The sequence below is a fragment of the Pseudoramibacter alactolyticus ATCC 23263 genome (assembly GCF_000185505.1).
GTDB classification, from domain to species: Bacteria; Bacillota; Clostridia; order Eubacteriales; family Eubacteriaceae; genus Pseudoramibacter; species Pseudoramibacter alactolyticus.
Window position 1 is genome coordinate 829,531 of the sequence record NZ_GL622359.1, and the last position, 57,671, is coordinate 887,201.

The 57,671-nt window shown below is 51.3% G+C and carries 46 protein-coding genes, 2 pseudogenes and 1 riboswitch (2 of these 49 only partly in view); all 48 genes and pseudogenes read right to left on the reverse strand.

The genetic code is table 11. The annotated features are described in order from the left end of the window. Nucleotides 1–701, reverse strand: partial view of a cysteine desulfurase family protein gene (locus HMPREF0721_RS03900; RefSeq protein WP_006598261.1) — the 5' portion only. The gene continues 469 nt to the left of window position 1, outside the view; 701 of the gene's 1,170 nt are visible here — the first part of the coding sequence; it begins with the start codon at nucleotides 699–701; the stop codon falls past the left edge of the window. Nucleotides 702–832: 131 nt separating this feature from the next. Further along, nucleotides 833–1,687, reverse strand: a complete 855-nt coding sequence (locus HMPREF0721_RS03905) for an RnfABCDGE type electron transport complex subunit B (protein WP_040640249.1) — start codon at nucleotides 1,685–1,687, stop codon at nucleotides 833–835. A 36-nt stretch (nucleotides 1,688–1,723) separates the two neighbouring features. Then, a complete protein-coding gene (rsxA, locus tag HMPREF0721_RS03910) occupies nucleotides 1,724–2,299 on the reverse strand; it encodes an electron transport complex subunit RsxA (RefSeq protein ID WP_006598263.1) in 576 nt (191 codons plus the stop codon). 2 nt (nucleotides 2,300–2,301) lie between these two features. Then, complete coding sequence (gene rsxE / locus HMPREF0721_RS03915; protein ID WP_006598264.1) at nucleotides 2,302–2,940, reverse strand: electron transport complex subunit RsxE; 639 nt, start codon at nucleotides 2,938–2,940, stop codon at nucleotides 2,302–2,304. Beyond that, nucleotides 2,940–3,575 (reverse strand): RnfABCDGE type electron transport complex subunit G, encoded by a 636-nt coding sequence (locus HMPREF0721_RS03920; RefSeq protein WP_006598265.1) that lies wholly within the window; start codon nucleotides 3,573–3,575, stop codon nucleotides 2,940–2,942. The genes rsxE and HMPREF0721_RS03920 overlap by 1 nt, the downstream gene beginning before the upstream one ends. Further along, nucleotides 3,568–4,551 (reverse strand): RnfABCDGE type electron transport complex subunit D, encoded by a 984-nt coding sequence (locus HMPREF0721_RS03925; RefSeq protein ID WP_006598266.1) that lies wholly within the window; start codon nucleotides 4,549–4,551, stop codon nucleotides 3,568–3,570. The genes HMPREF0721_RS03920 and HMPREF0721_RS03925 overlap by 8 nt, the downstream gene beginning before the upstream one ends. Then, a pseudogene (gene rsxC / locus HMPREF0721_RS03930) lies at nucleotides 4,544–5,806 on the reverse strand (electron transport complex subunit RsxC); the annotation flags it as partial. The gene HMPREF0721_RS03925 and the pseudogene rsxC, both read right to left, overlap by 8 nt. An 18-nt stretch (nucleotides 5,807–5,824) precedes the next feature. Further along, the gene (locus HMPREF0721_RS12705; protein ID WP_006598268.1) at nucleotides 5,825–5,977 is read right to left on the reverse strand and encodes a hypothetical protein; all 153 of its coding nucleotides are present in this window, start codon (nucleotides 5,975–5,977) and stop codon (nucleotides 5,825–5,827) included. A gap of 100 nt (nucleotides 5,978–6,077) precedes the next feature. Beyond that, complete coding sequence (locus HMPREF0721_RS03935) at nucleotides 6,078–7,508, reverse strand: aminopeptidase (RefSeq protein ID WP_006598269.1); 1,431 nt, start codon at nucleotides 7,506–7,508, stop codon at nucleotides 6,078–6,080. 53 nt (nucleotides 7,509–7,561) lie between these two features. After that, entirely contained in the window at nucleotides 7,562–8,197 is a 636-nt protein-coding gene (locus tag HMPREF0721_RS03940; protein WP_006598270.1) for a class I SAM-dependent methyltransferase, read from the reverse strand. Nucleotides 8,198–8,241: 44 nt separating this feature from the next. Then, entirely contained in the window at nucleotides 8,242–8,508 is a 267-nt protein-coding gene (locus HMPREF0721_RS03945) for a DUF896 domain-containing protein (RefSeq protein WP_006598271.1), read from the reverse strand. Then, on the reverse strand, nucleotides 8,480–9,808 hold the full coding sequence (locus HMPREF0721_RS03950) for a methionine gamma-lyase family protein (RefSeq protein ID WP_040639894.1): 1,329 nt from the start codon (nucleotides 9,806–9,808) through the stop codon (nucleotides 8,480–8,482). The genes HMPREF0721_RS03945 and HMPREF0721_RS03950 overlap by 29 nt, the downstream gene beginning before the upstream one ends. 7 nt (nucleotides 9,809–9,815) lie before the next feature. Beyond that, nucleotides 9,816–10,799, reverse strand: a complete 984-nt coding sequence (gene miaA, locus HMPREF0721_RS03955; protein ID WP_006598273.1) for a tRNA (adenosine(37)-N6)-dimethylallyltransferase MiaA — start codon at nucleotides 10,797–10,799, stop codon at nucleotides 9,816–9,818. Then, entirely contained in the window at nucleotides 10,796–12,706 is a 1,911-nt protein-coding gene (gene mutL, locus HMPREF0721_RS03960; RefSeq protein WP_006598274.1) for a DNA mismatch repair endonuclease MutL, read from the reverse strand. The genes miaA and mutL overlap by 4 nt, the downstream gene beginning before the upstream one ends. A 21-nt stretch (nucleotides 12,707–12,727) precedes the next feature. Further along, entirely contained in the window at nucleotides 12,728–15,376 is a 2,649-nt protein-coding gene (gene mutS / locus HMPREF0721_RS03965) for a DNA mismatch repair protein MutS (protein WP_006598275.1), read from the reverse strand. Nucleotides 15,377–15,425: 49 nt separating this feature from the next. Continuing rightward, on the reverse strand, nucleotides 15,426–16,727 hold the full coding sequence (gene miaB, locus HMPREF0721_RS03970; protein WP_050787020.1) for a tRNA (N6-isopentenyl adenosine(37)-C2)-methylthiotransferase MiaB: 1,302 nt from the start codon (nucleotides 16,725–16,727) through the stop codon (nucleotides 15,426–15,428). Between the two features lie 33 nt (nucleotides 16,728–16,760). Beyond that, a complete protein-coding gene (locus HMPREF0721_RS03975; RefSeq protein WP_006598277.1) occupies nucleotides 16,761–18,299 on the reverse strand; it encodes a bifunctional ADP-dependent NAD(P)H-hydrate dehydratase/NAD(P)H-hydrate epimerase in 1,539 nt (512 codons plus the stop codon). A 77-nt stretch (nucleotides 18,300–18,376) separates the two neighbouring features. Then, nucleotides 18,377–18,568 (reverse strand): hypothetical protein, encoded by a 192-nt coding sequence (locus HMPREF0721_RS03980; RefSeq protein WP_006598278.1) that lies wholly within the window; start codon nucleotides 18,566–18,568, stop codon nucleotides 18,377–18,379. A 51-nt stretch (nucleotides 18,569–18,619) separates the two neighbouring features. Further along, nucleotides 18,620–19,345 carry a YebC/PmpR family DNA-binding transcriptional regulator gene (locus HMPREF0721_RS03985; RefSeq protein WP_006598279.1) on the reverse strand — a complete coding sequence of 242 codons (726 nt, stop codon included), beginning with the start codon at nucleotides 19,343–19,345 and terminating at the stop codon, nucleotides 18,620–18,622. Nucleotides 19,346–19,534: 189 nt separating this feature from the next. Beyond that, nucleotides 19,535–19,759, reverse strand: a complete 225-nt coding sequence (locus HMPREF0721_RS03990) for a YdbC family protein (protein ID WP_040639895.1) — start codon at nucleotides 19,757–19,759, stop codon at nucleotides 19,535–19,537. A gap of 215 nt (nucleotides 19,760–19,974) precedes the next feature. Beyond that, on the reverse strand, nucleotides 19,975–20,223 hold the full coding sequence (locus tag HMPREF0721_RS03995) for a glutaredoxin family protein (protein ID WP_006598282.1): 249 nt from the start codon (nucleotides 20,221–20,223) through the stop codon (nucleotides 19,975–19,977). A gap of 38 nt (nucleotides 20,224–20,261) precedes the next feature. Next, a complete protein-coding gene (locus tag HMPREF0721_RS04000; RefSeq protein ID WP_006598283.1) occupies nucleotides 20,262–20,906 on the reverse strand; it encodes a cytidylate kinase-like family protein in 645 nt (214 codons plus the stop codon). 47 nt (nucleotides 20,907–20,953) lie between these two features. Beyond that, nucleotides 20,954–21,958 carry a type IV pilus twitching motility protein PilT gene (locus HMPREF0721_RS04005; protein WP_006598284.1) on the reverse strand — a complete coding sequence of 335 codons (1,005 nt, stop codon included), beginning with the start codon at nucleotides 21,956–21,958 and terminating at the stop codon, nucleotides 20,954–20,956. A 202-nt stretch (nucleotides 21,959–22,160) separates the two neighbouring features. Beyond that, complete coding sequence (locus tag HMPREF0721_RS04010; protein WP_006598286.1) at nucleotides 22,161–24,584, reverse strand: LTA synthase family protein; 2,424 nt, start codon at nucleotides 24,582–24,584, stop codon at nucleotides 22,161–22,163. 234 nt (nucleotides 24,585–24,818) lie between these two features. Then, on the reverse strand, nucleotides 24,819–26,585 hold the full coding sequence (pyk, locus tag HMPREF0721_RS04015; RefSeq protein ID WP_006598288.1) for a pyruvate kinase: 1,767 nt from the start codon (nucleotides 26,583–26,585) through the stop codon (nucleotides 24,819–24,821). 109 nt (nucleotides 26,586–26,694) lie between these two features. Next, nucleotides 26,695–27,654: a 6-phosphofructokinase gene (gene pfkA / locus HMPREF0721_RS04020; protein WP_006598289.1), complete on the reverse strand. Its 960-nt coding sequence runs from the start codon at nucleotides 27,652–27,654 to the stop codon at nucleotides 26,695–26,697. Continuing rightward, nucleotides 27,651–31,187 (reverse strand): DNA polymerase III subunit alpha, encoded by a 3,537-nt coding sequence (locus HMPREF0721_RS04025; RefSeq protein ID WP_006598290.1) that lies wholly within the window; start codon nucleotides 31,185–31,187, stop codon nucleotides 27,651–27,653. Before HMPREF0721_RS04025 ends, pfkA begins: the two co-directional genes overlap by 4 nt. Nucleotides 31,188–31,234: 47 nt before the next feature. After that, nucleotides 31,235–31,738 carry a VanZ family protein gene (locus HMPREF0721_RS04030; protein ID WP_050786958.1) on the reverse strand — a complete coding sequence of 168 codons (504 nt, stop codon included), beginning with the start codon at nucleotides 31,736–31,738 and terminating at the stop codon, nucleotides 31,235–31,237. A gap of 191 nt (nucleotides 31,739–31,929) precedes the next feature. Continuing rightward, nucleotides 31,930–32,925 (reverse strand): SagB/ThcOx family dehydrogenase, encoded by a 996-nt coding sequence (locus tag HMPREF0721_RS04035; protein WP_040639896.1) that lies wholly within the window; start codon nucleotides 32,923–32,925, stop codon nucleotides 31,930–31,932. Next, on the reverse strand, nucleotides 32,873–33,676 hold the full coding sequence (locus HMPREF0721_RS04040; protein ID WP_006598293.1) for a thioesterase II family protein: 804 nt from the start codon (nucleotides 33,674–33,676) through the stop codon (nucleotides 32,873–32,875). Before HMPREF0721_RS04040 ends, HMPREF0721_RS04035 begins: the two co-directional genes overlap by 53 nt. Before the next feature lies 1 nt (nucleotide 33,677). After that, entirely contained in the window at nucleotides 33,678–35,915 is a 2,238-nt protein-coding gene (locus tag HMPREF0721_RS04045) for an FtsX-like permease family protein (RefSeq protein WP_006598294.1), read from the reverse strand. Nucleotides 35,916–35,927: 12 nt separating this feature from the next. Further along, a complete protein-coding gene (locus HMPREF0721_RS04050) occupies nucleotides 35,928–36,626 on the reverse strand; it encodes an ABC transporter ATP-binding protein (protein ID WP_040640255.1) in 699 nt (232 codons plus the stop codon). 71 nt (nucleotides 36,627–36,697) lie between these two features. Next, complete coding sequence (locus tag HMPREF0721_RS04055) at nucleotides 36,698–37,444, reverse strand: thioesterase II family protein (RefSeq protein ID WP_006598296.1); 747 nt, start codon at nucleotides 37,442–37,444, stop codon at nucleotides 36,698–36,700. Then, entirely contained in the window at nucleotides 37,444–38,988 is a 1,545-nt protein-coding gene (locus HMPREF0721_RS04060; RefSeq protein ID WP_006598297.1) for a phosphopantetheine-binding protein, read from the reverse strand. Before HMPREF0721_RS04060 ends, HMPREF0721_RS04055 begins: the two co-directional genes overlap by 1 nt. After that, nucleotides 38,985–39,641 (reverse strand): 4'-phosphopantetheinyl transferase family protein, encoded by a 657-nt coding sequence (locus HMPREF0721_RS04065; RefSeq protein ID WP_006598298.1) that lies wholly within the window; start codon nucleotides 39,639–39,641, stop codon nucleotides 38,985–38,987. Before HMPREF0721_RS04065 ends, HMPREF0721_RS04060 begins: the two co-directional genes overlap by 4 nt. Then, on the reverse strand, nucleotides 39,641–40,933 hold the full coding sequence (locus tag HMPREF0721_RS04070; RefSeq protein ID WP_006598299.1) for a hypothetical protein: 1,293 nt from the start codon (nucleotides 40,931–40,933) through the stop codon (nucleotides 39,641–39,643). The genes HMPREF0721_RS04065 and HMPREF0721_RS04070 overlap by 1 nt, the downstream gene beginning before the upstream one ends. A 15-nt stretch (nucleotides 40,934–40,948) precedes the next feature. Further along, nucleotides 40,949–46,054: a non-ribosomal peptide synthetase gene (locus HMPREF0721_RS04075; RefSeq protein ID WP_006598300.1), complete on the reverse strand. Its 5,106-nt coding sequence runs from the start codon at nucleotides 46,052–46,054 to the stop codon at nucleotides 40,949–40,951. Between the two features lie 371 nt (nucleotides 46,055–46,425). Continuing rightward, nucleotides 46,426–46,790 (reverse strand): annotated as a pseudogene (gene tnpA / locus HMPREF0721_RS04080) (IS200/IS605 family transposase). A gap of 313 nt (nucleotides 46,791–47,103) precedes the next feature. Next, nucleotides 47,104–47,781 carry an energy-coupled thiamine transporter ThiT gene (gene thiT, locus HMPREF0721_RS04085; protein ID WP_006598304.1) on the reverse strand — a complete coding sequence of 226 codons (678 nt, stop codon included), beginning with the start codon at nucleotides 47,779–47,781 and terminating at the stop codon, nucleotides 47,104–47,106. Nucleotides 47,782–47,802: 21 nt separating this feature from the next. Beyond that, nucleotides 47,803–47,900: riboswitch (TPP riboswitch) on the reverse strand. Nucleotides 47,901–48,028: 128 nt separating this feature from the next. Continuing rightward, the gene (locus HMPREF0721_RS04090) at nucleotides 48,029–49,399 is read right to left on the reverse strand and encodes a TrpB-like pyridoxal phosphate-dependent enzyme (protein ID WP_006598305.1); all 1,371 of its coding nucleotides are present in this window, start codon (nucleotides 49,397–49,399) and stop codon (nucleotides 48,029–48,031) included. A gap of 468 nt (nucleotides 49,400–49,867) precedes the next feature. Further along, nucleotides 49,868–50,032, reverse strand: a complete 165-nt coding sequence (locus HMPREF0721_RS11735) for a hypothetical protein (RefSeq protein WP_156788693.1) — start codon at nucleotides 50,030–50,032, stop codon at nucleotides 49,868–49,870. After that, nucleotides 49,995–51,248, reverse strand: coding sequence for a D-alanyl-lipoteichoic acid biosynthesis protein DltD (gene dltD / locus HMPREF0721_RS04100; RefSeq protein WP_006598307.1), 1,254 nt, complete (start codon nucleotides 51,246–51,248; stop codon nucleotides 49,995–49,997). The genes HMPREF0721_RS11735 and dltD overlap by 38 nt, the downstream gene beginning before the upstream one ends. Nucleotides 51,249–51,257: 9 nt before the next feature. Further along, the gene (gene dltC / locus HMPREF0721_RS04105) at nucleotides 51,258–51,494 is read right to left on the reverse strand and encodes a D-alanine--poly(phosphoribitol) ligase subunit DltC (protein ID WP_006598308.1); all 237 of its coding nucleotides are present in this window, start codon (nucleotides 51,492–51,494) and stop codon (nucleotides 51,258–51,260) included. A gap of 82 nt (nucleotides 51,495–51,576) precedes the next feature. Continuing rightward, a complete protein-coding gene (gene dltB / locus HMPREF0721_RS04110; protein WP_006598309.1) occupies nucleotides 51,577–52,740 on the reverse strand; it encodes a D-alanyl-lipoteichoic acid biosynthesis protein DltB in 1,164 nt (387 codons plus the stop codon). 20 nt (nucleotides 52,741–52,760) lie between these two features. Beyond that, a complete protein-coding gene (gene dltA, locus HMPREF0721_RS04115) occupies nucleotides 52,761–54,338 on the reverse strand; it encodes a D-alanine--poly(phosphoribitol) ligase subunit DltA (RefSeq protein ID WP_006598310.1) in 1,578 nt (525 codons plus the stop codon). Between the two features lie 871 nt (nucleotides 54,339–55,209). Beyond that, nucleotides 55,210–56,676, reverse strand: coding sequence for an ABC transporter ATP-binding protein (locus HMPREF0721_RS04120; protein ID WP_006598313.1), 1,467 nt, complete (start codon nucleotides 56,674–56,676; stop codon nucleotides 55,210–55,212). Further along, entirely contained in the window at nucleotides 56,655–57,347 is a 693-nt protein-coding gene (locus HMPREF0721_RS04125; RefSeq protein ID WP_006598314.1) for an energy-coupling factor transporter transmembrane component T family protein, read from the reverse strand. The genes HMPREF0721_RS04120 and HMPREF0721_RS04125 overlap by 22 nt, the downstream gene beginning before the upstream one ends. After that, nucleotides 57,347–57,671: the 3' portion of an MptD family putative ECF transporter S component gene (locus HMPREF0721_RS04130; RefSeq protein ID WP_006598315.1), read on the reverse strand. Its footprint extends 281 nt past the window's final position; only the last 325 of its 606 coding nucleotides appear in the window; the start codon falls outside the window, past its right edge; its stop codon occupies nucleotides 57,347–57,349. The genes HMPREF0721_RS04125 and HMPREF0721_RS04130 overlap by 1 nt, the downstream gene beginning before the upstream one ends.

The window sequence follows — 57,671 nt, forward strand, 5'->3', positions numbered from 1 at the left end:
TGACCGCCGCCCAAAATCATCGGGCGGATGCGACGGCCTTCCCGCAGATAAACCGCACCGACCCCTTTGGGCCCGTTGATCTTGTGGGCGCAAAGCGTCAACCCGTCCACCGCCGTCTGCCGCACATCCACCGGCACCTTCATGAATCCCTGCACAAAGTCCGAATGAAAAAAACAGTCGGGATTTTTCGCTTTGATGATCCGCGCCATTTTCGCCAGCGGCTGAATCACCCCCAACTCGTTATGAACCCCTATCACAGAGACAAGGATGGTCCGCGCATCCACTGCTTTTTCAAGCGCATCCAAATCGACCAATCCTTCAGCGTTTACCGGAATCCAGACAACTTCCATGCCCCGCTGTTCGTAATCGCGAAACACATCGCGCACCGCCGGATGTTCAATCGCAGAAGTGACGATTTTGGCTTGTTTCAAAACCGCCGGCCGAACATTTTCGATGATTCCGCGGATGAGCAAACTGTCTCCTTCGGAACCGCCGGAAGTAAAAATCATCTCGCCGCGCTTGGCACCAACGGCATCCGCGATGGTTTGCCTTGCCTGCGCGACGGTCTTTTGAGCCGCAAGCCCCGGCTGATACATGGCCGAGGGATTAAAATAGTCTGTCTCGAAGCTGGTCGTCATTCGCGAAAACACCTGCGGGTGAACCCGGGTCGTCGCCGCATTATCCAAATAACAAATTTTCAACGGATTCTCCTGTATTGAATGCCCAATGCACGGCGCATCAGGCGTATTTTTTGACAACGGACATTTTATCACAAAAAAGAAAGCCGTAAAAGGCTTCCCTCTCACGACTTTCAATTTGTGGTTGCTTTAATTTATGCCTGAGCCGGCGCCTGCTCCGCGGCGGGTTTGGCCGCCGGTTTCGGACGCTTGCGCGGAGCGACCTTGCGGCCTTCCTTTACCAGCGCATGAGTCGGACATTTTTTCACGCAAATGCCGCAATTCGTGCACTTGCTATAGTCGATGACGGCCAAATTGCCCTCGACATGAATCGCGTCGAAAGGACAATTTTTTTCGCAAAGGCCGCAGGCAATGCAGCCGACCGAACAACCCTGGCGCACCAGCTTGCCCTTTTCTGTAGATTGGCAGTCTACATGAACAATCTGATCCTTCGGGATCAGACGCATCACATGCTTCGGACAAATGGTCACACACTTACCGCAGGCCACGCAATTATTAATGTTAACTTCTGGCAACTGCTTGTCCGTCATGTGCAGGGCGTCAAATTCACAAACCGAAACGCAAGACCCCAGACCGACACAGCCGAAGCGACATTCCTTCGGACCACCGTTGGCCACCACCGCCTCGTTGCAGTCTTTCAAGCCGTAATAATCGCTGCGGCGCGGCGCGACATCGCAATTCCCGCCGCAGAGCACCTGAGCCACGTCCGGCATCCCTTCGCCAGCCGTCTCTCCCATAATCTCGCCGATTTTTTCAGCTACTGAAGCACCGCCGACCGGGCAGGCATTCACTGCCGCTTCGCCGGCCACAATCGCTGCGGCGCAGCCATCACATCCCGGATAGCCGCAGCCCCCGCAGTTCGCGCCGGGCAATGCCGCACGCACGAGCGGGATGCGTTCGTCTTCTTTTACTTCAAACGCTTTGGCCGCAACCGCAAGGATCACACCAAAAATCAATCCCATAATCCCCAGCACAATCACTGGGAACATAATTTGATTTGCCACTTGTTTTACCTCCCGTCAATCCTATGAAAGCATTCCCGAAAAGCCCAGGAATGAGATGGCCATCAGACTGGCGGTAATCAGGGCGATGGGAAATCCCTGAAGAGCCTCCGGCATATCGGCCAGCTCCGAGCGCTCGCGGATAGCCGCCATCAACACGATGGACAGCGTAAACCCGAGAGCTCCGGCTGCGCCATTCACTGTCGCTTCAATAAAGTTGTAGGTATTCTGGATATTCAATGTGCACACCCCGAGCACGGCGCAGTTGGTCGTAATCAGCGGTAGGTAAACCCCCAGCGCCTGATATAGCGAGGGGCTGGATTTCTTAATGAACATTTCGACAAATTGCACCAATGCCGCGATAACCAGAATAAAAGCAATCGTCTGAAGGTATGCAAGCCCCAGTTTATTCAAAATTTCGTATTGAACAATCCAGGTGATGGCCGAAGCCAGCGTCATCACGAAGGTGACGGCTATGCCCATGCCGATGGAAGTGTCGACTTTTTTGGAAACACCCAAAAAAGGACAAATCCCCAAAAACTTGGAAAGAATAAAGTTATTGACGAAGATACCGGCAATCAATATGGTTAAAATACGCATGATTATTCAGCCTCCTTCGCGGTGACAGCTTGGGCGGCCGCTTTATTCCGTCTTCTTGAAATCCCAACCTGGTTAATGACGGCCATGAGGGAGCCAAATGTCAGGAAAGCACCCGGCGGCAGGATGAACATCAGTGCCGGTTCATAGGATGCGCCCATCACGGCGATGCCGAAAATGCTGCCGGCGCCGATTAATTCACGCACGCCGGCAATCAGGGTCAGCGCCAGGGTAAAACCGACGCCCATGCCAAGGCCATCCAGTGCCGAATCCAGCACGTTATTGGTATAGGCAAAACCTTCGGCGCGCCCCATGATAATGCAGTTGACAACGATCAGCGGAATATAGATCCCGAGCGTTTTATACATCGCCGGCATATAAGCATGCATCACCATATCGACAATCGTCACGAAAGACGCAATGATAACAACGAACGCCGGAATGCGCACATTGTCCGGAATAATCTTCCGCAATGCCGAGATAACCATGTTGGAGCCCAACAAAACAAAAGTTGTCGCAAGGCCCATGGCAATCCCGTTCATCGCTGCCGTGGTAATGGCCAATGTCGGGCAGCAGCCCAGCACCAATCTGAAGGTTGGATTTTCATTAAATATCCCATTGGTAAAATGTCTGAATCTTCCCATTATTTAGCACCTCCCGCTAAAGCCTTGCAAACCTTCATCGAGATATTCACTCCCCGGGTCACGGCTCGGGAAGTAATGGTCGCCCCGGCAATCGCTTCGATTTTACCATTGCCCGAAGCATTGCCGTTTTTAACAACGGTTAACGGCTTAGCTGTGTCCAATCCTTTAAATTGCTTTTGAAAACCCGGTTCCACACATCTCGCGCCCAATCCCGCTGTTTCGGAATTGGAAACAATCGTGATACCGGTGGTTTTTCCCTTGATGTCAACCCCGGTCAAGATTTCAACTTCGCCGCCGTAGCCCTGGGGATTGGTCTTGACCGTATAGCCCACCAATTTACCTTTTTTATAACCGGCATAGGCTTCCATCACGATAGATGCATTGGCACGGTCCGCCTTTTTTGCCACCGCTTTCGCGTTTTTAATTTGTTTAAACGTATCGGCTTCTGTCAGAACTTTTTGTCTGGCTTCCACGTTGGTTTCTTTTTCTTGTCGGGCAATCTTAGACTTCGTAATCGAATTGGTATAGCCCAAAAGAGCTGCTGCCACGACAGAAATAATGAAAAGCATCAACGCAACGTGAGCGATGTGTTTATAATCGAAATCAATTTTTTTCTTTGCTGATTTTTCAGGCATGAGAAGCACCACCTTCCACGGCTTTTGATGATTTTTTTTCGGTCCCGTAGATCCGCGGTCTCGTATAGCGTTCAATCAGCGGCGACGCCACATTCATGAGCAGGATGGAATAGGAAACCCCTTCCGGATAGCCGCCGAACATCCGGATCATCATCGTCATCAGACCGCAGCCAAAGGCATAAATAAATTGCCCCTTGACCGTCGTCGGCGAGGTGACATAATCCGTCGCCATGAAGAACGCCCCGAGAAAAACTCCGCCGGAGCAGAGCATAAAGATCGGGTCCTTCCCAAAAATAAGCGAAAGCACGGCAATCGTCGCCATATAAGTTGCCGGAATCCGCCAGTTAATGATCCCGCGGATGAGCAGATAAACCCCGCCGATAAGCAGTGCGAGCGCAGAAATTTCGCCGATGGATCCATAAACACCGTGAACTCCCAAGAACATATCGAGATTGCTCGGCAGCTGACTCAAGCTGCCGCCTTCTTTTAAAATGCCAAGAGGGGTCGCCTGCGTCACGGTATCCGTCAGCGGAATAAACGCGGTCCCGGTCATATGGGTCGGCCAGGAGGCAAGCAGGAAAGCTCTGGCCGCCAGCGCCGGGTTCACAAAATTGCGCCCTAAGCCGCCAAAAAGCTGCTTGACAATCAAAATGGCGAAAATTGATCCGATCACGCACATCCACCAGGGCGCCGTGATCGGCATATTAAAGCCGAGGAGCACCCCGGTGACCACCGCCGACCAGTCGCCGATCGTGACCGGCCGCTTCATGATCTTTTCGACAATGAGCTCTGTGAGAACACAGGTAACCACGCAAATGGCCACAATCACTACCGCCATATAACCAAAGACATAGGCTGCTACCACAAGGGCCGGCAGCAGTGCCAGGCACACATTGCGCATGATGCTTGCCGTCGTAGCCTTTGCACGGATATGCGGTGACGACGATACGGTTAATAATAAGTTTTCATTATCCATTCTTTTTCACCGCCTTTTTCTTTCTTTCGGCCTGAACCTGGCGTTTCCCGACGCGAATCGAAGAAACCAAAGTCCGCTTGGCCGGGCAAATAAAGGAACAGCTCCCGCATTCGACGCAGTCGAGCGCGTGCAGTTCGTCGCAGTCTTCCCAGCGCTTATGCTGAGCGTAATCCGCCAGCAAAAACGGCTGAAGATGAATCGGACACACCGATGCGCAGCGCCCGCAGCGAATGCAAGCCGTCGGTTCCGGGGTCTGCGCCGCCTCCTTGGAAAGGCAGAGCACACCGGACGTCCCCTTCATCACCGGGATATCGGTACGCAGCATGGCGACGCCCATCATCGGTCCCCCGGAAATCACCTTAGCCGGCGCCTGGACGAAGCCGCCGCATTCGTCAATGACTTCCTGATAGGACATTCCCACCAACACTTCGAGGGTCGCCGGATTTTTCACCACATCACCGGTGCAGGTCACATAGCGCTTATAAAGGGGCATCCCGGTTTCAAAAGTCGTCGCCACCTGGGCCGCCGTCCCGACATTCATCACGACAACGCCCGCATCGGCCGGCAATCCGCCAGAGGGAACTTCCCGCCCGGTCACCGCTGTGATCAATTGTTTTTCTGCCCCTTGGGGGTATTTGGTTTTCAGCCGGATCACCTCGACGGCATCATCGCCTTTACAGACCCCGACAATCGCATTGATCGCATCTGGTTTGTTGTCTTCAATGGCAATATAACCTTTAGACACATCCAAGGCGCGCATGGCGATATGCAGACCGGCAATCACTTTTTCCGGCCGATCCTGCATCAAATGATCATCAGCCGTCAGATAGGGCTCGCATTCAGCCCCGTTTAAGATCACACTGTCCACATGTTTATCTGGAGAAACCGTCAGCTTGACATGGGTCGGAAAGGTCGCTCCCCCCAATCCCACAATACCGGCCTCTTTGATAATATTAATGATTTCAGATGATGAATACTGCTGATAATCACCATAAGGTTTAATGGCAGGATCTACGGTATCTTTGCCGTCCGATTCGATCACCACCGACAGCACATTGTTGCCGCCTGGATGGGGCCGCTCTTCCACCGCTCTAACGGTTCCAGACACACTGGCATGAACCGGAGCCGAAACGAATCCTGTCGCTTCGCCAATTTTTTGCCCCACGGCGACGGTATCCCCTTTTTTAACAATCGGTTTGCATGGTGCGCCGATATGTAAGGACATCGGAATCGTTACAGTCGCAGGCTCTTTGGCCTGTCTAACCGCAACGTGCTATGTTCCTTCCTTATTGTAAGGCGGATGAATTCCTCCTCTAAAGGAACGAATTTCCGTACTTTGCAAGTCAAACACCTCTCCTTTTAAATTGATTGTCTCAAGTTTAACACTTTCTTTATTGGTTAGTCCATCACAACCTTTATTTTGCATGCGGCCGCCGCAAAATATTCACTATATTTATAAACATAAAAAGTGACGTCAAAAGACGTCACTTTTTTCTCATTTACTGATCTGATTGATCAATTACCTTTTATGCCCAAGTGTAATCAAAGAAGGCGCGATAGGCTTTATAGGTCATGTAGGCATCCACCTTGGCGCATTGTTCAAAGGGGGCGTGCATCGAAAGAATCGGCGTGCCGCAGTCCACCACTTCGATATCGTAATTGGCGAGCATATAGGCGATGGTGCCTCCGCCGCCAAGATCAATCTTGCCCATTTCACCAAGTTGCCAGGTCACACCGGCATCGTCAAAGCAGCAGCGCAGTTGTCCGAGAAATTCCGGATTGGCGTCGGACCCGCCGGATTTACCTCTGGCCCCGCCGTATTTCTTAAGAGTCACACCTTTGCCGACAAAGGAGGCGTTGGTCATATCGTGAGTACCGGCAAAATTAGGGTCAAAGGCCGCCGTGACATCCGCCGACAGACAATAGGAATGGGACAGGCAGCGGCGAACCGCCAAAGAAGCATCGCCACTCCCCTGAAGTGCGATCAGTTCTGCCACTTGATTTTCAAAAAAGCGGGACTGCATCCCCGTGTTGCCGTAGCTGCCGATTTCCTCTTTGTCGGCCAAAATCACGGCCTGAGTTTTTTTAGGTGCATCTGCCGCATCCAAAATACCGCGAACCGCCGCGTAAGCACACACCCGATCGTCTTGGCCGAAAGAGAGCACCATGGATCGATCGAGTCCCATATCTCTGGCTTTGCCTGCCGGCACGATTTCAAGCTCAGCGCTGGCAAAGTCGTCTTCTGTTAAGTCGTATTGCCGGTTAAGCAGCTGCAGTACCGTTGCCTTCACGGCTTTGCCGTCTTCTTCGTCCGCCAGCGGCGTCGAAGCGATCAGCGGGTTAAGCTGTTCTCCTTCAAAGGCTTCGGCCACCCTTTTCTGGGTCTGCTTCTGGGAAAGATGGGGCAGCAAATCGGTGATGCAAAAAACCGGATCGCCTTCACCGTCGCCGATGGCAATATCAACTGCCGCGCCATCTTTTTTCACCACCGTGCCATAAAGCGCCAGCGGAATGGTCAGCCACTGGTACTTTTTGATGCCGCCGTAATAATGGGTTTTAAAGAAAGCCAGATTGTTATCTTCGTAGAGCGGCATCGGCTTCAAGTCGAGCCGCGGGCAGTCGAGATGCGCCCCGACAATGAGCATGCCATCGGCCAAAGGCGCCCTACCCATCACAAAGAGCATCACGGATTTATTGCGGTGCAGCACATACACTTTGTCCCCTGCGGACAGCTTTCCCGCCGCCTGATAATCGGCCAGCGGCTTAAACCCGTTGGCTTCGGCCAAGGCCACCGCCGATTTGGCACAAAGTCGTTCCGTTTTCGAGCGGTTGAGAAAATTTTTATAACCTTCGCCGTATTCCGCGACGGCCTCGTCTTCCCCGTCTTCGAGATTCTGCCACGCCCATTTAAAATCGGCGCTTAATTTTTCATAGACTGTTTTTTCGTCAGACATCATAAACTCCCTTCTGTCTTTGCACGTGTTATTATTTATTTCAATCGAACTGACTTTTATTTAACGCCCTCCGCGCAGATCCATTGATGTTCCGGTTCCACATGGATCGAAAGATCCGCGAAGCCTGCAATTTTAAACAAATCGACAAAACCGTCGAGGCTCAAATTGCGCATTTGATATTCGGCAATATTATCAAGCACCGGCTGGGGCAGCCCCGGATGGTCATAAATCTCCGCCACGAGCAGAAAATGTCCGCCGGGCTTAAGCACGCGGCGCACTTCCCGCACGTCCGTTTCCAGTGCGGGCCAAAAATAATAGCTCTCAATAGTTACGATTTTATCAAAGTGATCGTCCTCAAAGGGCAGCGCGGAAACGGAGCCTGCCACGATGTCCATCCGGCCGGCGTCCACCGCTTCCTGGTTGTAGGCCGTAGCTTTCGCCACCGATACATCGGAATAATCCACACCGGTCAGATGGCCGCCCGTCACTTGCTCCGCCATGCGATGCAGACAGGCACCGCCGCCGCACCCCACGTCCAGCACACGGTCATCCGCTTTAAAAGCCAAATGGCTCAGCGCCCACCGGGTGAGCGGGCCATGGCTGTCGTTCATCCGGGCGAGCATTTGCGCGCCGGCTTCACCTTCCGATTTATTGGGGCGGCCTTTTACCGTAACTTCCCGTTGTTTCGTCATATCGTCACCTTCCTTTCCTTTGTCTTATAAACTTTATCAAAGAGTCAATGTTGTTGCTGTTCCTCATATTCGCGGCGCAGTTTTGCCGACAGTGCCTCCACATGAGTTCGCTCTTCCGGCGTATATTTGGATTCCGGTTTGGGATCCACGAACACAATATTGTCGAGCTGTGCTTTTAAATTTTGGCGGAACCCGGCGATATACGCCTTGCGCAGTGCCGTCTGTTCTGCCTTTTCCTCCGGCGTCAGCCCTTCGGGCGAGCGCTGCTTCTCGGCCAGCGCGTTAATCCGTGCCAATTGTCCATTGGTCATGGCCTGACCCCAGGGTGATAAATCCCGAATCAATCAGCCGCTGCAGGCTGAGCAGCAACCCGAGTTTGCCGTGATCGTGGGTTAGCCCGCCCTGAAAATAAACGATGTAGGGTTTTCGCATCGGCGCGTCGGCCGAAAGCTCGATGGAGGATCCCTGGATAAATGCCCCGGCCGCCATGATCACCGGCACGTCGTATCCCGGCATATCCCAGGGCTCCGGCGTCACAAAGGCGTCCACCGGCGCGGCTTCCTGCACCGCGCGGCAAAAAGTTTTCACCGCTTCCGGATTGCCAAGTTTCACGCTTTGAATAATATCCGAACGGTAGTCGTCCACCGCCGGGCAGACATCAAATCCCAGCGCACGATACACCGCACCGACCAGAATGGCCGTTTTCATCGCCTGGGAAACGACCATCGGCGCTTGAAAAAAACCCTGGAGAAACGTCCGGGCGATGCCCAGCGTCGCACCGGTTTCCCCGCCGATACCGGGCGCCGCCAGCCGGTTGGCACAAAGGGCAACCAGATCCGCCCGGCCGGCCACATAGCCACCGGTGGGCGCGAGGCCACCGCCCGGGTTTTTAATCAACGATCCGGCCATTAAATCCGCGCCGACCGCCGCCGGCTCCTGCGCATCCAAAAATTCGCCGTAGCAATTATCGACAAAGATAATCACCTCCGGCCATTGCGCTTTAATTTTTTGGCAAATTGCCGCAATGGCATCCAGCGTGATGGCCTTGCGCCAGCTGTACCCGGTGGACCGTTGAATATAAACCATTTTGGTGCGGTCGGTAATGGCTGCCATGATGGCCGCCGTATCGAAGGTTCCGCCGTTTGCCAGTTCGATTTGATGGTAGCGCACGCCAAAGTCCGCCAGGGTGCCGGCGCCGCTTTCTTCGCCGTGGGCCCCAATAAAGGTGCAGATGGTGTCATAGGGATCGCCGCTGATTGACAAGAGCTCGTCCCCCGGGCGCAGCACACCATAAAGGCAGAGCGCAATGGCGTGGGTTCCGGAAGAAATATGCGGGCGCACCAGCGCTGCTTCCGCGCCAAACACTTCCGCAAAAATTTTTTCTGTGGCTTCCCGGCCTTCATCATCGTAGCCATAGCCGGTCGACGGATGAAAATGCCGATCACTTAAATGCACGTTCTGCATCGCGCGGATCACCCGATACTGATGCAGCGCCGCCATTTCATCTCTGGCCTGCAGTTGATCGTCGATCCCGGCTTCAACCTCGCTGACAAAATCGATGACCCGCGGCGAAACACCAAAATTCTCAGATAAATACGTTTTTATTTCCAACGGATTGTTATTCCTTTCCAAACGTTTGATTAACAGTCCCTGCCGCTGTCGGCGAGCTGAATGTATTGTATTGCGCTTGCATCGCTGCTGCCATCGCTTCCGACGACGCATAATCCGCCGGATCGTACCAGCGAATGCGCCGGTCCCGGCGAAACCAGGTGAGCTGACGCTTTGCAAAATGTCTGGTATCCCGCTTTAAAATGTGCACGCATTCTGCCAATGGCTGTTCACCGCGCACCGCCGGGATAAGCTCCTTGTAGCCGATGGCCTGCATCGACAAAAGTTCCGGCCCGTAACCAGCATCAAGCAGTGCCAACACTTCATCAAGCAGGCCGCCGGCCATCATCTGGTCCACCCGATGGTCAATGCGCGCGTAAAGCTCAGAACGCGCCATGCCGATACCCATCATCACAAAATCGTACGGCAATTCGATTTGTCTGGCTCGGGCTTCCCACGCGCTCTTGGTTTTCCCTGTCACCTGATAAACTTCCATCGCCCGGACGATACGTTTTTTATTATGGGGGTGAATCTTTTCGGCCGCCGCCGGATCCAAAGTCTCAAGCTCCCGATAAAGCGCTTCGGCTCCCTCGGTGTCGTACCGCGCCTCAAGCGCTTCGCGCACCGCCGGATCGCTGGCCGGCTCGGCAAAGCCCCAAGGTAACGTCAGCGCGTTGATATAAAGTCCGGTGCCACCGACGACAATCGGCACCCGTTCCCGGGACAAAATCGCTTTGATAACCGCCTGGGCATCATCTTTAAACGCCGCGACGGAATAAGCCGTGTCCGGCGATACGAAGTCCACCAAATGATGAGGCACCGCCGCCCGCTCGGCCGGCGTCGGCTTGGCCGTGCCGATGGCCATCTCACGGTAAATCTGCATCGAATCCGCCGAAATGATTTCTCCGTTCAGCCGCCCCGCCAAAGCGATGCCTGCACTGGTTTTTCCAGATGCTGTCGCGCCGACAATCACCGCGATTTTCGGTTTTGTCATGATACCACCCGCTTAAATAATTTTTCGAGCTCGTACTGACTCAGATGCAAAATGATCGGCCGTCCGTGGGGACAGGTATAGGGATTTTCAAGACGCATAAGAGCGTCGATAAGCGTCTGAATTTCTTCCGGCGTTAAATCTTGATTGCCCTTCACCGCTGCCTTGCAAGCCATCGTCGCCACCTTAAGCCAGCGTTTTTCTCGCAGCTCCCGGTCCCCGGTGAGCAGTGCCTCCATCCAAAGGGGCACCAGCGCCGTCGGCTGGGGCTCGCCTAAAATCAGCGGCACCGACCGCACCATCAAAGTCGTGTCACCAAAAACATCACAGTCATAGCCCTTGCGCAAAAGAGCGGGCTTAAGTTCTTCAAAACACGCCATGAGCTTTGCCGAGATATCCACCGGCTCCGGCACCATCAGCGTCTGAGCATCCGCCGCGGCATCCGTCAAAAATTGTTTGCGGTACTGCTCAAACATGAACGCTTCGTGGGCTGCATGTTGGTCGATCAAAATGACCTCCCGTCCCTTCTCAAGGATCACAAAGGTCTTAAATAATTGCCCGATGACCACGGCATCGCTTAAATCCAGATGAGGGCGCCCGGCTTTGGCCGCTTCGTAGTCCTGCAAAGATTCGTGCACTGTCGCCGCCGCTTCCGGCGATAAATCCGGCGGTTTAACGGATACCGTTTGCCGCAGCAGCTGCGATTTCTGTTCCGGCGCTTCAAATGACGAAACTGCGCGAAACGTTGTCAGCGCCTGATTCGGCACAGGCGCATTTTCGGGCACGTCAAAAAAGGGCGTTTGCTCTTTGATCTGCATTTGCTCGCCGGGCACTTCTTCAAAAGCCTGCGCTTCTTCGGTTGGCACGAATTTCGCGACAGCCGGTTCTTCATCTAAGGCTTTGCCGAGATCGACCGTTAAATCCATCGCGCGAACCGTTGTGCGAATCCCCTGCCGAAACAGAATATCTACCAGGCTTTGATTGAGAATGCCGATTTCCGTCTTCGCGGGGTGCATGTTGACGTCGAGCATCTTGCCTGGCAGTTCGATAAATACGATGCCCACCGGATGTTTGTGATGCATCAGATAGCCTTCGTAGGCCGTCTCAAAAGCATGGGACAGGGCTTTATTTTCAAAAACGCGGCTGTTCATGAAAAAAAGCTGACGGTCCCGGCTGCTGCGCATCGCCGTCAGATTGCCAATATAGCCTTCAAGCCGCATGGGCGCGTTGGCCACATTGAGGGGATGGAGGCTATTTAAAAAACTGCGGCCGTACAAGCAGGCGATCACATCCGAAAGTTCACCGCTTCCCGGCGTACTGAACACGCGCCGTCCGTCCGCCGTATAGGTAAAGGCAATCTCCGGATGGGACAGCGCGAGGCGTTCCATCAGATCGTGGATGGCCATCCCCTCGGTTTTATCCTTCTGCATATGCTTTTGCCGGGCCGGCACATTGTAAAACAAATCGCTCACATCGATATCGGTCCCTCGATTAAAGGGCATGACCCGCTGATTTACCACGCGTCCGCCTTCAAGCAGAGTCTCGCTTCCCATCTCTTCGTCAGAAGCGATGGTTTTAACCACAATGCGACTGACCGCCGCGATGCTTGCCAGTGCCTCCCCACGAAACCCGAGAGTATCCAACGTGTTTAAATCCGAAATGGTGGATAGTTTGCTGGTGGCATGGCGCGTAAAGGCCAGAGGGATTTCGTGATAGTGAATCCCAGCGCCGTTATCCGCCACGCGGATGCGCTTTTTGCCGCCCTTTTCCACGATAATCGCCACCCGCGTGCTGCCCGCGTCAATGGCGTTTTCAATCAGCTCCTTGACGACCGAGGCCGGACGAACAATCACTTCGCCCGCGGCGATTTTCTCGATGGTCTCGTGGTTAAGCATTTTAATTTTCACCATTCGTCTCCTTCCGAAAACACTTTATTCCTGCAACTGATGTTTTAAATCGTTGAGTGCATTCATCGCTTCAAGGGGTGTCATGCTGTCAATTTCCAGATCTTTAAGACTTTCGAGCGCCGCTTGCTCGTTGGAGTCAAGCATTCTCTCCTTGGCCTGCTCGAGCATTTCAGAATAAAAGCTCACCTGATTGTCAAGCGCTGCGGCGCGCTCTCCATCAAGCACACCCGCGCGATAGGCCGATTCTCCTTTATTCAGCTCTGCCAGAATATCCTTAGCCCGCGCCGTCACAATTTTGGGAAACCCGGCAAGCTGTGCCACCTCGATGCCATAGCTTTGATCCGCCGCGCCGCGTTTGATTTTTCGCAGAAAAACTACCCCGTCTTTTGTCTCCTTCAGCGCAATGCTGAAGTTTTTAATGCCCGGCTTCACGCCTTCCAGCTCTGTAAGCTCGTGATAATGCGTGGCAAAAAGTGTTTTCGCCCCGATGGTCAGCGGATTGGAAAGGTACTCCACCACGGCCCAGGCGATGCTGATGCCGTCAAAGGTGCTGGTGCCGCGGCCAATCTCGTCGAGAATCACCAGGGAATGACGGGTCGCGTTTTTCAATATATTAGACACTTCTGACATTTCAACCATAAAAGTGCTTTGCCCCGTCGTCAGATCATCGGATGCCCCGATACGCGTAAAAATGCGGTCAACCACACCGATATGGGCACTGTCCGCCGGCACAAAGGAACCGATCTGCGCCATCAGCGTGAGAATGGCCACCTGACGAATATAGGTCGATTTTCCGGCCATGTTCGGTCCGGTGATCAGCATCATGCGATTTTCGCCTTCATCCAGCGCGCAATTGTTGGCCACAAAAGTCCCGGTCTCCATGATCGCCTCCGCCACCGGATGCCGGCCGTTTTGAAAGGCGATCACGCCGTCTTCGGCAATTTCCGGCCGCACATAATGGCGTTCCACGCCCACCGCGGCCAGCGAATACAAGGCATCCAGCTGCGCCACATCCTGAGCGCGCTGTTGAATGCGGCGGGTCTGTGCCATGATTGTTTCTCGGATGTCGGTAAACAATTGATACTCCAGCTGAGCCAAACGCTCTTCCGAGCCAAGGATCTGTGTTTCCATGGATTTTAATTCCGGCGTATAGAAACGCTCAACGTTGCTCAGGGTCTGCTTGCGGATATAATCTTCTGGCACCAGCGAGAGATTGGCTTTCGTCACTTCGATAAAATAACCGAAAACCTTGTTATATTTCACCTTCAGAGATTTAATGCCGGTCTTCTCGCGCTCGGCACTCTCCAAATCGCGAATCCAGTCTTTACCTTTGGTATGCGCTTCGCGGTAACGGTCGATCTCCGCGTTATAACCGGTCTTGATCACACCGCCGTCACGCAACACAAAAGGGGCATCGTCGGCGATTCCCGCATCGATCAATTTAAAAATGTCCTGCAAATCATCCGCCTCACCGTATCGCGACTGCAGATCCGGCGCCGCAACCGAATTAATCCACGCTTTCAGCTGTGGCAACATGGCCAGGGACTGCTTGAGCGACAGCATGTCCTTGGGATTCACCGTTCCGAAAGAGATCTTGCCGCAAATCCGTTCAAGATCGTAAATCTTGGTCAGAAGCGTCTTCAGTTCGGGGAGCGCTCCGGGATTAGCCGCGAGCTCGGCCACCAGGTTTTGCCTGATCTCAATTTTTTCACGATTGATCAGCGGCGCTTCCACCCATTGACGCAAAAGCCGTCCGCCCATGGCCGTCGCCGTCTGATCGAGCACCCAAAGCAAACTTCCCCGCTTGTCGCCGTGGCGCAGCGTCTCCGTCAGTTCCAGATTGCGCCGCGTCGAAAGATCCAGCAGCATATAGGCTTCTATGCGGTAATAAGCCAGATGATTGATATGACCGAGCACTTTTTTCTGGCTTTCCGCCACATAAGCCAACAGTGCGCCGGCAGCCCGCGTCGCCGCCTCGTGATCCTTCAGCCCCAGAGAGTCCAGTGCAAACACTTTGAACTGATCTTCAATCACGCGCTCGCAGGCGGCCTTTTCGTAATGGGCAGCCGCGCTGAGGCCGACCATGCAGCCAAAGCGCGTCTCGAGATTTTGAATCAAAGCCGATTGCTTATAAAGCATCGGATTAACGATGATCTCCGACGGTTCAATCTTGCCCAGCTCGTTGACCAGCTCACCGCTGTCGGCTGTAAAAGGCAGTTCCGTCGCATAAAAAGCCCCGGTGGACACATCGAGATAGGCCAGGCCGAAAACCCGCCGGTCGCTGAAAATCGACGCGAGATAATTGTTCTTCTTGGCTTGAATCAGTCCGCCTTCAGTAATCGTTCCGGGAGACACCACTTTAATGATGTCCCGCTTGACGATACCCTTGGCCGCCGCCGGATCCTCCATCTGCTCGCAGACGGCGACTTTATAGCCCTTCTCCACCAATTTGGCAATATAGGGCTCCGCCGCATGATGGGGCACACCGCACATCGGCGCCGGCTCGTCCAGGCCGCAACGCTTACCTGTCAGGGCAATTTCCAACGCCTTGGATGCGGTAATCGCATCGTCGAAAAACGTCTCATAAAAATCGCCGACGCGAAAGAGCATGATGGTATCCGGTACTTTTTCATGCATTTTTAAATATTGCTGCATCATCGGTGTTAAGCCCATGGTTGTCCTCCGTTCTGCGATTTTTCACATTCTGTTTAAAATACCGTCCTTACACGGCGTGCCCATCAAGACTAAAGGTCCTGGCGCAATCGATGTGTACTGGCACAATGGTGCCGATGGTTGCCGCGTTGCCATCAAAATTGACAAGTTTGCCGTTCATCGTCCGCCCGGTTAGACGATCTTCGTTGTGGGTGCTTTTCCCTTCCACCAGGACATCCACCGTCTGATCCTGAAACCAGAGATTGCGCTCGTTGCCTTCGCTATGGAGCACTTTGAGCAGCCGATTGAGCCGTTCGTGTTTGATATTCTCCGGAATCTGATCCGGCATTTTTGCCGCCGGCGTCCCTGTTCGAATCGAATACAAAAAAGAAAAGGCCGCGTCGAAATGACAACGCCGAACAATATCGAGAGTCTCTTCAAAATCAGTCTCAGTCTCTCCCGGGAAACCGACGATCAAATCCGTCGTGATGGCCACATGGGGAATGCGTTTATGCATCTTCTCCACCAAGGCGATGATCTTTTCTTTGGTGTAGCCGCGATGCATCGCTTTGAGCACCTTGGTCGATCCGCTTTGAACCGCCAGATGCACCACCGGACACACCTTATCGCAGGCCGCGACGGCGTCAATCACCTCGTCTGTCATGTCTTTGGGATGACTGGTCATGAAACGGATCCGTTCGAGCCCTTCGATGGCATTCACATCCCGCAGCAAATCGGCAAAGCCGTAGCCATCCTTGCGGTCATTGCCATAGGAATTCACATTCTGCCCCAGCAGGGTCACTTCAAGACAGCCATCGGCCACAAGCGCTTTAACCTCATCGATGATTTTTTCGTGGGGGCGGCTGACTTCCCGCCCTCGGGTATAAGGGACAATGCAATACGTACAAAAATTATTGCACCCCTTCATGATAGACACATAGCTTTTGAATGGATAGCGCCGATCCACCGGCAGATTTTCGATCAGCCCGTCATCATCGTCATAAATTTCGATGGTTCGGTTGCCGCTGGCTTGATAATTGGCCAAAAGCTCAGGGAATCGGTGCAGATTGTGCGTGCCGAAAACAATGTCAACCTGAGGATTGTCTTCCTTGATTTTTTTGACGATCTGCGGCTGCTGCATCATGCAGCCACAGACCGCCAAAATCAAATCCGGATTCTTTTTTTTTATATGTTTAAAATTGCCCACGTTGCCGAAAAAACGCACGTCTGCGTTTTCCCGAACTGAGCAGGTATTCATGACGACAAGGCCGGCTGTCGTTTCATCTTCTGTCGGGGTATAGCCCATGGCCTTTAACATCCCGGAAAGCTTTTCCGAGTCGTTTTCGTTCATCTGGCAGCCATAGGTTATCATTTTATAAGTTTTATTGATTGAATTTGTCAAAAATTATTTCTCCTGATCTTCCTGTTGTAGTTGCCTGATGGCGGCCGGCAATTGCGCAAGCACATCCGTCGCCGTCAGCGCGACCATCCCCTTTTCAGCCGCCGCCAGATCTCCGGCCAAGCCATGCAGATAGACCCCGAGCTTTGCCGCGTCGGCCGGTGTCGGCATCTGCGCGACGAGTCCGCCGATGATCCCCGCCAGCACATCCCCGGAGCCCGCCGTAGCCATGCCGGCATTGCCCGTGGTGTTAAACCAGACGCGCACACCGCCGGTACCCGCGGCGCCGGGCTCAAAAATTAACGTGTGGTGGCCTTTAAGCACCAGCACCACCTGATAGGCGCTGACAAATTGCGTGCCCAGACCGATGGGATCCCGGCGAACCGCGTCGGACGTGGTGTTGCAAAGCCTTGCAAATTCCCCGGCATGAGGCGTGAGAATCAACGGCGCATGTGCGCCCTCTTCCAGAACATTCATGATCTTCGACAAATGATAAAGCCCGTCTGCATCGATCACCATCGGTTTTTGCCGCGCGATTAACGTTTTAATCAGCTCGGAATGAAACGTCTGCCGTCCCAATCCCGGTCCGACGACATAAGCATCCGTTTGCCGTTTTCGCAGCTCCTGAAAAAAGCTCTCGACGTCATAAGGGCGCACCATGATTTCCCAAGGCATCTGCCCCGCCGCAATACCGTAAACCTCCCTGGGCACCCAACTGGTTACCAGGCCGGCGCCAGCGCGAAGGGATGCCGTCGCCGCCATCAAGCCTGCTCCCACCATTCCCTGACTGCCGGCAATCACCGACAAAGCGCCGTAGTCGTATTTATGGGAGTTCTTCTTTCTCGGCAAAAGCTCGGGCACGCTCTGTGCATCCAGTAAAAATTTAGTGCTGTCGCAATGGCGTTCCGAAATACCGACATCCACCAGAATTTGTTCGCCGGACAGATCCGGACCATCGCCCAGCAAATGACCGGTTTTATAGTTCTGAATGACAAGGGTTTTATCAGCGCGAATGGCCGCGCCGACCGTTTGTCCTGTGTCTCCCCGAAGGCCCGAGGGCATATCGATGGCGTAAACCCTTTTATCCGAGCGGGCATTGACGGCGTCAAACAACGCCGCAACCGATTCGCGCAGCGGCCGGTCCCTTAGCCCATTGCCAAAGACCGCGTCGACAATCACGTTCGCATGATCAAGCGATGCCTGAGTTTTTGCATCGAACCGCGTATAAAAATCACAAACCGCGCCGATATCTGTCAGCCGTTTGTAGTTTTGCAGGGCATTCGGTGAAAAATGCTCCGCCTTGCCCACAAAGAGCACCGATACCGAATAACCGCAGTTGTGTAAAAGCCGGGCGATCACCTGCCCGTCGCCGCCGTTATTGCCCGCGCCGCAAAGCACCAAAATCTTCTGTGTTTCGGTAAGCTCGGAAGCAATGATTTCATAGCAGCGCGTCCCCGCTCTTTCCATAAGCTCGTAATCGGCAATGCCACTATTGATGGTTTGCTTGTCCATCACGGCCATTTCATCCGGCGTGACGATTTTCATCTGTGCTCCTTTACTTTTTTCCTATAACGACAAAAAGCAAGGCAACGCCTTACTTTTCGCTTTTGGACAATGCGATTTTACTCTCCCAGGGAACTGACCGGCTTTTCACCAATGGTGATCTCATAAATGGCGCGCGTTCCCTGCTGGGTCAGCTTTGCATTGTCCGCCCGGCTATAGATATTGCCGATGACAAAGGATGCCATTAAAAGCACCAGCATCATCGCCACGATAAAATAGACCACATAGTCTCTGATTGAACTTTTTCCCATATCCTGCCTCACTTTATCTTTTCTCGCTGGACCCGCTCCGGCCTCATGTGGTTACGCTTCGGCCCAGTTATGGAAAACTTCCTGGACATCGTCGTTGTCATCGAACATATCCAGCATTTTTTCCATCTTTTTGCTGTCTTCTTCGGAAAGCTCGGATTCCGTCGACGGAATCTGCGCAATTTCCCCGCTGGCCACCGACACCCCTGCGTTTTGAAGGGCTTCGAGCACCTGAGCAAAGTCGGAAGCGGCCGTTCGAATTTCATAACCGTCTTCAGAGGTTTCCATATCCTCAGCGCCGGCATCCAATGCCGTCATCATTAATTCGTCTTCATCAATATCGTCACTTTGTTCCACAAAAATGCGGCCGGCCCGCTCAAATAAAAAACCGACACAACCATTGGTCCCAAGATTGCCACCATTTTTATCAAAAATATGGCGCACATCGGCAGCCGTCCGGTTTTTGTTGTCCGTCAGCGTTTGGACGATCACCGCCGCCCCGCCCGGACCATAACCTTCGTAGGTGATTTCTTCATAAATGGCGTCATTCAATTCGCCGGAGCCCTTTTTAACGGCCCGATCAATATTGTCATTGGGCATATTGGCCGCTTTGGCCTTTGCCACCGCTTCCCGCAGCTTGGCATTCATTTCCGGATCGCCGCCGCCTTCTCTTGCCGCAACGGCAATGAGTTTTGCCATTTTGGTAAACACCTTGCCCCTGGCCGCATCCTGCTTGCCTTTTCTTTGTTTGATATTATTCCATTTCGAGTGTCCTGACATCGCTATCCTCCATTTATCCTGATAATCTCATATGATTGCATCAAACCTGATAATCCATAATTTCGACTATTTATTATAACACAGGGCTTTTCAGGTTTCAAATCCGGACGATAACAATCGCTCCATTCGATTTTAAATCGAATGCCCAATACGAAAAGAAGCACGGCGATTGCCATGCTCATTCACGACCTATGCGTCAAAATCCATCTCGTTTAAAATATCCCGCAATTCGATCAATTCGTCCGCGGTAAAAGTCAGTCCTTTGCGCATGCGTTCATGTCCCGGCGCCCAGTCGCGAATATCGTATTTCGGATCTCTTTCGTTCCAGCTCACCAGATTGAGCTCTTTCTGCCAGCCGTTGCTGCCTTCGGATAATACGCCGATTTCTTCGACCACTTCGTAAGTAAATGCCATCCCGTGCCTCCTGTTTGAACATTCTTGGTCAGACAAGGTATGCCTGAAATAAAAATATTCTAACACAAAGCATATCAATTGCAACCTTTTAAACACTCGCCATCGTTTTAAGTTTTGGATGAAAAAACATAGTTTTTTGTCAACGCCCGTCATTTTAAGCACAAAAATAAGCGGCCGAGCTGACCGCTTATTAAATCCCTTTATTTTTTATCGGCTTATTTTTCGATATCGCCGGCTTCGGCCATCGCCACCAAATCGTCGCAGCCGCCGATGAAATGGTCCCCGAAGAAAACATAGGGGACGGTGGTCTGGCCCGTCCTTTCAATCAGCGCAGCCTTTTCATCGTCCTTGCCCCATATATCGTGATCGATAAACGGAATCTCCAGCTCGTCAAGCAATCTTTTTGCCCGGTTACAAAACGGACAGGTCGGCCAGGTGTAAAGTTTAACATTTTCTGCTTTCATTCGAATCTCCTTTTTTGCTTTGTAATGATTTGATGTTTTTATCTTCGCGATTTCCGGCGGGTTAAAATGGCGTTCACCGTCGTTTTAAGCAAATCGACACAGCCATCTTCTCCCAGAACGCCGCTGTTTAAACAGATATCGTAATTTTCGGCATCGCCCCAGCGTTTATCGGTGTAATAAGCGTAATAATTGGCGCGGCGTTTGTCCATCTTTTTAACCATTTCGACCGCCTTCTCTTCGGTTTTATCGTAAAGCTTGGCGACCTGATGCACCCGCTCATCATGATCTCGATGGATATACACCGAGATCACATCCGGATCTTTGCGCAGAATATAATCGGCACAGCGTCCCAAGATCACGCAGCTGCCCTCATTGGCATAACGCCGAATGACATCGCTTTGTGATAAGAACACGCGATCTGTCATCGGCAGTGCCGCCAAGGTCGACGGCGTCACAGCACCGCCATAAGCCGTGCCCGCCGCAATGGCATACAGCAAAGAATTGGTCGGCGTTTCCTCAAGTGCCTTGACCATATTCGGGGCAATGCCCGTATCCTTAGCGCTTTCTGTAATCAATTCCTGATCGTAAAAAGGAATGACCAGCTCCTTGGCAAGCCGTTTGGCAATATTGCTGCCCCCGCTGCCAAATTGTCTTGAAAAAGTAAGAATGACGCGATCTGTCATGTTTGTCCTCCCTTGCCTGATTTTCCACGATGACGTTCCATCATTTTTTAACCCTGAGCCAGCGTCGACGCAATTTCTCCGCGCGCCGACAAAGCCTCAAGGGACTGTGCCATCGTAATGCTGCCCGCCTGCGCCCCGGTGAGCATCGCGTTTTCAATTTGCGACAGTTTGCCCTCGCGGATCATGTGGCAGATAGCCGGTGTTGGCATCATTACCTCGCAGGCCAGCACCCTGCCGCCACCCTTTCGCGGCAGCAACCGTTGAGACAGCACCGCTTTGAGCGTCATCGACAGCGTCGTTCGAATCAGCGGCTGACGGCCTTCGGGAAAAACATTAACGATGCGGTCAACCGCTTCCACCGCCGAGCCCGTATGCAGGGTTGCAAACACCAAATGCCCGGTTTCCGCTGCCAGAATGGCCGTTTCCACCGTCTCGAGATCCCGCATCTCTCCCACCAGAAGGACATCGGGATCTTCCCGCAGCGCCGATCGCAGCCCCGCCGCAAAATTCAAGGTGTCGCGGCCGATCTCCCGCTGATTGATCAGCGCCAAATCCGGCTGATACAAATACTCGATCGGATCTTCCAAGGTAATCACGTGCACCGGCCGCCGATGATTGATGTGATCGATGAGTGAGGCCAGCGTCGTCGACTTTCCGGATCCCGTCTCTCCGGTTACAAGTACCAAGCCTTTGGAAAAATCGGCAAAGGTATGAACCACTTCTGGCAGCCCCAAGGTCTCAATGCCCGGAATGCCTTCGGCCAATAGGCGAATGGCAATTGACGGCTGCCCCTGCTGCAAAAACAGATGGGCCCGGCATCGCCTTTCGGCCAGTGTCACAGCCAGATCCCGTTCACCCGCCAGCAAACATGCCTGCCAATCCGCGCCGAGCAGCTCCTCGGCCAGACGTTCACACCCTTGCCGCGTGACCCTTTTCTCTGAAAGATTGCTCAAAGCTCCGTCAACTCGACATTTTAGGCGGATTCCGCTCACTATGTGAATATCCGACGCCCCGCGTTTTACCGCTTGCCCGACCATTTTTTCTGCAATCATCGGCCGCTCCTTTCCCAGCACTTGCCTTCTGTTGGCGATTTCATTTTAACATGCCGGCCTTCAAATAACAATGCAGAAAAGATGGCTGCTTCCAAATTTATTTTCAGGATAACATCCTTCTCGTTCCAAAACAAAATTGCATCAAAAAACCACTACAAAACAGCAGTGGCTTTTCAAATTCTTTTTCTAACATATCATCGTTTTATTTCACCACATTGGTGATCGGCTGATCTTTGGTGCGATATTGCTCGTCGTATTTCTTGAGGTATCCGCGCAGTTCGTCGTCGCTCTTGCCATCCACCGCATTTTTGTGGAGGAATAAGCGACGAACGCGATTTTTCCGGTCGAACATGTTGTTGTAAAGCACCTTCTGGTAATTCTGAACACTGGCATTATACTTTTTGCCGTCTTCAAGCGTCAGGTAATCGCCATCCGATGTTTTAACCCCCTTGATGCTGAGAACCGGCAAGGTATCCTTCAAGGACTGCTGATATTTGTCGTAAGCGGTCGTTTTGAGTCCAAGCGTCTGGAGCAGGGTGCTCTGCAGGTAATTCACCGAGAGATCGTTGTTGCTCTTTTCCTGAATGTCATAATTGGTCCAGATCACATAAGGAGTCACATATTGCTGCTGGGTCTCTTCATTGGTCCAATTATCCCGGGACTTGCCCTTCATGTCGGTGTAAAAATTATCGTTCAGCCGCGGCTGATGGTCGCCGAAGAAAACGACGGCCACCGGTTCCTTCTGCGATTTGAAGTAAGTGATCATCTCCTTTAACGCCTTGTCGGATTCGCGCATCAGGGTCAAAAATTCTTCTTCGTAAGTATAGTCGGTTGCCCCCGATGTCCTGTGGGGCATGCTGGTGATGTGCACCTGATCCATCCCAGCGGTTCCCACCGAATAGCCGCCGTGATTGGCAATGGTCACGTCGAAAATAAACTGCGGTTTGCTGCCGCGGTTTTTATAGAGGTTAATAATCTTTTGATATGTCGCGCGGTCACTGGTGTAATTGCGGGTCAATTCGGCATTTCGAAAAGAATCTTCGTAGAAATAGGTGTGATCAAAGCCAAGATATGGATAGACCTTGTTGCGCTTCCACGCAGTCGACTGCCCCGGATGCATGGCATAGGTTTCATATCCCTGAGCCTTCAGATTTTTAGCCAGACTGGGCGTCGTGTTGGTCACATACATCTGATACGGGCGGCTGTTCTGAGGCACAAACGCCGTGGAGTTCCCCGTTAAGAAGGAGAATTCCGTATTACAGGTCCCAGCGCCGTAAACGTCCACATAGAGCTTTCCGCGCACGGTGTTTTCTTTCAAACTGTTAAAGAAAGAAATATAGCTCTTGTCGGTCTGCATATTCCCAAGGACGGATAAATCCGAAAAGCTCTCGTTCATCACCGCGATGATCGTGGGTTTTTTCGTGCTGCTCCCCGTTGCCGTGGTCACAGCATTTTTGCCGGCCTGGGTATTGGCACCCACTTCGTTTTCCGCCTTTTTCGCCCCGGAATTAACAATTTTCTTGACGGACGCCACCGAATAACCATCCGGCTTGGTGACATGCAGAAGCTTCGCGTTAACAGCAAAGGCCGTAACGTATTGGTTGTTTTTCGGCGCCCAGGAATCATAAATATCTTCCACCGGCACATGGGCAAACAGCAACGCAAACACAGCCGCCAATCCTACGGCGGAAAGACGCATCACCAAATTTTTGCGTTTGACCGGCGTCAACTTTTTCGGCAGATGATAACTCATGACAAACACGGTGATAAACAAATAAATCCCCGCAATGATATCGCCGCTGATACCCAAAGTATAACCCTTGAGAACCTCTAAACCGGTCCCTGCGGAAATTAAATCGCCAAAATAAAATGGATCCCCACGAAACAGCAGCAGAAAATGGTTGGTAATCCCCAGAATCAAAAGAATGATGGCCCCGGCTTTTACACTGATGCGCAGCCGTCCGGTAATGGCATAAAAAATAAAGAAAATCATCAGGATAATGAAGAATGCCAAAAAAAGATTGCCAAAGCCCATCGGATCCATGCGGCTGCCTGTGAATTCCGGCATCCCACAGGCCAATTGAACCATGCCCTGGGTCATTAAGAGAACGAGCAGCATCACAATGATCCGCCATGTTTTGGCCGCGCGATCTTCAAAGTTGAGCTTAAAGGCTGTAAACAGCGCGGTCAGCCCAATCGAAACGACGACGATCCCCCAATAGCGCATGCGGATTTGAGTCTGCTCGAAATGACCAAACACCGACATCGCCGCGCCCAAGCCAATCATTAAAATTAATGCTGCGATCAAGCGAATTCCGCTGGTTTCAATCGGAATCTCGAAGGTTCGCCTCATCGGCTTAAGCAATCCTTGTTTGGGCTTAGAATTCCCCGCACCTTTCAAGCCAAGGCGAACTTTTGGCCGCACGCGTTCTTTTTGTCCGCCGCGATCGGTTCGGCCAAAATGAAATTTCAAACCCAATAATAACTTTCCCAAAAACTTGGGCTTTGATGCCTTGTCCGATGTTGCTGTTTCCTGCGGCGTCTTCGCCTCAGCCGCATTTTGTTCGGGCATTCGCTTTGTTTCTTCGGGTTGCTGTGTCGCGGGCTGTTTCGATTCTGCCACCATTTTACCTCCATGCTGATTCTATTGAATGATGGTGGCATCGCCGGATTCCCTTCCGATGCGTTAAATCACCACCGTTTTTTCATCATCGATGGCCCACAAAAGGTACCATCCTCCAAATTTGCTTTAAAAAAGGGCAAACCGGCCCCGTAATTGGACTCCAGTTTACCCTTTTTTTACATGATATGCAAGTTTTTCATTTAAAATTTAAAGGTTATTCCAAGCTTGAAAGCACGCTCAAATGCGTTTATTGCGAACCGCACCCTGATAAATCATCCCATTGAGCGGATCCACCGTGATCAGTTTGCCTTCCTCGATCACGGAGGTCGCCTTTTGAACGCCTTTAATCACCGGAATGCCATAGTCTTTCGCCACGTGATCTGCCTCGGTGTTAAAACCTGTCTCCGATGTGATCACGGCCGCCGCCTTTTCAATCGCGCCGTAAATACCCGGCGTGATCACCCGCGTCACCACAATATCGCCTTCGTTGAAATCGTCCAGCGTATCCGGAGTAACAAAACGCGCAAAACCCGTGACCATCCTATCGCCGACACCCATCCCGGAAAGAATGGCATTGCCGACTGTCCGCACACGGATCGTGTTTGTATTGCCTTGAATTCCAAAGGGCAGCCCGGCCGACGCGATAACCAAATCGCCGACTTTGACAATACCCATCACTTCGAGGATGCGGTTAACATCGCTGACAAGATCTTCAATTTCGGTAATCTTTGGAATATAGATGCAGTAAACGCCCCACTGCAGACAGCAGCGCCGCACGGTTTTCATATTATCCGAGACCGCCGCAATCAAACAATCCGGCCGATACTTCGAGAGCATCCGCGGCGTATAACCGCCGGATGTCGCGGCAATAATCGCTCGGATATCCAGATTGTCCACCATGTTGACCACTGCCGAACACACGGCATTCGTCACTGTCCTTTCACCATTCGTCACATGATGGCGCACCTGGTAGGTTTTAGAATTTTCCGTTTTGCGCACGATTCGCGCCATGGTTTGGCACGCTTCAACGGGATAATCGCCGGCTGCCGTTTCACCTGAAAGCATCACCGCATCCGTGCCGTCAAAAACGGCATTGGCCACATCGCCGACTTCCGCGCGGGTTGGTCTGGGATTGCGGATCATCGAATCGAGCATTTGCGTCGCCGTGATCACCGGCCTCCCGACGATATTGCAGCGCTGGATGATGTTTTTTTGTACCAACGGCACATCTTCCGCCGGAATTTCGACGCCCAAGTCCCCACGGGCCACCATAACCCCGTCCGAAACAGTGATAATCCGCTGGATGTTATCGACGCCTTCCTGGCTTTCAATCTTCGAGATGATCTGCACGTATTCCCCGCCGGCTCGATCAAGTACCTTGCGAATGGCGATGACATCCTGGGGTTTGCGAATAAAAGAAGCCGCGACGAAGTCGATTCCCTGGGCTACCCCAAATTTCAAATCCGCTTCATCTTTCTCCGTCAGGCCCGGCAAATTGATGGCCACGCCGGGAATATTCATGCTTTTACGGCTGCCCAGTTCACCGCCATTATCAATACGACAGATGATGTCTTCCCCTTTAATTTCAGTCACCGTCATTTCGATCAGGCCGTCATCAATCAAAATGGTATTGCCAACTGATAAGTCTCCGGGCAAGCCTTTGTAGCTTACCGAGATTCGGCTGGCATCACCTTCGATATCGTCTGTCGTAATGGTGACCATTTCTCCTTCGGTCAGGGTCACTTTATTGTCTTTTAAAACGCCGGTCCGGATTTCCGGACCCTTGGTATCCAGCATGATCGCCACCGCAATACCGGCATCTTTTCTGGCTTTTTTGATGCGGGCAATGCGTCTGGCGTGTTCTTCGCGATCCCCGTGGGAAAAATTCAGTCTGGCCACGTTCATTCCGTTGGCGATTAACGCTTCCACTACGCCGTCGCGATCCGTCGCCGGCCCCATTGTACATATCATTTTTGTTTTCTTCAGCACTGCCGGATTTGGCATTTTTTCTTCCTCCTGCCTTTAAAATCAGTTCCTCTGCAAGATCGGGCTTCTGTTTTTTTGCCCAAAGGCTCAATCATTCACTGTATTGACATTCCCGATCCGGCTGATTTTACATTGATAAAATCTGTGTCATCTGATACATGGCTTCATCAAAAATCTTAGGTGTCGCCAGCGCTTCTTCCAGTTCAATCGCCAGATATTTACCGTTGCGGTTGACAATGACCGTTCCCGTATTGCCTTCCAGAATGGCATTCACCGCCTGATACCCCATATTACTGGCCAGGTTCCGATCAAAATGGCTCGGTGCTCCGCCGCGTTGAATATAGCCGAGGTTTGTCCCTTTGGTTTCAACCCCAGTCAGCTCCTGAACTTTTTTACAATAATCGCGATAACCGCCGCAGCCTTCTGCCAGCATGATGATGCTGTGCATTTTGCCACGGTCTCGACCTTCGATCAATCGCTGACAAATCACTTCGAGCGGCACATCCTTTTCCGGGATGATCATCGCCTTGGCCCCGCATGCCAAGCCGGCATACATGGCAATGTCCCCGCAGCGGCGCCCCATCACCTGCACCACATTGATGCGATTGTGGGAAAACGTCGTGTCTCGGATTTTGCCGATGGCTTCAATGGCCGTGGATACCGCCGTATCAAAACCAATGGTATAGTCCGAAGCGCCAAAGTCGTTGTCAATGGTGCCCGGAATACCAACGACTTCAATGCCCAAACGTTTTAAACACATGGCCCCATTCAGACTGCCGTCGCCGCCGATCACCACCAAAACTTCGATTTCGTATTCTTTCAACACTTCGGCAGCCCGTTTTTGCCCGGCGGAAGTCGGGAAAAAATCCGACCGGGATGTTTTTAAAAGCGTGCCCCCGCGATCAATGATGTTCGCCACCGAGTGACTGTTCATCGGATAAATATCCTGCTCCAAAAGCCCGGCGTAACCACGGTTAATGCCATACACCTCGAGACCGTTAAATACCGCGGTGCGAACCACTGCGCGAATGGCCGCATTCATACCCGGTGCATCTCCGCCACTGGTTAAAATTCCTATGCGTTTCATCGTAGCTTTACCCTATCCTCGCCGAGGATTCCTTTCAATTGATTGATTAATGCCTGATCGAACCGGATCCACAACCGCTTGTCGGCTTTAAATTTTTTTTGCTCATGCGCAAAATACAACACGACCGGAATTTCTCCCGGAAACCGCCGCAGAATCGGTTTAATCTGCTCAAGAAGACGCTTCTGGGAAAAATCATTGAATGCGAGCACCAGCGACCGGACACGCTTTGATGCGTCGGCACCGGTGTTATTGACCGACGGCGACGGTCTGCCCCCATTGCGCACCTGATCGATGGGCAGAATCTGATCGGCAATGATCGAAATATTCATTTCTTCATTATAGTTGATGCGCCCGCGTATTAAAAGCGGTTTGTCCGATTTTAACAAAGTTCGCGAACGATCGTAAGTTCTCGGAAAGACGACCACTTCCATGCGGCCATACAAATCTTCCAACGTCAGAAAGGCCATCTGCGCATTGGTCTTGGTCAGCTGGACCTTAAGCTGATCCACCAAGCCACCGACGGTAACCCGCCCGCCGTCAGGAATGCCTGAAGCCAACAAATCTTCGTAACTGTCCATCATGCCCGAATTGAGATTAGTCTCCGACGACAAAATCCCCACATAATGCTCAAGAGGATGTCCCGAAACATAAAGGCCGAGCACCTCCTTCTCGCGCGCAAGTTTTTCGGCCTTGCTAAATGGCGGCGCCTCCGGAAAGGTATCTCCTTTATAAGCATTCAGTTCTCCCATATCGAGCAACGACATCTGCCCCGACAGCCGGTCCTGCTTTTCCTCGGCGACCTGCTGCACAATCAAGTCACTGCCCAGTACCATCCGCGCTCGGTCGATTCCCAAAAAATCAAAGGCGCCGGCCAAAATCAAATTCGCAGCCGCCTTCTTGTTCACGGCGTGGCTGTCTACCTTCTCGCAAAAATCCCGGAAGCCGGTGAATGCGCCTTCGGTCTGCCGCGCATTGACAATGGCTGCAATAGGTTTGTCACCCAAACCTTTAATCGCTCCCAGTCCCATGCGGACGTTCTCGCGGCCATCGGCATTGATCTCCACCGAAAATTTTCGGCGGCTGATGTTTACATCCGGCAACAGCACCCGAATGCCGCGCCGCTTGCAGTTATCGATATATTGCGAAATTTTCTTTTCATTATCCATCACGGAGGACATGAGCGCCGCCATGAATTCTGCCGGATAATGCCGCTTGAGCCAGGCTGTCTGGTAGGCAATGACCGCATAGGCCGCAGCGTGGGATTTATTAAAGGCATATTTGGCAAAATCCTTCATTTCTTCATAGATTCTGCGCGCCGCTGCTTCCGGAATGCCTTTGGCCACCGCACCGGGCACCACTACCTGGCCATCGGTGTCTCGTTCGCCGTGAATAAAGACTTCCCCTTCGGCGTCCATCACCTCGCTTTTCTTTTTGCTCATGGCCCGGCGCACCAAATCGCTTCGCCCCATCGAAAAGCCAGCCAGATCCCGGAAGATTTGCATGACCTGCTCCTGATACACCATGCAGCCGTAGGTCACGTTCAGAATAGGGCGCAGCGCCTCATGGGTATAAGCGATGTGTTCCGGATCTTTTTTATTGGCAATGTAGCGCGGAATCTGATCCATCGGCCCCGGCCGATAAAGCGAGATGCCGGCGATGATGTCTTCAAAGGTCTGAGGCTGAAGCTCGCGCATAAAGGCAATCATCCCCCGACTTTCCAATTGGAAAACGCCCAGGCAATCACCGGAAGCAATCATCTCGTAAACACCGGCATCGTGCATATCAATGTGATCAATATCCACCGCAATCCCCCGGGATTCCTGAATATTGGCCACCGCATCAGCAATGACGGTCAACGTGCGCAAGCCCAGAAAGTCCATCTTGATCAAGCCCAGATCTTCCAAAAGGTTCATGGTGTACTGAGTCGTAATGGCATCCCCGTTGCGATAAAGGGGAACGTATTCCGTCAACGGCGCATCGGAAATGACAACGCCGGCCGCATGGGTGGATGCGTGTCGGGCAAGCCCCTCCATCTTTTCCGACATGGCAAGCAGCCGCCTGACCTCGGCATCACTGTCCGCCATCTGCTTGAGATCGGGATTTTCTTCAATGGCTTCGTGAATGCTCACGCTCTGGCCGGGACGCATCGGGATTTCTTTAGCGACTTTATCCACCTGTGCATAGGGAATGCCCAGCACGCGACCCACGTCCCGAACGGCGCCGCGGGCCGCCATGGTCCCAAAGGTGATGATCTGCGCCACCCGGTCCTTTCCATATTTGCGAATAACATAGTCAATTACTTCCTGGCGCCGTTCATAACAAAAATCGCAGTCGATATCCGGCATGGTCACGCGTTCCGGATTCAGAAAGCGCTCGAAGAGCAAATTATACTGCAGCGGGTCCAAGGTGGTGATATCAAGGGCATAGGCCGCCAAAGAGCCGGCGGCGCTGCCGCGGCCCGGTCCCACAGGAATATTGTGGGTTTTCGCATAATGGATAAAATCCCAGACCACCAAAAAATAATCGTCGAACCCCATCGTATGAATGGTTTTTAATTCATAATCCATGCGCTCGCGAATTTCCGGCGTAATCGTATCGTAGCGTTTGGCAAGACCGGCTTCACAAAGGTGACGCACATAATCACCCGCCTCGGTATAGCCTTCCGGCAGTTCAAACTTCGGCAGATGAGCGCTTTCCAAATCGAAGGTGACATGGCAGCGATCGGCGATTTTCTGAGTGTTGGCCAAAGCTTCAGGATGATCCGGGAACATGGCCGCCATTTCCTCCGGTGACTTCAGATAAAACTGATCGTTGGCATAACGCATCCGATCGGTCTCATCCACCGTCGATCCGGTTCCAATGCACAGCAAAACATCGTGCGCTTCATAATCATCCTGACGCACGTAGTGGCAATCATTGGTCGCTGCAAGCCCGATACCGTATTTATCGGCCAGATGAAAGAGAAATTCCCGAACCTTAGCCTCCTTCGACAGGCGGTGATCCTGAATCTCTAAAAAAAAGTGATCCTTGCCGAAAATATCAATATAAGTTTCGCAGAGCGCTTCAGCCCTGGCTGGCTGTTCCTCCAAAACCGCCCGGGGAATTTCGCCGGCGATACAGGCTGACAGACAGATAATCCCTTCGCGATAACGCCGCAGTGTATCGTGGTCGATGCGCGGCTTATAATAAAAACCATCGATAAAGCCCTTGGAGACAATTTTAGACAGATTGCGGTAGCCTTCGTTATTTTCTGCCAGTAAAATCAGATGATACGGCCGGCTGTCCTTCCCCGCTTCTTTATCCAACAATGTTCGCGGCGCCACATAAACTTCACAGCCGATAATCGGATTGATTCCCCGGGCCACACAGGCTTTATAAAACTCAATCCCGCCGAACAGCACCCCGTGATCCGTCAGTGCCAACGCATTCATGCCCATTTCTTTCGCCGTTTGGACGTAATCCGAAATTCGGCCAAAACCGTCCAATAAACTATATTCCGAGTGAACGTGCAAATGGGTAAAGGAAATGGTCATTCTGGCGCCTCCTGTTTAAAAAGTTGCTCCTATTATACCACAATCTCTCAATCCTTCAAGAAAAAGTCCCGGCCGGTCGAATTTGTTCCCGAATGCCATTTGTCGCGCGTTCGGCTTGCTCGCCGCGCACGCCATCTGCTTACCCACCAACATAAAGCAAGTCCCGCAATCACACCGGCACTGTCGATAAGAACATCCTTGAGCTGTCCGGCGCGGCCGGCAACCAGCAACTGGTGAGCTTCATCTGTCATGGCATAAACCACTGCTATGACTGCCGAACGCCAAAGCCGGCGCTTCAACAACGTTTGGAAGCCAAAACTGTTAAAGAGCAGAATGGCCAAAATCGCGTACTCCGTCATGTGCGCGCCCTTGCGGATAATGAGCACTATCGTCTGCGCTGACAACTCTTTTCCGCCCGGCAATCCCGCGATAAGCCAGTGCGCTATCGACGAACTCAGCGCACCTGAATGACTGCCGTCCTGAGCACTAAAGCTGAAAATTACCGCCATCCAAATAAGACTGGCTATTCTGAAAAAATATCGCCTTCGCATGTATTCCCCCTGATCCTTTAAAATGATGCCTGTTATTTTAGCATATTTATCGAAACAAACCCTTTGCTCATTTTTTTAAAGCCGCCACTATGTGATTGCGTTTCCTAAAAAAGCGCAAGCAAAAACCAGTCGCGCATCTAATACGTGGTTTTCTTCACAACAATAAAAAACCGGCCGGTGGCCGGATCATTTTAAGTTTGGCACGGAACGCCAAACTCCATGCAAAACAAATACTTTTGTTCCGGACGAAGCGCCAAATAGGTTTCTGCCGCCGAAGCCTTCATCTCGCCGATACAGCAACTGCCCAATCCCAGGGCCGCCGCCATTTGTGTGAGGGTGCCCGCGAGAATCCCCGCATCTAAAATTCCATAAAAATAGGCACGATCTCCATATTTGGGCGTCGCAATCGCCGAATTATACACCATGAACAGCGTAAAAGCAGACGATTCAAAAATCGGTTTGTTCAAAAAGAAATGCGCATTCACCGTGAACCTTGAAGGCGGCGCCTGCCGCAGCAGCCGCCCGTGTTTGGCATCCACCCCGTAAAGGCCGCCCAGCACCTGCTCCACGCGATTGTCCTTGACCAGACAGTAAATGTCCAACGGGTACAAACCGCCGGCACTGGGATAGGCACAGTGCCGAAACGGCGATGTCCTTGCCGGCATCTGGCGCATCACGGCCATGCATTGGTCAAAATGCGCCCGGGAAACGAATGACTGTGTGTCAAATTGCCGGCAGCTTTCCCGCTCGCGGTAAACCCGCGGCAATATCGCCGATGAAAAATCCACGGCCTCGGCATTATCCGCCCCGATCCACTCCCGGTCCAATTGCTTGCGCCGGTAAGCGGCCACATAGTCTGCATTCTGAAAATGCGTCTGCGCGCCGTCTGGATCCTCCGGCATCAATGCCGCCTGGCCGTAAAAAATCTCGTCAATGGTTTGTACTTCTCCAATGAGAATGCGCAGGCTCTCCAGCTTGACGATAAAGCGCTTCAGCCTGATGGGGTTAAACTCCCGGTAGGACTGAAGCAATTGCTCCCGTTCAATGCCTGACTGTGTCCAAAAATAAAATTCCGGAAATAAAATGACGTAGCTCTCGGAAAAATAATACTGAGCGATGCGCAGTTTGCCATCTTCACAGATGGCCCAGTGCACGCCCGGCGCCCAATACAGCCGTTTTGTTTCCATGAACGCAGTCCTCCCTTTCTTCACCAAACGGCGGATCGCAGACCGCCAAGATTTCGCCGATTGCTTTCTCTACTGAGCGCAGATGCTCAAAAAGATAAAAGTGACCGCCGGCAAATGCCCGCACGTTGATTGGGCGCGCGCTCACCTGCTGCCAGTCCGACAATTTGTTCCACGCGATCTCCGGATCCGACACACCGTAAAACACGTGGACCGGCGCCTGCATTTTTTGGCAGTCCGCACCTTTCGCCGGTTCATAGGCATCTAAAAGCGCCATATCCGCACGCACCGGCGCCAGAAAAAAAGACAAATAGTCCGGGTGTTCCAAAATTATCGGCGGTATTCCACCCAGCGCCTTAAGATACGCAATGAACTGCTCATCATTTTTTTCACTGTGATGGCTGTTGCTGTTAAACGGAGTCGTCTGCCCCGACGCGATGACGGCCCGCACATCGAAGCCCGGCGATGCTTCCAGGCGCTTCGCCACTTCCAAGGCGGCAAAGGCCCCCATGCTGTGACCAAACAAAACCGTCGCCTGCGTTTCACCTTTATTCTCCGCAAGAATTTCCCCCGTGAGCACATCGGTGAGCGCCGCCATCGTGCGCATACAGGGCTCTCGGTGCTTGCGCCCTCTTCCGGGGTATTCGCACAAGTTTACCGTCAATCCCGGCAGCGCCGCCTCCAATCTTTTGAGCCCATAATAAGCATTCGCACTCCCCCCGGCGTGGGGGAAACAATACAAGGTAAGCGCCATTTCATTCCCTTTCTTTCAGAACGGCCACTGCCTGGGTTTCCTTCCATCGCAGATAGCGGGACAAGGCCGCCATGACCAGCGCATACACCGAGCAGGCAAACCCCATGACCATCAGGTAGTGCCGCGGCTGATAGGTCAAATCGAGGCCGACCGAAACATGCGCCACAAACAGGGGCCACAAAGCATCCATAATCGCTTTTCCCGCAAAGGTCGATACCGTCAATGCCGTCGCGAAAATAGGCAAATCGCACAGCATGTACAATTTGCGGATTTCCCGGTGCGAATAACCGAATATGCGCATCAGTGAAATCGAAAATTCGGACCGGTCCAGAATAAACTTCATCATCAGATAAACGATCGCCACGAAGATCACCATGGCAATGACCGTCGTCATCGCGGACAAGGGCCGCATGTTTTTCTGCAGGGTGGCCGCAAAATCCCGGATATCCTGCCGGCTCATCCGGGAAGCCACGACGGCATGATCCAAATGCAGCGGTTTTTTTGAAAAAAGCACATTATAAGCACCCGGACTCTGCCCTTCCTTTTTCAGCAAGGTCTGTTTATCCATGAACACCGTTGTCCCGATGGAATACGAGCCCACATCAGCGATTCGATAGCGCACCTTGTCATCGGTCGTTTCATCCTTTAAAGTCAGCGTGTCGCCGGCTTTTGTCTGCGTTTTAATCGCCACGGAAGAAGACGCGATCACCTTCTGGCCTTTGACCGTGTGAATTTGCTTGAAGTAACTGCTCTTCCGATCGATGCCCAGCACCGTAACCTCGATATGCGATCCGTCTGCCGCGTCACAGCTGTAAATTTTGGCATAAGCCGCCTCGCTGCCTTTTGGCTGCGTCTTTGGCTGCCGTTTTAAAATATACATGTAGCGATAGGTGCAGTCCCTGCGATTCTGAACGGCCAGATTTTGCACACAAACCTGTATGTTCATTGCCATCATCAAAAGCAAAACCGAGAGAAAAACGCCGACAATCATGGCGATACGGCATTTATATTCCCGCAGCAGCTGACGGATCATAAACCGCGTGTTAAAATCGAATCGCTTGAGCGGCAGACCTGACGTTTTAACGATTTTCCGCTGGTGCCGCAGCAGTTCAAGGGGACTGCGCGCCAGTTTGCGATTTAAGAGAATGCCATTGACCGCCACGATGATCAGTGGCGGCACGAAGATTCCGTAGACAATCAAATACCGGGAGTAAACGGTCGGCAGCAGGGGCAGAGAATAATAGCCCGTCGTCGTCGACAACTGCAGACCGATGCCCGCATTGGAGAAGCCGAGCAAGGTGCCGGCGATTCCTGCAAGCGCGGTCACGATCAGCGGCAGCGTCAAATAATGGCAAACCATCGTTTTCCGGTTAACGCCCATGGCGAAGAGCGCGCCGATGACCGCACTTTCTTTGTCAACGGCATTGGCCTGGAAAATCGAAATCACAAAACCGATCAATGTCAGCAAAATCACCCCGCCGACAATGCCGGACACGCGATTCATCGAAAGATCCTCCACCGCCTCGCCGATTCGCGCGTTGTTCTCAGCCCTGGTCTGGGACAGCACCACCGTCCCGTTGTCCGTGAACAGCCGTTTCACGCTCCGATCGGAAAGCTTTCCGTGCCTGCGGTAAGCATAAATAAAACTTTGAGCAGAAAGCGCTCGGCGGGTTGCCAATAATTTTTCATAGCCTTCCTTTGTCAAAAAGGCCGTGCCGAAATTTTTGCTGTCGGCGCTGACGTCGCTCAAATTTTTCAGCGGAGTTTCGTAATCCGGCGAGCAGCCAACGCCGACAAGCCTGAACGTCTCACCGGCCAACGTCACGTCATCTCCCACGCGCCAGCCGCGCGCTTCGCTAAAATGCCGCTCTAAAAAAATCTCATCCGATCGGCGCGGCAGCCGGCCCTTCGTCGCCGTTATCTTGTTGATCTGGCGGCGCTTGACAAACGTGCGAACCGTCGCCTTCCCGCGTTTAAAATCCAGATACCGCTGATCCTCGACGCTCACCCCGGCAGCCTTCAGCGCCTTTATGGCCTGATCACCGACAGGTATCAGGGCCGTGATTTCGCCGTCTTCCGCGTGAACCTTTCGGGCATTCGCCCGCATGCGCAGATCCACCGTGTCCGCCGAAGCAATCATTGAAACGATAAAATACATGCCCAGCGCAATAAGCACAAACAAGGCAAGGTAAGCCGGCAAATGCTGCCTGAAATTTCTAAAAATACGTTTTTTTAACACGCCGCTGCCTCACTACCATTCCAACTCGCTGGCGGCCAGAGGATGATCATGATACAATTCTTTGGCTATCTTTCCATCCCGGATCTCCACCACATGATCGGCCATTTCCCCAATGGCCACATTGTGCGTGACGATGATGATCGTGGTGCCATATGCCTGATGCACGCGGGTTAAAAGCCCCAGCATCTCTTTTGAAATCGTGTAATCCAGGGCCCCTGTCGGCTCGTCACAGAGAAGCAGCCTGGGATTTTTGATCAGTGCCCGGGCGATGGCGCAGCGCTGCTGCTGTCCGCCGGAGAGCTGCGCCGGGAACAGATCCCGCTGATCCTCGAGCTCCAAGGTCGCCAGCAGCGATTCAAGATTTAAAGGCTGCGGCGAAAGATTTTGACATACCGCAATGTTCTCTGCTACGGTCAGGTCCGGAATCAAATTGTAAAACTGAAATACAAACCCCAGCGCATCGCGGCGGTACACCGACAGCTCATCGCCGTTCATCTGCTCCAGATGGGCGCCGTCAACCACGACCTGCCCGCCATCCACACGGTCCAGAGCGCCAATAATATTAAGCAAGGTCGATTTTCCGGATCCAGAGGGCCCGAAGATCACACAGATTTCACCTGCTTCAATCTGAAGTGACAGCGCCTTTAAAACTTCGTTGCGGTTTTCCGCCGTGCCGTAGCCTTTTTTGATGTTTTTTAATTCAACCAGCATTTTTTCTCTTTTCTTTTTTATGTTTTCTTCATTTTCTTTGCTCATTCTGTCTTCCCGGCCGGATCATGTCATTATCTTTCAAGCATGGCGCACATCTTTTGTGCAATGACCCTTGCATTTTCTGCCAGAAAATAATGGTCGCCGTGCACGGTAAGGGTTTCACGCGGCCCGAGAATGTACGCTTGCCATTCTGCCAAATCCTCTGCAGGCGCCAGCGAATCCTCATCCGCCTGCACGCAAAGCAGCGGACAGTCGATTTTAAAATCGGCCGGATAACGGTATTTGCCCAGCAATCGCATATCCGCTTTTAAAATCGGAAAATAATAGTTCATAAAGGCCGGCATTTTAACAGCGGCTTCATCGATGCGCCCGGATTCCAGAAGAAAGGTCAGCAGATCCGCATCCGACATTGCCGCCACATCGGCACCGATGGCCTGATTATCAGGCGGCGTACTCCCTGAGGCCACGAACAGTCGCGGTGTTTTCCCCTGTGCTTTTAAACAGCGCGCCGCTTCATAGGCGATCAGCCCGCCGGTGCATTGCCCGAAGAGAACCGCCGGCTTCTCAAAAACCTGTGCGTTTTCCTCGACCAAAGACGCAGCCAAAGCTTCGACGCTCTCGGGCATCATCTCGGCCATACGCCGTTCCCGCAGCGGATAAAGCACCGGATAAATGCCGTACGCCTCTGGGAAAAGGCCTTTCCATTCGCTGAACTGACTCGCCGTTCCTCCGGCAAAAGGGAAACAGACGATATTAACCGCTGCCGATTCCCGCGGTGCGCCGTGGGCAAACCACGGCGTTAATGATGTTTTTGCCATTACGCTTCCTCCCAGCCGAAGACGGCCGCCGCCATTCGGCGCACCTCCTCCTCAGAGTCGGCATAAACCTTCATCGTGCAGTGCATTTTATCACCGGAGGTAAAAATCGTCAGACGATTCTCTTCAATATTTTCTCCGAGCTTGGTCAGCCTGGCCGCGACTGTTGACGAATTCGTGATCGGCACCACCTGAAGCAAGTCCTCATTGGTTCCCTGATATTCGGGAAACAGACCGACGTAATTCAGAATCGGAAGGTGATGCGCCAGAAAGCGGAAAGACCAGCGCGGCATAATTTCATAAATCAGCTCCGGATTGGCCTCGCTGGAAAAATCGGCTAAATTATGCGTGGTTTTCATTATCTGAAATCGGGGATTATAAATTGCCACAATCGTATTGAGCCAAAGCCCCAATGTGTTGGCATTGCGGCGATTCCGGCCGTTAGTCAGCACCGCAATGGGCAGACGCCCCGCATAACCGGTTGTGAACGCGTGACATTGGACGTAAAGCCGGGCGGTTGTCTGCAGAGCATCCTGCTGAAACCCCTTGCGCATGCTATCGCTCATGGTTTTGCAGATGGTCATCGAATAAAAACGCTTTCCCCGAATGGAGTGCATATATCGCAGCAAGGCCCCCGTCAGGCGAACGGCAATCAATCCCAACACGCGCGCCCGTTCCCCCAGGGTCGGCCGCCTTGTCCGCACGTATTCGCTGTAATCCAATATGCCGTCGCCGCTTTGTGCCTCCCCTTTTAAAATGGCCTCTAAGCGATCGGCCACCACCAGATGAGACATCCGATCCCAGATGCTGTGGTGTGCGTAAACACGGACCAGGTGTTCGTCCCCGGAAAGGACAATAATTAATACCTTGGCCAGCAGCTGTCCTTCCCCAAATAAATTCATGGCGTTGCGCGCGTCGGCCAGCCCTTCACAGATCGTTTCCCGTGTTTCCGGGCACTGCGCCATATCAATCACCGGAATCTGCCAATCCGCGCTGTCGTACACATGCATGTGATGACCTGGAGCCGCACCGGTCCGCAACGCCTCCTGTTCCGCAATGAACCGGTAAACGGCCGCCTTTACCTGCTCCGTGGTCGCCCCCCGAACATGCACCCGGGTGGACAAAATGCCCAAATAATTTTTCTTACTCATCTCGAGCAGATAACGCTGAAAACGAAACATCCGATAGGTCTTGCTCACCGCATGCAGCGCGTTGCCATTATACGCCTCAAAGCTGTCCCGGATCACCGCACTCGTCAGCCGGCGGCCGGCATCAACAATCTCTGTGTCAGCCTTTCCCGTCACACTGATCGTTTTCGGTGCCGTCTGCTCCTCGATTAAATGCAAAAATGCTTCAAGGGTTTCGTGCGCATAAATATCCTGGATGCTTAAGTCGACGTTTAACTCCTGTTTGATCATCTCCATCATGATCACCGCCTGCAAGGAGTTGCCGTTCATGTCGAAAAAGGATTCCGACTGGTCGATGGTCTCTCTTTTCAATACTTCTTTCCAAATCCCTGTCACTTTTTCTGCCGTCGCTGCTGTCACCGCATTGCCTCCCGTTCTTGTTCACAAAATTGAGTTAATGTTTGCAATGTCACCTGATTAAAAACAGGCATGGTTTCTCCGAAAAATGTAATCACGTTGTTTTTTCTGGCCGTATTTTCGTGCCAGAGACCTGACCGGCGCCCGCAAAATCCCACAAGGGGTGTCATGTCCGTCGCCTTTAGCCCGCCATTCAGCCCGAGCCCTCGGTATTTCCCGGCGGCTTCCTTGAGCGACCACAGCTGGGTGAGCGTTACCGCGCTGCGATGTTTTCGCCAATAACGCATTTCCGGCTCCGATAAGAAAAATGCCGGATCACATACCGTTTCAGAAAAATACGTCTCGACATCCACGCCCACCGGCCGATCGGACACGGCGCAAACAACTGTCGCGTCCCGATGGCTGAGATTAAAACACGGCCCGTTTGAATAATAGGGTTTGCCGAACGCTCCGCGTCTGAGCACGCCCGGATCTTCCCCCGGGTATTCCCGGCGCATTGCAAGTCTCAGCAAGAGCGCCCCGACGATAAGCCCGCGCTTTTTCAGCGCGTTCTGCTGTCGCCTCACCCGTTCTTTTCGCGCCTTTGACAACAAACACAAAGACCGTGCGCACCACCGTTCGCTCAATCGATCGGCTTCATCAAAAATGTAAACCATCAGCGCTCCTCGGTTTTAACCGGATTGAAGATTTCACTGGTATTGAATTTATCTTTCAGAATTCGGGCATTCTCGATCCATTTTTGATACGCCTTCTGCTTAGTGTTATCGATGCTCACTGCTTTCTTCGCCCATTCCCGGCAATAGGTGCAGTCGCATTTCGTCGGTTTTCCGGCGGGGGCGCTTTCCAACCGGCAACTTTTACGATCACATTGATAATCGCGAATGAAATGCTCGAGAAAGCCATCCAATTTTTGATTGTCAATATAGATATCCGGCAGCGCAAAAAACGCCGAATACCGGATCAGCGTATCCATATCGATCTTTCCTGCCCGCAGGCTCTGGACATAGCCCGCGACATCAAATTGCTTTTGACTATTGGCGCTATCATTGCCGATCCAATTCATGATATCCAGCAGATTTCCCTCGTATTTCTCTTCAATATAAGCTTTGACCACCCGGCATAAAAAAGCCGTGCTCTTTGTCCGCTCTACCAATTTAAGCACCAGGCGATCGTTCCCCGTGCGCTTGCAAAGAGCCTCATAATAATGCTGATCCTCCGGCCGAATCCAATCCGATGCAATCATATTCGCCGGATGGGTCACCTTGCGCGCGTAACAATTAACCAAGCTGAAATCGAAATAGTTTTTCTGTGAACGGCTGCCCATCAGACTGGAAGCGGAAACGGCTCCCGCATGATTGAGCGCGTAAGGGCAATCGTGCAGGCAGCCGTTATTGGCAATGATCCGGATCTTTACATTCCGATCGCGGTAAGTCTGAAGCATGGCCTCGAGCAGATCGAAATTGCGGGTGCAGTTCTCTGTTAAAGTCAGCTCATCGGCTCCCATCTCAACCCAGCTTTTCGCCTTGGACAACGATCCGACAAAAGCGTAAATGCCAATGGTCACTTTGATGTGCGGAAACTGCCTTTTGACCAGCTGCAGCAAATAAGGCGAGCAGACAGTCAGCCAGCGAATCCCCATATCGCTGAGGGTCCCGATAAATTCGACGAGCCGCCGATGATCTTCGGGAATGATATCGCGATTTTGCAGCGTCAATGTGTTCAGCAGATAATTAAAATCGATGCCCATAGACCGACAGCGCGCGTTATAGCGCGCCACCTCGTCCAGGCTGACCTCGTTTAAGGCGACCGATGCCCGCCCGCCGCCGACAATATCCGTTTTGAGCTTGCCAAACATGCTGACGATTTGGCCCCGCGTGTCCGTCTTTTCGATAAAATCCAGCAAAGCCGGATCAAAATTCGTCCCCACATCCAGCTTGATTTTTCCCATGGTTCTCCTGCTCCATCATTCTCCGTGCTCAGCCACAATATCCGCCATCTCTTCAATGGTTTCAAACGCGAAGTATTGTTCCCGGGGAAACTTCAGCTGATAATGACTCTCCACCTCGTTGATGATCGTGAAGAGCTTGATTGAATCGCCGCCGATATCGTAAAAATTTTGATCCACGCCGATTCCGTCCGCCGCGAGCACCCGTGACCAAATCCGCCGGATCTGGGTTTCAAGCGGTGTCGCCGGCTGTTTTTGTGCCCCGGATCCGGCCAGCACCTCCGCTTCCGCCAATTGTTTGCGGTCCACCTTGCCATTGACTGTCAAAGGCAGGGCGTCCAGCGCCACGACCGCCGCCGGCACCATGTAGTTCGGCAGCTGCTCTTTCAGGCCGGCCTTGACGGCCTCCGTGTCGACGGGCTTATCTGACACCACAAAAGCGGAAATTTCCTTCACCTGGCCCCGTGCCTGCACCACCGCCGCGCTCTCATCAATTCCGTCCAATGAGGTCAGGGCCTTTTCGATTTCGCCGAGCTCGATGCGATGTCCACGGATTTTCACCTGCGTATCTTTGCGGCCGGAAAAAATGATGTAGGTCTCTTCGTCCGCTTCATGCAGTCGGCCCATATCCCCGGTCCGGTAAAGTCTGCCCAGAGCGGGATGCTCGATAAAGGACGCCGCGGTTTGAACCGGATCATTTAAATAAGCCTGTGCCACGCCGGCACCGCCGATAAAGAGCTCGCCCTCCACATCCGGCGGACACAATGCCCCGGTATAATTCAACACATAAAACTGCTGATTGGCCAGCGGCATCCCATAGGGAATGCTTTGCCAGTCGGGCCGGATCTCGCAGATCGGGTATTCGATGGACCAAATGGAGGCCTCGGTCGCGCCGCCCATGCTGACCACCTCAATCCCCGGCAGCAAATCCATGATCGTCCCCGGCAGGCCTACCGGAATCCAATCGCCGCTTAAAATAGCCAGCCGCAGCAAATTATCAGTTACCGTGATCATCCGGCCGCCGGCTTCGGCAAAGCCGCGGCTTGACTGCCGGCTCAGCTCCTCCGCATACATCTGCATGAAGGCCGGCACGGAATTCCAAACGGTCACCGCTTCGTTGGCCACCAGTGCAGCCACTTCGCGCACATTCCGCGGGTCCTGCACCATGACCAGACGCGCACCGGCCGCCAAACTGCCGAAAATATCATACACCGATAAATCAAAGCAAATGGAAGACAGCCCGATGAAGCAGTCCTCGCTGCCGACACCGTAACGCTGATTGACATCCAAGATGGTATTGACCGCAGCCTTGTTGGTAATCACGACGCCCTTCGGCCGGCCGGTGCTCCCGGAGGTATAAATCGCATAGGCTACCGCCTCGGGATCGGCCGCCGTTTTCGGGCGGGGCAAACCGTTTGTGTCAAACGCATCCATGCTGTCGATCACGAGTCTGCAGCCTGCGTCCGTCACAATCTTTTGCCGTCTGCTCTCGGGGTTTTCGGGATCCAGCGGAACATAGGCCGCGCCGATCTTCAGAACCCCGAGCATTGCCGCGATGGTCTCTTTCCGACGATGGCCCATAACACCCACATAGTCCCCCTTGGACACGCCCTTGGCGGCAAGCCATGAGGCCACGCAACCGGCCGCCTCGTGAAGCTGCGCATAGGTATAAAACCCTGCGGCGTCCTGCACGGCGACGCTTGCGCCATGCCCGGCAACGCTGTCAGCAAAGAGTTGATAGAGGGTCGTCCGGGGAATGGGCGCCGCCGTTTCGTTGTAGCGCTTCCATTTTTCGCGGCAGGCCTCACTCGGCTGCAGATAATCCGCGACGTTTCCGGCCTGATCCAGCCTTTGAAGACAATGCTCGAACAACGCGAACATATCCCTCATCAGATCATCGTCGAAAAGAGCCTGCAAATAATCCCAAGTCACCAAAATCCCTTCCGGCGTCTCCCGGGCCTGGCAGTCCAGATAAACCTGGGAGGTTTGACTGATGGCGTACTGCAGATCGCCGAGCTCGACCGCCGGCGCATCGGCCTGATCCAGGGTGCTGGTAAAAACGATGGGCATCGCGGCTTTGTTGCCGGTGCCTTGTTCCCTTTTGATATCCCGAAGCCATTCCACTCCGGTGTAATAGCGATGCTCCAATCCGCAGAAAATTTCATCCTGTATCGCTTGAAAGACCGTTTTGATCGTCGGGTTGTCCGCGAAGTTAAAAGGCAAGAGCATGGTCGAAGTAAAATCACCCATCATCCGCGCAACATCCGGATGAAAATCATATTTATTGAAAATGGTAACATTCAGCGTGCACCGCGGCTGATTGGCATAGGCCGACAGCGCCAATGCGTAGGCCGTGCAGATCACCGAGGATAAGGAGATGCCGTTTGCCGTGGCCAGGGCGCGAAGCCGCGCAGTCTGACCCGGCGAAAGAGTCAAACTCAGACGTTTAAAAACCGCTGTTTTAGCTGCCGTGGTATCTTTGAGCACCGGCAGCTGAGGCGCCGGCGGAATGGCGGCCGCCCGCTCCTTCCAAAAGGCCTTGTCCTTCGCGTATTGCTCTGACGCGTGAATCGCGTCAATCCCCCGCATAAAATCCCGGAAGGTGAAGGCCAATGGCTCCAGCATCGCCCCGGGATGATCGTAGCACCATAGAAGCTCGCGTTTGAACATTTCAATGCTGCTCGCATCCATGATGAGCAGATCGATGCCCAAAAAGAGATCGCTTTCCCGATCGCTGATGCGCAGCGCCTTCAATTCAAACAACGGCCAGTGATCCGCGGCAAACACCGCGTGGGACATCCGCGCCCGCTCCTCGGCCCGGATGGCTTCAAGCGTTTCAGCGTCCTCGCCCCGTCCGTCAATCACCTCGATATGATAGTGCGGCACCGCCTGTAAAATTTGCTGCCGGTGATCCTCGGTCATCACCAGGCGCATATTATCCTGATGGGCAATCACGCGGTTGAGCGCATCTTCAAATCGCGCCAAGTCCAAATCCGTACGGTATTCATAATAACCGTGGGTCGAGATGCCACCCATATCAAAGGCCTCTTCCCGCCCCAGCAAATAAGCCCGCTGGATATCCGTCAACGCAAAGGGCTCTGCCCGGTGCGCGGGATCGGGTTCGACGGAAAGACACACCGGCGCCGTCGCTTCGTCCATATGCGCTTTGACAAGGGCCACAAAACTTTTCACATCAAAAACCCGCATCAGCGCCTTAAGGCTGAGGCGAATGCCGAAATGCACCTGAAGTTTTGTGGCCAGCTGCATGAGTACGATAGAACTGCCGCCGGCTTCGAAAAAGTTTTTAGAATGCCGGCTGCCGCCGCTCTGAACGCTCTCATTCCATAAATCCTGCAACCGCATGGACAGCGAATCGCCAAAAACAACCGCATCTGTTTCGTCCTCTGCCGCAATCGCTGCACGAATATCGCTGATAATCGGTTCAAACACCCCGTCCTGATATTGCTTAATGAGTGCCGAACGCTGAATTTTCCCGCTATTGGTTTTTGGGATGGCTTCAATGGGCAGATAATAATCAAAGGCGATGAATTGCTCCTGTTTGATGGCCAGATCCAGCTGCCGAATTTTTACCGCAAAATCGGCCGTCGCCTGCCTGCTTTGAATGAACAAAACAAGCTCGGGCTCGTTGTGGCGGTTATAGATCTGAGAGGCGACAATCCGATCCTTAAGTGCCGGAAAAATACGCGCGATCCGATTTTCAATATCCAGCGGATAGTAATTCTGCCCGTTGATAAAAATAATGTCTTTTTTCCGGCCGGTAATGATGATTTCTCCATCAGAAAGATATCCCATATCTCCGGAAGCCAGGTATTCACCGACCATGCGCTTTTGCATTTCGTTTTGACGGAAAAAATAACGTTCGCTGATCGATTCCCCAGCGTAACATAGCTCGCCGACCGTTTCCTCCGGCAAAGCATGGCCCTCGTCATCTGCCACTAAAACCTTAAGCCCCGGAACCGGTGTTCCCACAGAGGCATACCGAACCTGCTGCCGATGTTCGTTCGTCTCGCCGGTGCGTATTTGCGCGCGATTTTCGCCCAGCGCATCAAAGTCCAGGCAGTCCACGCGCATGGGCTTCCCTGCCTTCCCCAGAGAAACCGCAAACGCCGATTCCGATAAGCCATAAGCCGTTCGCAGGGCCACCGGCGAAAGACCCGCTGCCGCAAAGCGGCCGGCAAAATGATCGGCCAGTTCCGCATTGACCGGCTCTGCCCCCAGGAAAAAGTTTTTGACGCAGGAAAGATTCAGCGTTTCTAAATCGGCATCCGAAACGGCTGCATCCAGTAATTTAAGAGCAAAATTCATGCCGCCCAAGACGGTGATCCTCCGATCGCTGACCTGGCGAAGAAACCAATCCGGATGCTGCACGAACAGCGGCGGCGGCATCACGCCCTGGCTCGCCCCTTTCGCAATGGGAATCAAATGAAACCCGATAAATCCAAACGCATGGGTCAAAGGCAGCCAGCTCAGACTCCGTTCCGAATCATCATAATCCATGATGGAAAGCGCAGAGCAAATGGACGCCGCCATGGTTTTCTGTTTGAGCACAACCCCTTTGGGAAGATCCGTGCTCCCGGAGGAAAAAAGAATACAGCATTCATCTTCCGGGGTGATCTTCGGATAAACCATTCCCGTATTGCCGATGCGCCGACCTTTCTCCATCAAATCTTCATAGACCATCAGCGTTATGTTTTCAAAGGGCGCAATCGCTTTCTGATAATCTTTAAGCGACGCCTCGGGAATTAAAATCGTCAGCCTGACAATATCCCGACAGATGTTGAGCTGTTTGTCGAGCACGTCCCTGCCGGCCGCATCGCCCATAGCGAAGGGCAGCGCCATGGGCACGGCCCCCGCGTATTGAATCCCCCAAAAGGCTCGCGAATACTGCCCCGGCGTCGGCAACTGCAGCATGATCTTATCTCCCTTTTCGACGCCTGAAACTATTAATGCATCGGCCAACTTTTTGCCCTCTGCATTTAATTCGGCATAGGAAACCACTTCTGCCTCCGCTGCACTTTTCCAAAAGCACGCAGTCTTTTTGGCATAGAGTTTCAACGATTGGTCAAACATCTCTGTCATTGTCTGAAATAATCTATCTTTCATTTCTCCCCCTTGAAATTATCAGTTTTAACTAACATTAGAATCATTTTAAAACACCGTGTCCCGGTGTTCATTTAAATTTTAAAAATTAGGCAAGTGCTATAATTATACGCTTGCCGATAATTATCTGTCAATATTTATTCTTGTCTTTTACATTATTATTTATTTTTATATGGCCCGCCATCTCTCGAATCCCTTTTTCGACCGCAGACATCGCCCATCCATTTCAAGTTTTACCGGGATATATCTCTCAAAAATGACACAAACCCATCCACGCGTCCAATGTGTGATTATCATTTGAGGGGCAACGCCCTCTGCTCTTAGCGAACACGTAAAACTGTAAACACAATCTGTCAACCGCTTTGTCTGTCTTGTTACTTTTTACTTCTAAATGGATTGGTTCCCGAAATTGCCAGTTGTTCGCCCAATTTATCCTCTGACAGTTCATTCCTTATATATTCGCTGATTCTTTTCTCATTCTTCCCGACCGTATCCACATAATCTCCTTTGCACCAAAATTCCCGATTGCGATATTTAGATTTCAATTCCCCAAAGGTTTCATACAACATCGTGCTCTTTTTCCTTTCAAATATCCCATACAACTTTGATACAGTATATTTGGAGGAATTTCCACCAGCATATGAACATAATCCGGGTAGATTTCTGCATTGACGGTTTTAACGCCCTTCCATTCGCACAATTTCCTCAATATGCCAATGGCTCTTTTTTCTCCCAGCAAAAAAACATGCGCCTGTATTTTGGAGCAAACACAATATGGTATTTACAGTTCCACTTTGAATGCAATAAACTATTGATATCATTCATTCCCATAATGAATGAACCCTCCTTTTCGTTCCTTTCCCTGCAGCTGACAGACCGCATTCAAAGCGGAACGCGACAAGAAGAACCTTTTTTGTTCAAACCTTTAAGGTTTTTCGGCATACAAAAAAGCAGCAGATGCCAGGGCTTCCGCTGCTTAGATCAAATTTTTTGCACGCTCATTTACACTTTTACCGCATCAATATCGAATCGCGCCCCCCCCTTCTTATTGATTAAGACACACTGTCCGGTGCTTCCACCTGTTTCTGGGCTCTTTCAAACAATCTTTTAACGGCCGGAATACACAGCACGATCACCGTGATGGCGCCTTCCGCCGCGATATAGGTCAAATTATACCACAGCGACCAGGTCCAGGCATTAAACCGTTGGGGCGCGTAGGCGCCAAAAAAGATAACCCCTGAGGCCACCGCGCAAATATAGCGCCCAAAAATCCCCAGCAGATACCCTTTAATTAGACCGTTTTTCTGATACCGCACCAGTCCGCCAATGCCCAAAGCGCCAAATGCCAGGATATAATCAATGAGCAGCTGCGCCGGATGAATCACGTAAGGGTCAAACATCAGGTTGATCAGCCCCAGGCAAACCCCGGCCATGATGCCGCGCTTCGTCCCGAACAAATAAGCGCACAGCGCGATGGGCAGCATCGAAAAAGCCGTCACCGATCCGCCCTGGGGCATTTTGAACAATCGAACCTGCGACAGCACCATCGCCATCGCAATCATCAGTGCTGAAATGGTCAGCGCCCGGACATCGAGCGGCCGAGAATTGCCCCCCTCATCCCGATGGCCGCGATCCATCAGCGAAAGTAACGCAAGTAGAACGACCACCGCCGCAACAATCGCGGCCTTGCCGATTCCCGCTTCAAAAAATCCCTGCAAATTCTTAAACATAAAAAACCTCCTTGATTTCAGGAGGGGCTGTGCTTCACTCCCCGCGCCGGCATTGTCCGGATCAGGTCATGAGGGTCAGGCATGTGCCTTTCTCAGCAAGAGCTCCCCTGTGATATTTAAAGCTTAACGGTAATATTAAAACTTGTCAATAACAGAAATCATTTAGCCACAACCATTCAATTATCCAACTCCCGGCACAAAAAAACTGCTCCGAATTTAGAGGAGCAGTTTTTTAAATACCGATGTTTCAATCGACTTTTGGCAATTCCGAAAGGCTGCCGCTTAATTCATCATCGCCCGGAATCGTATCCCCCATGGCGTGATCGTTAAATTGTTCATAGGCCGTCATGTCAAAGAAGCCGGTACCCGTCAGGCCAAAGAGAATGGTTTTGGTTTCGCCGGTTTCCTTGCTTCTGAGCGCTTCGTCAATAGCCACACGAATGGCATGCGCACTTTCCGGCGCCGGCAGAATGCCCTCAACCCGCGCAAATTGTTCTGCGGCGGCAAAGACCGAGGTTTGTTCCACCGCAACGGCCTCCATCAGTCCGTCATGATAGAGCTGGGAAAGAATCGGACTCATGCCGTGAAAGCGCAGTCCTCCGGCGTGATTGGCCGACGGAATAAAATCGCATCCCAAAGTGTACATCTTTGCCAGCGGCGTAACCTTGCCGGTATCACAAAAATCATAGGCAAATTTGCCCCGAGTAAAGCTCGGACAGGATGCCGGCTCTACAGCCACAAACCGATAGTCCTTTTCGCCGCGCAGCTTTTCCCCCATAAAAGGCGAGATCAACCCGCCGAGATTAGAGCCGCCGCCGGCACAGCCGATGATCACATCCGGCTCAATGTCGTATTTCCGGCAGGCTGTCTGCGCTTCCAGCCCGATCACTGACTGATGCAGCACCACTTGATTGAGCACCGATCCCAGCACATAGCGATAGCCTTCATAAGTTGTAGCTGTTTCCACTGCTTCGGAAATAGCACAGCCTAAGCTGCCGGTAGTCCCCGGATGCGCTGCGTTAATTCGCCTGCCGATTTCGGTGGTCATCGACGGCGAAGGGGTTACATCTGCGCCATAGATGCGCATCACTTCCCGCCGGAAGGGCTTTTGCTCATAGGACACCTTAACCATATAGACCTTGCAGTCCAGGCCCAGATACGCACAGGACATGGAAAGTGCCGTTCCCCATTGGCCGGCACCGGTTTCGGTGGTCACGCCTTTAAGTCCTTGCTTCTTGGCATAATAGGCCTGCGCGATGGCCGAATTGAGCTTGTGACTGCCGCTGGTGTTGTTGCCTTCAAATTTGTAATAAATCTTTGCCGGTGTGTTAAGCGCCCTTTCAAGATTGTAGGCCCGAACCAACGGCGAAGGGCGGTAGGTTTTATAGTATTCTCTGATGGCATCCGGAATATCAAAATACGCCGTATCGTCGTCAAGTTCCTGAGCCACCAAATCGTCACAGAAAACCGGCGTCAAATCGTCAAAGGTGACCGGCTGTTTGGTTGCCGGATTTAATAACGGCGCCGGTTTGTTTTGCATATCGGCACGGACATTGTACCATTGTTTAGGAATTTCTGATTCTTCGAGATAAATCTTGTAGGGAATATGCTTGCTCATGTTTTTGCCTCCGCTGAATTGAAATACAAGTCGATCGCCATTGCAGCGGATTATAAACAAAAATCCCCGCAACACGATCTCAAAGATCTGATGCAGGGACAGAAAATACATTTTGATTTCTGCGGTGCCACCCGGCTTGACTGCCATTATTTGGCAATCCACTTAGCGCATACGCGGACAAAGCCGAAATATGCCGTCTTTTGTTAACGAAGGGACTTGCTCCGTCTCCCATAATAACAGATTGCCGTTCACAATCTGCGTTCCGGTTGCGCTGGGAAGACCATTCATCCAAAACCGCGCGCGCTGTTTCGCACCAACCAACAGCTCTCTGAATAAGCTTTATTTTGAATTACTTCTCTTCCGTTTCGCTTTAAATTGCTTCTTTTATATCACAGCACACACTTTTTTGTCAAGTTGGAAATCACTATCAAGTCAATCTATCCGCCACGGCAAAACGATGATCCCGCGCTAAAATGCCTCGTAAACAAATCCCGGCGAGCTGAGCATGCTGCCAAACATCGAAAACAGATAGAGCACGACCATCAGGATGAAAAAATAAAGCGTGTAACGCCAGGAAATCGTCCCGAGAATTTTTTTAATTTTGCTGATAATAGGCATTAATTTTCTGATCAATTTGAAACCATCCTTCGTTCCAGGGATGAACGGCGTCCGTCGTGATGTACGGTCGATAATCGTATTTCGACAGCGAAACATACTTCGCGCCGTAAGCGGCCGCCATCGCCTTGACTCTGCGGTTCACCACGTCGCGCTTATCGGCCGTCATCCCGGTATAATCATACCAATAACCGTTGACCGGCAGCACGAGCAGCATCGGCTTGATACCCCTGGCCCTGCAGATTTTTAAAAAGGCTCGCAAATCGTCGTATTCCGAAGTCTTTTCCCAGGTTGCATGGGCGTGAGCCCCGGCCATCTTCGGCGCGAGCCTGGCATACTTGCTTCTCCACATTCTATTGGACATATAAAATGCGTTATTCGATCTTTTTTGGCTGGCTTTGCGCACCTGCTGCCAGACTTTTTTGCGCGCCATAAATTGTTTGAGATCTTTCGACGTCACAACGCCTTTCCGCCTCAGTCCCTGATACATCTGCATCCGGGCTTTCTCCCGCAAGGGCCCGAGCACCTTCTCTACCGTCCGGTTGTGGGTATTGCGGTCTGCCATAAAGGTCATGGCCATTCTCATGGTAATGTAGTCCGTGTCCGTGGCGTAACGCTTGCTGGACAGATACAGCAGACGCTGATAAAGCTTCGGATTTTTCCCAAGATTCACCGCATTACAATTTTTTACAAAGTGGCTCAGTTTCGGATCGTGCGCCAGGAGTTTTTCTGAACGTCTGGCCACATACCGCTTAACATCGACTGGAATTTTCGGGTCTTCCATAAAAGCCATGTATTCTGTTTTGGAAAACCGCAGCGCATAGGCCTTTGATTTTACGCCCTTGCCCGCAAACCATGTCGGCGAAACAAGCAGCACCACTTTCTTGCTCTTAATCTGATCACTGGTCGCCCCGAGCGCCACTGTGTGAAAAAGGGTCTGGTTGAAGGGACCGCCGATCGTCATCAGCCGAACATTCGAATGAGCAAATATATTACGCGGATGATAGGCTGTGTTTTTGCCATGCCGAAACTCGGAAGACCCGAACACGACCATGGTCTTCTTTGTGATATTCATCCGCAGCCCGTTATAAGACAAATCTTTATAGCGATTGTCCCAGGTGCCGAACCGATGATCCTTTGCCTGAAGTCCAGTGCTCACGCAAATGGCGTGCAGCCCCGCGGCAAAGCAGCAAAACAATAGCGTCGCCACACAAAACGCTTTGACTTTTCGCATAGCAAAAGCCTACTGTGTCAAACGCTTTTTAACCTGAGCGATGATTTTGTTCGGCGTGTCCATGTCTTCCCGAGCGACCTCTGATGGCGAGATCACGATGCCGAAGGCCGATTCGATTTCCGTCAGCAGTTCGGCATAATCCAAAGAGTCAAGCAGGTCTTCTTCCGTTAAATTGATGTCCAAATCTTCCCGAACGACTTCGTCGCCGCATAATTCCTCTAAAATCGCCAGAATTTTTTCTTCCATTTTTTCTCCTTCTTTCTTTGTTTTCCAATGATAGCGTCACATTTATTTTTTTGTTGGCCTCATGCCATTCATCCTTCACCCGTTAAAGGTGAAGCAACACGTTCAAACGTCCTGAAAAAATCAAAAATCCAAACATAACCAAATTGAAAGTTACTAACCACGACACCGCTTTAAACCCTTTATCTTTTTTATGACGTTTGTAAAATTTAGATTTCTTCTGGAAGATCTCCGTTGCCGAGAGCAGCACCCCGTGATACAGGCCATAGGCAATGTAATAAGACGTGAGGCCGTGCCAGCAGCCCATGATGCCCATGTTAATAATAAACGCCACCGATGCCCGTGTCAGCTTGTTTTTAAATCGCTTCTTGCGAATCATGTTCATCGTGATGCGCGAAAACACAAAATCTCGGAACCAATGGGACAAGGTGATATGCCAGCGATCCCAAAATTCTTTGATATCCACACTCACAAAGGGCTTGTTGAAGTTGTCCGGTGTCTTGATACCGAACAGATAACTCGCCCCCACGGCCATGTCGCTATACCCAGCAAAATCAAAAAACAGGTAAAAACCATAGGTATACATATAAATCAGGCCGCCGCGCAGGGAATGCCCCATGCCAAACCAGATCATTAACTGATAAAAGCCGGTGGCAATGGCCTTTTTATAAACCAGGCCCCGCAGGATCCTAAACAATCCAGTTCCAACCAGATCGAGATATTCCGCCTTGGGCATCACCTGATGAAGATCGTCATTAAAACGACGGCTGCGATCAATGGGGCCAGAGCTCAGTGCCGGAAAGAAAAGCAGTAAATACGCATATTCAAAAGCGTCGACGCTTTCGATCAGACCGTCATAAATTTCAATGACGATCTGGGCTGATTTGAACGTCATGTAGGAAATCCCCATGAACCGCAGGATATCATGCGGGTCGTGAGCGGCAATGAACACCTTGTTCAGTGCCAGGGGCAAAATCGCTAAGCCCAAGAACAGATAATAAAATTTGGCATTGCGCCCCTTCGTTTTGTGCACCTTCAAATAAATCTGAATCAGCACGAAAGTATAAATCAGAAAGCCGATGAGGTAGGCCAGCGCCTTGAAATTGTTCCCCATGGCCATCCACACGAAAAACAATGTGACCGCCGCACCGTAATATTTGATGGGCTGCTCATGGGCGCCCAGCCAAATCGCCGGAAGCGTCAGCACCACGAGCCAAATAAAAAATAAATTATCGCTGAATAATTGCACGCTGCTAACCTCTCGCCATATCAGAGGCTTTGCGCCAGCTGCTTTTTGTCAATCTTGCCGTTTTGGCTCAGCGGGAAATGGTCGACAAAAATCACCTGCTTGGGCACCATATAATTCGGTACGATCTGTTTGAGGCCCGCACGCACCCATTTGCGTCCGGCGTAGCCGTCGGTAAGCGTCCAACCGCCCGGCGCCTTTTCAAAAGCGGCGCACTCCTGTTCCGGATGCGCTACGGCTTCGCGAATTACAAAAGCCGCCAAATGTTTGATTTGATCGCCGCTTCGATTGGGTACCACAGCCGCTTTAGCCACGCCGTCAAGCTTAGTCAGATTGCTTTCAATATCGCCGAGCTCGATGCGATAGCCGTGCCATTTAATCTGCTGATCAATGCGCCCTTCATAATAAAGCAAGCCGTCCGGCCCGTAATACCCCACATCGCCGGTGCGATATCCCCGCACCGGCCGGCCGTTCAGGGTAGTGGTGAAAAATGCGGCAGCGGTCTTTTCGGGATTCTTATAATATCCCGGACTGACCGTGTCCCCAACAATGGTCATCTCCCCCTTGTCGCCGGGTGCCGCGAGGCTGCCATCCTCGGCGACAATGCGTACCGCCAAATCCGGCTTGGGGACTCCGATGGGCAAAGCGCCTTCCGCGTTTGTCATATCCTTGGTGACGAGTACCGCCGTCACGCAGACCGTCGTTTCCGTTGGGCCATAGGTATTAAACACCTGCGCCGCAGGAAACCGCGTAAGCAGTTTGGCCGCCGTAGCCTTGTGCAGGGTTTCGCCGCAGAACAAAAACAAATCAATGCTTGGAAAGTGTGCGCTGTCAAAATCAGCTTCGCTTAGACAAACATCCGCAAAAGAAGGGGTCGACACCCATGTGTTGATCTGCCCCGTCTGAATATAAGTCAGCATTTCCGGTACATCCTGCTGCAATGCCTTGTCCACGCACCACAGCGTTCCCCCGGTCACCAGCGAGCGGTATAAATCCATCACCGACAAATCGAAAGAAAACGGCGCCTGATTGAGATAAACCTGGGGGGCAGCCGTCGCATCACCGCCAATGCCGATAATCCAGTCCAGATAACGGCCAAGATTGTCTCCTGTGATCATGACCCCTTTGGGTTTGCCCGTGCTTCCAGAGGTGAAAATAATGTAATGATTCGCCGACGGATCGTAATGATTCCGATAGGCGGCCGCCGATTGCTCCGCCAGCACCGCTTTGATGGCGGCTGGCGTCATCACCCGGCTGTTTGTCGAAACACCTGCATGCAACGTTTCCGTCGTCAGTACCACCGGATTGGCCACCATTTGAATGATTTCACTCACCCGCTCGAGCGGCATGTTGGTATCCACGGGACAATAAGCCCGGCCGGAGCGGGCACATGCTAAAAAACACACCAGCATCAGCGGATCCTTGTGCCCGTAGACCACCACCGGGTCCCGATTGTCCCCCAAAACACCGTCGAGCCAATGAGCCAATTTCCCGACATCGCGCCACATCTCATCGTAACACATACTGCCCGACCGGGATGAAAAACACAACCGATCGCCATGGACCTGTACCATCGCCTCGATTTGCTTGATCACATTCATTGTCTTTTGCCTTTCGTTATCCTGAATGACCGAGCATGCCTGTGCTCTGATCTCTTCAATTTTTTCTTGTTGTTTTATCGGAGTCTATCTTATATCCGCTGTTATGGTGTGTCAATAAGATAATACAATTATTTAATATTTACTAAAATATGTTTTAATATTAATGCATTATTCTAAACCGCATTTTTGCACTGCTCTTTCTATCTTTATCTATGCGATTATTTTTAGATTTTTCAAGGATTACACCGTTTTCATTTTTCCCGATCCGACTGCTTTTTCGCATCCGATTTCTCCGCTCGTTATCGACAGCGTCGTCAACCCTTTTAAAAATCACTAAAGAATTTTACGCTTTCTAACTTTTACAACATTGCTGCCGTTTGTTTCCCGTGTTCTTTGCCGATGCCGCCATCAGCAGGGCCAACCATTTTGTGCCACGGTTCCATCTCGCCCAGAACGCAAAATCTAAAATGCCCGGGCCTTCACTCTGCGATGAAGGCCCGGGCATTTTCCGGTTGCATTTTTATGGTGCTTTCACGGCTCGTCTTCCCGCCGCCGCAGTGATCGCGAGAAGTCTTGACGCGTCAATGATAAAACAAATCAAAATGATACGGATGACTGCAATCACGGGAACCCTCTTTTGTATGCTGTCAAGCTAAATTTTCGTATGCTTAAAACACCGCAATCTGAAGCTTTTGCAATCAATATACCGTTTAGCATTTTACTAATTCGCAATTTTCCAGGTAATGGCCTTATTTTTCATGCCTATCAAAATTTTATACAAGCCGCCTTGTTTCATAAGCCCTTTATAAGTTCCTCGTTGTTCTATCCTTCCATTGTTTAAATTTTCTCATCCATTTGTTACTTTCACAAACTATATGCAATCAGCACTTTTCACTTTAGCCTTATCCTTAAAAAAATTTATAATCAAATCTTCATTCCCTCTAACGCAGATTTTTTTATGACCTTTCTCTGACATGAGATAAGCTGTGTTACAAGTTTTAAATAACAACTCCAAATCATGTGTAATCAGAATAACCGGAACAGCCTGCGTCTTTTCCTTTATAGCAGAAGAAACCAACGCCATTCTTTGATAATCTAACCCTGCAGTTGGTTCGTCCAAAATGACAAGTTTTGAATCTTTTAATAATGCAATCAAAAGTGCAAGTCTCTGTTTTTCTCCTCCGGACAATTCATGTGGGTTCATCATTCGCTTGTCCCACAATTCCAAGTCTATTAGATATTCCTTTATCTTCTCCAAATATGCTTTGTCCGATTCCTTTTTTAAGGGAATTAACTCTCTTTCAACGGTTTCATAAAAAAACATATTTCCGCAATTCTGCAAACTTGCGCCAGTATTTTTCAATCTGTTTTTTTGAGATGTTCCATAGGATACTTTGCCGCTTTTCATCGGCAAAAGACCGATAAGTTCTTTTGCCATCGTCGTTTTACCAATCCCATTTTCCCCGATCACCGCCATACACTCTCCCCGGTTTAAGGAGAAATTTACATGATCTCTCAGCTGATAGTCCTTATTCTTAATGAGTAACCCATCCACTTTAATGAGTATATCTCCACCGACTTTTGGTGCTGCGCTCCTTAAATTTGTATAATCAAAGCACCTAAGCATATTTTCTTTACGAACACCTTCATTTAAATCTTTTGGTAAAAAAATTTTTTCAAGATGGCCGTTTTTAAGAAGAATTAAACGATCTATCATATGCTTCAAATAAGATAATCTGTGCTCTGCAATAATGATCGTTTTCCCTTGATCTTTAAGTTTTTTCAAAACATCTTTTAGTTCTTCGATGGATGCAAAATCCAGATTCGCAGTTGGCTCATCTAAAATAACAATATCGCTGTCATAGACCAAGGTAGAAGCGATGGCAACTTTTTGTTTTTGCCCTCCTGAAAGGCCTCTTATTTTTCTTCCTTTAAGATCCGATATCCCGAGTTGCTGCATCGCATATTCCACTCGTTTTAGTAAGAGGGCGCGTCTCATTCCCGTATTTTCCCCAACCAGAGCAATTTCATTTTCAACTTCATTAACAAGGAACTGCTCGTCAGGATTTTGAAAAACATTGCCGACATATTTGGCAAGCTCTCCGGTCTTATATTCGTTGATGGATTTGCCTAATATCTTTATTTCTCCTGCCAAATTACCATCATATAATTCCGGAATCAGACCATTGAGTAATCTCATTAGGGTTGTTTTCCCAGAGCCGGATAATCCCGTTATAACTACCACTTCACCTTTTTCTACTGTAAAATCAATACTTTCTAATACCGTTTTGTCAGCATAAGAAAATTTATTGATATTTATTTCTGCAGCTTTTCCCATATCGCTATCCCTATAAATCCTACGCCGACGATCATCGCTGCATAATCGCACCATGTCAATGATAAATCTGCATAGGAAGTTTTTTTACAATCAAACTCAATCCCTTTTGTGATCAATGCACAAGTCAAAACATTGCCTGTTTCAAACGCTTTATAAATCATAGGCACTAAATACATTTCAATGCTATGTATTGGTTGCAGTATATTGAACGAAATATTTCTAACTTTTAATCCCTCTTTGATTTCATTCAAATAGCGTTTATATTCCGGTATAAAACGAATAAAAATGGAAACGCCAACGCATAAATTATTGGGTAATTTAGTCTTTCTTAGTGATGCAATAATTTCTGAAATGTTAAAGTTCGTCGCGATCCCCGCCAAACTCCAAAGTGGAAATAGTTTAATTACAATAAGTCCCATCGTATAAATGGAACCCAACCACCCATCTATTATAAAAATCTTTGATAAAATCTTTATTCCGGTGAACAAGAAAATATATACCAAGACAAAAGAAAATGCTTTTTTTGGATTTACCAAAAAAAGCAGAAAAAAGCTAAAAAGAAGCATGCCCCAATATACAAGCATTTCGCTAAAAAGCAAAACGCTTGTATACATAATCATGAGAATGCCAATGGTCAATGGCTTTAATATCAGACGCTTCTCGAAGCTCATTAGGACAAAATATCCTTTTTCTTGCTGGTTTTATCAAAGAATTTTTTATTGACGTATTTCCCAAACAGCGTTCCAAGAATGGCCGCAATCATTTCTACAGACAATATAATGGCCATATTCTTCGGGCTGAAAAAGGTATCTTTTACCATTTGAGCTTTTTCCATTGTGAATAAATTCGGAAACGTCTTTACTAATCCTTCTACCCCTAAGAAAAGGATAAAGAAAAATCCGTGCAGAGCATAAATAACCTGCGATACAACATACGAAATACTAATTCTGCCATCATTGATATAATTGTTTCTATTGCCTATGCAAAGCTCTCCA

Bases quoted from the DNA above. Each gene is read 5' to 3' on its own strand.
- HMPREF0721_RS03905 (WP_040640249.1), bottom strand. From the start codon at position 1,687: ATGTTCCCAGTGATTGTGCTGGGGATTATGGGATTGATTTTTGGTGTG.
- rsxA (WP_006598263.1), bottom strand. From the start codon at position 2,299: ATGCGTATTTTAACCATATTGATTGCCGGTATCTTCGTCAATAACTTT.
- rsxE (WP_006598264.1), bottom strand. From the start codon at position 2,940: ATGGGAAGATTCAGACATTTTACCAATGGGATATTTAATGAAAATCCA.
- HMPREF0721_RS03920 (WP_006598265.1), bottom strand. From the start codon at position 3,575: ATGCCTGAAAAATCAGCAAAGAAAAAAATTGATTTCGATTATAAACAC.
- HMPREF0721_RS03925 (WP_006598266.1), bottom strand. From the start codon at position 4,551: ATGGATAATGAAAACTTATTATTAACCGTATCGTCGTCACCGCATATC.
- HMPREF0721_RS12705 (WP_006598268.1), bottom strand. From the start codon at position 5,977: ATGCAAAATAAAGGTTGTGATGGACTAACCAATAAAGAAAGTGTTAAA.
- HMPREF0721_RS03935 (WP_006598269.1), bottom strand. From the start codon at position 7,508: ATGATGTCTGACGAAAAAACAGTCTATGAAAAATTAAGCGCCGATTTT.
- HMPREF0721_RS03940 (WP_006598270.1), bottom strand. From the start codon at position 8,197: ATGACGAAACAACGGGAAGTTACGGTAAAAGGCCGCCCCAATAAATCG.
- HMPREF0721_RS03945 (WP_006598271.1), bottom strand. From the start codon at position 8,508: ATGACCAATGGACAATTGGCACGGATTAACGCGCTGGCCGAGAAGCAG.
- miaA (WP_006598273.1), bottom strand. From the start codon at position 10,799: ATGACAAAACCGAAAATCGCGGTGATTGTCGGCGCGACAGCATCTGGA.
- mutL (WP_006598274.1), bottom strand. From the start codon at position 12,706: ATGGTGAAAATTAAAATGCTTAACCACGAGACCATCGAGAAAATCGCC.
- mutS (WP_006598275.1), bottom strand. From the start codon at position 15,376: ATGGGCTTAACACCGATGATGCAGCAATATTTAAAAATGCATGAAAAA.
- miaB (WP_050787020.1), bottom strand. From the start codon at position 16,727: ATGATAACCTATGGCTGCCAGATGAACGAAAACGACTCGGAAAAGCTT.
- HMPREF0721_RS03975 (WP_006598277.1), bottom strand. From the start codon at position 18,299: ATGAAAATCGTCACGCCGGATGAAATGGCCGTGATGGACAAGCAAACC.
- HMPREF0721_RS03980 (WP_006598278.1), bottom strand. From the start codon at position 18,568: ATGGGAAAAAGTTCAATCAGAGACTATGTGGTCTATTTTATCGTGGCG.
- HMPREF0721_RS03985 (WP_006598279.1), bottom strand. From the start codon at position 19,345: ATGTCAGGACACTCGAAATGGAATAATATCAAACAAAGAAAAGGCAAG.
- HMPREF0721_RS03990 (WP_040639895.1), bottom strand. From the start codon at position 19,759: ATGGCATTTACTTACGAAGTGGTCGAAGAAATCGGCGTATTATCCGAA.
- HMPREF0721_RS03995 (WP_006598282.1), bottom strand. From the start codon at position 20,223: ATGAAAGCAGAAAATGTTAAACTTTACACCTGGCCGACCTGTCCGTTT.
- HMPREF0721_RS04000 (WP_006598283.1), bottom strand. From the start codon at position 20,906: ATGACAGATCGCGTCATTCTTACTTTTTCAAGACAATTTGGCAGCGGG.
- HMPREF0721_RS04005 (WP_006598284.1), bottom strand. From the start codon at position 21,958: ATGATTGCAGAAAAAATGGTCGGGCAAGCGGTAAAACGCGGGGCGTCG.
- HMPREF0721_RS04010 (WP_006598286.1), bottom strand. From the start codon at position 24,584: ATGGTGGCAGAATCGAAACAGCCCGCGACACAGCAACCCGAAGAAACA.
- pyk (WP_006598288.1), bottom strand. From the start codon at position 26,585: ATGCCAAATCCGGCAGTGCTGAAGAAAACAAAAATGATATGTACAATG.
- pfkA (WP_006598289.1), bottom strand. From the start codon at position 27,654: ATGAAACGCATAGGAATTTTAACCAGTGGCGGAGATGCACCGGGTATG.
- HMPREF0721_RS04025 (WP_006598290.1), bottom strand. From the start codon at position 31,187: ATGACCATTTCCTTTACCCATTTGCACGTTCACTCGGAATATAGTTTA.
- HMPREF0721_RS04030 (WP_050786958.1), bottom strand. From the start codon at position 31,738: ATGCGAAGGCGATATTTTTTCAGAATAGCCAGTCTTATTTGGATGGCG.
- HMPREF0721_RS04035 (WP_040639896.1), bottom strand. From the start codon at position 32,925: ATGGAAACAAAACGGCTGTATTGGGCGCCGGGCGTGCACTGGGCCATC.
- HMPREF0721_RS04040 (WP_006598293.1), bottom strand. From the start codon at position 33,676: ATGGCGCTTACCTTGTATTGTTTCCCCCACGCCGGGGGGAGTGCGAAT.
- HMPREF0721_RS04050 (WP_040640255.1), bottom strand. From the start codon at position 36,626: ATGCTGGTTGAATTAAAAAACATCAAAAAAGGCTACGGCACGGCGGAA.
- HMPREF0721_RS04055 (WP_006598296.1), bottom strand. From the start codon at position 37,444: ATGGCAAAAACATCATTAACGCCGTGGTTTGCCCACGGCGCACCGCGG.
- HMPREF0721_RS04065 (WP_006598298.1), bottom strand. From the start codon at position 39,641: ATGGTTTACATTTTTGATGAAGCCGATCGATTGAGCGAACGGTGGTGC.
- HMPREF0721_RS04070 (WP_006598299.1), bottom strand. From the start codon at position 40,933: ATGGGAAAAATCAAGCTGGATGTGGGGACGAATTTTGATCCGGCTTTG.
- HMPREF0721_RS04075 (WP_006598300.1), bottom strand. From the start codon at position 46,054: ATGAAAGATAGATTATTTCAGACAATGACAGAGATGTTTGACCAATCG.
- thiT (WP_006598304.1), bottom strand. From the start codon at position 47,781: ATGTTTAAGAATTTGCAGGGATTTTTTGAAGCGGGAATCGGCAAGGCC.
- HMPREF0721_RS04090 (WP_006598305.1), bottom strand. From the start codon at position 49,399: ATGAGCAAGCATATTCCCTACAAGATTTATCTCGAAGAATCAGAAATT.
- dltD (WP_006598307.1), bottom strand. From the start codon at position 51,248: ATGCGAAAAGTCAAAGCGTTTTGTGTGGCGACGCTATTGTTTTGCTGC.
- dltC (WP_006598308.1), bottom strand. From the start codon at position 51,494: ATGGAAGAAAAAATTCTGGCGATTTTAGAGGAATTATGCGGCGACGAA.
- dltA (WP_006598310.1), bottom strand. From the start codon at position 54,338: ATGAATGTGATCAAGCAAATCGAGGCGATGGTACAGGTCCATGGCGAT.
- HMPREF0721_RS04120 (WP_006598313.1), bottom strand. From the start codon at position 56,676: ATGGGAAAAGCTGCAGAAATAAATATCAATAAATTTTCTTATGCTGAC.
- HMPREF0721_RS04125 (WP_006598314.1), bottom strand. From the start codon at position 57,347: ATGAGCTTCGAGAAGCGTCTGATATTAAAGCCATTGACCATTGGCATT.